The organism is Streptomyces sp. CNT360 (assembly GCF_000424785.1).
On record NZ_KE384245.1, the window covers coordinates 141,978 to 197,349 of the forward strand.

The following is a 55,372-nucleotide window of genomic DNA, read 5'->3' on the forward strand; positions in this document are numbered from 1 at the left end:
TGAGTCCCTGTCGGGCCGGGGGTCCGGGGGTTGTCTCCCGGAGGGTGCTGCAACGGGCGGTGAGTCCCTGTCCGGCCGGATTCCGGAGGTTGCCTCCGAAGGGCGCTGCAACGGGCGGTGAGTGGTCGCCGTCGGGGTGCTGCACCGTTGTCGAGGGGCGTCCGGTGGGGCGTGGCAGGATGTGGCCATGCCCTCCTCCCACGCCTCGCCGCCTTCGCTCGCCGAGCTGAGTGAGCACCCGATCGTCCAGGCTCCGATGGCGGGCGGGGCCTCCTGTCCCGAACTGGTCGCCGCCGTGAGCGAGGCGGGCGGCCTGGGATCCCTCGCGGGCGGGTACAAGACGCCGGAGGCGATGTACGAGGAGATCCGACAGGTGCGGCGGCTGACCGCGCGCCCCTTCGGCGTCAACCTGTTCATGCCGCAGCCCCGCACCGCGGACCCGGCGGCGGTCGAGGTGTACCGCGAGCAGCTGGCGGGCGAAGCCGCCTGGTACGAGACGGAGTTGGGCGACACCGACGGCACCACGGACGACGCGTACGAGGCGAAGCTGGCCGTCCTGTACGAGCACCCCGTGCCGCTCGTCTCGTTCACCTTCGGCTGCCCGGCACCGCGCCCACTGGAGCGGCTGGCGCGGGCGGGCACCGTCACCGTCGTCACCGCGACCTCGGTCCCGGAGGCCGTGGCCGCGCAGGAGGCGGGCGCGCACGCGGTGTGCCTCCAGGGCGTGGAGGCGGGCGGCCACCACAGCACGCACCGGGACGAGCCGCAGGACGAACTGGGCAGCATCGGCGTCGGGCTGCTCTCGCTCGTCGCCCAGGCCAGGGAGGCGGTGCAGGTACCGCTGATCGCGGCCGGGGGTCTGATGCGGGGCGGACAGATCGCCGGGGTGCTCGCGGCGGGTGCGGCGGCCGCTCAGCTCGGTACGGCGTTCCTGGTCACCCCCGAGTCCGGAGCCCACCCGCTGCACAAGCGCGCCATGACCGATCCGACGTTCACCCGCACCGAGTTGACCCGCGCCTTCTCGGGGCGCCCGGCGCGCGGCCTGGTCAACCGCTTCCTGCGCGAGCACGGCCCGTACGCGCCCGCCGCATACCCGCAGGTCCACTATCTGACGGCCGGGCTGCGCAAGGCCGCCGCGGCGGCGAACGACCCGCAGGCGATGGCGCTGTGGGCGGGACAGGGACACCGGCTGGCCCGCGAACTGCCGGCCGGGCAGCTCGTGGAGGTACTCGTGGCCGAGCTCGCCGCCGCGCGCAAGGCGGACCGGTGAGCGCCCCCGTCTTCCTGGCCGGGCCGGAACTGCTGCGCTCCGGCACGGTCGTCCTCGAAGGAGCCGAGGGGCGGCACGCCGTCTCGGTGCGGCGGCTGCGGCCCGGCGAGGAAGTCGTCCTCACGGACGGGGCGGGCACCGGCGCCCGGGGCACCGTCACCGCCGCGGAGGGCAAGGACCGCCTGGAGATCGCCGTCCACGAGGTGCGTACCGAGCCGGAACCCAGCCCCTGGATCACCGTCGTCCAGGCACTGCCCAAGGGGGACAGGGGCGAGGTGGCGGTCGAGACGATGACGGAGACGGGCGTGGACGCCCTCGTCCCGTGGGCCGCTTCCCGCGCTGTCACCCGGTGGAAGGGCGAACGCGGCGCCAAGTCCCTGGCCAAGTGGCGCAGTACGGCGCGGGAGGCGGGCAAACAGGCCCGTCGGCTGCGGTTCCCCGAGGTGGGAGACCTGGCCGGCTCGCGCGAGGTCGCCCGGCTGCTGGAGGACGCCGACTTCGCGGCGGTGCTGCACGAGGAGGGCAGCGCCCCGCTGGCGACGGCGCCGCTGCCCGCCTCGGGGCGGATCGTGCTGGTGGTCGGTCCCGAGGGCGGCGTCGCACCGGAGGAGCTGGAGCTGTTCGCCGCGGGCGGCGCCTCCCCGTTCCGGCTGGGGCCCAGCGTGCTGCGCACCTCCACCGCGGGGACCGCCGCAGCGGCCGTACTGCTGGCGCGGACCGGCCGCTGGGGGTGAGGGGCGGCCCCGTGGCCGGCGGGCCCGGGACCTGGGCGCGAACCCCGGGAGGGCCGACCTGGCTCGGGTACCATCCGGGCATGGCTTCCAACGGAGAACCGCAGCCGGACTGCCTGTTCTGCAAGATCGTCGCGGGTGAGGTGCCCGCGACGCTGGTGCGGGAGACCGACACCACCGTCGCCTTCCGGGACATCAACCCGCAGGCGCCCACGCACGTGCTGGTGATCCCGAAGGCCCACTACCCGGACGCGGCCTCCCTGGCGGCCGCCGCCCCCGACGTGGCCGCCGACATACTGCGGGAGGCGGGCGAGGTCGCGGCGCAGGAGAAGATCACTCCCGCCGGCGGGGACGGCCCGGGCATCGGCTACCGCGTCGTCTTCAACACCGGGGCGGGCGCCGGACAGACGGTCTTCCACGCGCACGCGCACGTCCTGGGCGGCCGCGGGCTCGAATGGCCGCCCGGGTGACCCGCCGTGTCGGTGCGTGAACTGGTCGTCCTGGGCACCGCCAGCCAGGTGCCCACCCGCCACCGCAACCACAACGGGTACGTCCTTCTCTGGGACGGCGAGGGCATCCTGTTCGACCCCGGCGAGGGCACGCAGCGGCAGATGCTGCACACCTCGGTGGCGGCGCACGACCTCACCCGGATCTGCCTGACCCACCTGCACGGCGACCACGCCCTCGGGCTGCCGGGCGTCATCCAGCACATGAGCCTCGACGGGGTGCCGCACGAGGTGACGGCGCACTTCCCGGCGAGCGGACGCCCCTGGTTCGAGCGGCTGCGCCATGCCACGCCGTTCCACGACACGGTGGCGCTGCGCGAGGTACCGGTCGCCGGGCCCGGCGTGCTCGCGGGCGGCGAGGGCGAGCCGGAGCTGCCGTTCACGCTGGAGGCCAGGGAACTCTCGCACCGCATCGACGCGTTCGGCTACCGGCTGACCGAACCCGACGCCCGCCGGATGCTGCCCGAACGGCTCGCTCGGCGCGGCATCCGCGGCCCGGACGTGGGCCGTCTGCAACGCGAGGGGGAGCTGCGCGGGGTGCGCCTGGAAGAGGTGAGCGAGCCGCGCCGGGGGCAGCGGTTCGCCTTCGTCATGGACACCCGGCTGTGCGAGGGGGTGTACGAGCTGGCCGAGGGCTGCGATCTGCTCGTCATCGAGTCGACGTTCCTGCACGCCGACGCCGAACTGGCCGACGTGTCAGGGCATCTGACCGCTTTCCAGGCGGGGCGGGTGGCCGCCGAGGCGGGCGTGCGGCACCTGGTGCTGACGCACTTCTCGCAGCGTTACCCGGACACCGCGCTGTTCGCGGCCGAGGCGCGGGCCGCCGGGTTCGAGGGCGAGCTGACGGCGGCCGAGGACCTGATGCGGATCCCCGTGCCCAAGCGGCGCTGACCGGCCCGACTGCGGGCCGCCGCACGCGTCACCCGCCCATGACCTGCATGAACCGTTCCATGCCGATGTTGCCGCCCGAGAGGATCACGCCCACCCTCCTGGGCAGGGGATCGACGCGGTCGGCGATCAGCGCGGCCAGCCCGCAGGCACCGGCGGGCTCCACCAGCATCTTGAGCCGTTCGAGGACGAACCGCATGGCCGTGCGCAGCTCCTCCTCGCTCACCACCAGCACCCCCTCCAGCAGCCGGCGGTTGACCGGAAACGTCAGCGCACCCGGCGTGGTGGCGGTCAGCGCGTCGGCGATGGTGTGCGGTACCTCCACGGACACCCGCTCGTCGGCCGCCAGGGAGCGGGCGGTGTCGTCGCCCGCCTCGGGTTCGGCACCCAGCACGCGCAGGCGCGGGTACAGCCCCTTGGCGGCGGTGGCGCACCCGGCCGCCAGCCCGCCCCCGCCCACCGGGACGAGCAGCGCGTCCAGCTCGCCCACCTCGTCGAGCAGCTCCAGCGCTGCGGTGCCCTGAGCTTCCATGGTGCGCGGATGGTCATAGGGCGGAATGAGGGTCAGCCCGCGGTCGGCGGCGATCGCCTCGCCGATGGCCTCCCTGCTTTCGGTGTAGCGGTCGTAGGTGACGATCTCCGCCCCGTACCCGGCTGTCGCGTCGCGCTTCGCGGTGGGGGCGTCGGCCGGCATGACGATGACGGCGCTGGTACCGAACTCACGGGCGGCCAGCGCGACGGCCTGCGCGTGGTTGCCCGACGAGTACGCGACCACACCGTGCTCCCGCTGCCGCGGCGTGAGCTGCACCATCCAGTTGTAGGCGCCGCGGAACTTGAAGGCGCCCGCCCGCTGCAGGTTCTCGCACTTGAGGAACACCTCGGCACCGACCAGCCGGTCGAGCGTGCGGGAGCGGACGACCGGAGTGCGGTGGACCGCGCCGTCGATGCGGGCGGCGGCCGCGCGCACGTCGTCGAGCGAGAGCGCGGGTGCGGTGGTCTCTTCGGTCACTCCGCGAACCTATCCCAGCTCTCCGGCAGACCCCGAGGCCGGTGGAGGTTCCGCGGACGCCGGTCGGTTCAAAAACCCAGTCGGCGTAGCTGCTTGGGGTCCCGCTGCCAGTCCTTGGCGACCTTGACGTGCAGATCGAGGTAGACGGGCGTGCCCAGCAGCGCCTCGATGTGGCGGCGGGAGGTGGAGCCGACCTCCTTGAGCCGCTTGCCCTTCGGGCCGATGACGATGCCCTTCTGGCTGGGCCGCTCCAGGAAGATGTTGGCGTGCACGTCCAGCAGCGGGCGGTCGGCGGGGCGGCCCTCGCGGGGCACCATCTCCTCGACCACCACGGCGATCGAGTGCGGCAGCTCGTCCCGTACGCCCTCCAGGGCGGCCTCGCGGATCAGCTCGCCGACCATGACCTGCTCCGGCTCGTCCGTCAGGTCGCCGTCCGGGTACAGCGGCGGGCCCTGGGGCAGCAGCGGCACCAGCAGGTCGGCCAGCAGCTCGACCTGGGTGCCCTCGGTGCCGGAGACCGGGACGACATGGGCCCACTCGATGCCCAGCTCCTTGCCGAGCTGGTCGACGGCCAGCAGCTGCTCGGCGAGGGCCTTGTTGCTGACCAGGTCGGTCTTGGTGACGACGGCGACCTTCGGGGTCCGCTTGCGCACCCCGGCCAGCTCGCCGGCGATGAAGCGGTCACCCGGGCCGATCCGCTGGTCCGCGGGGACGCAGAAGCCGATGACGTCGACCTCGGCCCAGGTGGTGCGCACCACGTCGTTGAGGCGCTCGCCCAGCAGGGTGCGCGGCTTGTGCAGGCCGGGGGTGTCCACCAGGACGAGCTGGGCGTCGGGCCGGTGCACGATGCCGCGCACCGTGTGCCGGGTGGTCTGCGGCCGGGTGGAGGTGATCGCGACCTTCGTGCCCACCAGCGCGTTGGTCAGCGTCGACTTGCCCGCGTTGGGGCGGCCGACGAAGCAGGCGAAGCCCGACCGGTACGGGCCCTCGTCCGGAGCGTGGCCTGTGGTGGCGCCGGCGGCACCGGGGCCGGCGGAGGAAGCGTTCATACGCTCCATTGTCCCCGATGCCGCGACCCGCTCCGCCCCCGCCGTCGCTCGCCGTGCCGGTCCGGGGCAGGCGGCGTGGACGGGGACGCGTCCGGGAGGCCCGGGGTGTCAGCCGGCCGTCACGGTGGCACGGAGCGTGCCGTCGGGGCCGGCGAGCAGGACCGGCGTGGCCGGTCCGCCCAGGTCCCCTACGGCCGCCAGGTCCTCGTCGGGAACCTGTTCCGCCGCGGAGACGACCGCCGCGGCTTCCAACGACGTCGCCCCCGAGGCCACCGCCATCGCCACGGCCGTACGCAGCGCGGACAGCGTCAGCGACGGCAGCGCCACCGAGCCCGCGACGTAGGTCCGCCCGGTCTCGTCCCGTACGGCCGCACCCTCCGGGACGGCGTTACGGGCGCGGGTACTGCGCGCCAGCGTGACGATCTTGCGGTCCTCCGGGTCCAGCCCGTCCGTGCTCCGGTCACTCATGACGGCGAGCATAAGCGGTGCCCACGCACACCCGCGGCGTCCCCCCGCCACCTGGTGCAGCTCCGCGCGGCGCACCTCCGGCCGTGTCGACCGGCGCGGCTCCGCCACCACGCCGGGAGCGTTGCGCTCCCAGCTCACGGAGCGGGCGCGGTACCGGTCGTCGCAGCAGAAGTCGATGACGCGATTGTCCTGAAGGCCGATGCCCCTCACCGGCCGGGCCACCTCGCTCGTCCCGACCCTGCTGGAGGAGGGGCCCATGATGTGCGCCGGATACGGCATCCTGCTGGCGATCAGCCGATGGCAGCCCTCGCACAGCGGTCGTACTCGGACTCGGTCAGCGGCGGGCCCGGCCCGGACAGCACGTACAGGTGGTGGCGCTCGGCATGGTCGAACCGCAGCACCCGTGCGACCGCGTCCAGCACCTGCGGGGAGACGATGCTGCCGCGCCCTCGCTCCAGGGAACAGGACCTGGCGGTCGGCAGCAGTGGCGAAAGCTGTTGCGGAGGGTCACGCGGCGCCGATACCGAGGATGCAGGGGTGAGTTGGTAACGGAGTCGGACGGTACGGCCGTGCAGTGTGGCCCGCCGGTGTTCGACGCCGCGACAGCGAAGCGAGTGCGAGCACGGCTCAAGAAGCTAGAGGCAGGCGAACGCGCCGAACGGGCCGCACATCGCGGGATGGCGTTGTTGGCAGGACTGCAAAAGGCACGGTGGCCTGTCATCGCTGGGCAAGCCGCTCTGCAAGCGCGAGAGCGGACGGCTCCGTCTCTGCCGATGTGCTCGAAGCGGCGGCGCATGCAACGTTCCGCGACGAACACGGAGCCGAGGAGCTGTTCAGAGTCACTTCCGGCGGCGGGGTCGACCACCCGGCTGCGGGGCATTTCTGTGCCCTGCATCGACTACCCGAGATAGGGCGCCTGCCTGTCCCCGGTGAAGTGGGAAAGCCTCAGCCGCTGTGTGTGGTGTATCGGTAGTGCGTCGATGTCGGCGGGAGCGACGAACCGTAGTTCCGATGATTCACCAGAGATGGTCAATGATCCACCAGCGATACGGGCCGTGAAGCACACGTTGAACTGCCGCCTGACCTCCCCGTCGCTGTACGCGATGATGTGATGCGGGTCTGTGTACGTACCGACAAGACCGGTGATCTCAACGTCTAGCCCGGTCTCTTCCTTCACCTCGCGCACCGCCGCGTCGGGAAGGGATTCGGCCATGTCCATTCCGCCGCCGGGAAGTGCCCAGAGGCCGTTGTCTGTCCGCCGCTGCAAGAGAATACGCCCCTCTGCGTCCGTGACGACGGCTGAAGCCGCGACGACGAGGCTGTTGGGCTCCGGTGCGTTCGGGTCGTTGTAATACTCTGTGCGGCTCACTGGACACCTTCCTGTACCGGCTGTGCTGTGTCCCAGACGGTTTCGAAGCTCTGTGCGTAGCTGTCGAACATCCCGCCTTCGCTGTGCCGCCGAAGGTGCCACACAGGCGCCCCGTAGGCGTTCACACCCCACACGTGCGCGTTTACCAGCATCTGATCGTCTGCGCGATAGATCGAGTTGTAGAGCGTGGTCGAGTGCGTGCGGAGTTCAACCCCCGGCACGCTGAGCAATGGTCGGTAGTGCATGACGGCGAGACGACAGCGCGATTCGATCCCGTGCCCGAACCTCTCTTCCCGCCCGCGCTGTTGCACGTTCTCACTGTCCGCTTCCCCTACGGCGATGCGCACGGAGCACCCCTCGGCCACTCGCTCACGGAGAAGTTCATGGAGACGCGGGTACGCCTCATGCAGAAACACAGCGGCATACACGAGTACGTCAATCCGCTTTCGCGCCTGCGTCCAGAGGTCAACAAATGCGGAAACGGGAAGGTCTGCCCGCTGGTCGTACAGTGCGACGAGTTCAGGGCTCACCGCCCTTGCTGCACGCGCCTGCCTGAGCGCTGGCCAGAGTGCATGCACGTCTTCCCCTAGTGCTTCGGCTGCCTTGAGGGCAGTGATCCGCCTGGGCGTGCGGCCTGAATTGACCCAGCGTTCAACGCTCTTGGGATCAACCCCTGTCGCGTTGGCCAGGTCGATGTGAGCCCATCCCCCTGCCGCCATGACGGCCCGTAGGCGTTCGTTCTGCATGTTCAGTGTCACCCCGCACTCTGGACGTTGCCAGGGACGTTCTACCCCAGGCGGGACGTCCCGAAGTGGGGGAAGTACGAAGTTCCTTCGTCCCGCTCGCGCGCCGAAGAGTTGGCCATCAAGGACCTCCGCGACCGCGTAAACGGCCCGGGGGCGTGACCAATGCTTCTGAGGAGCCATGACGTGACCGACAACAGCCACGAGCGCGACCCCCGGGTAAGTCGGAACTGTGCCGACTGTGACTGGTACGGAATGCAGCTCGCCAAGGGTGACAGCGATCAGGTCACGGCTGATATTGCCGCGCTGTTCGAGCGGCACCTCCGCAGCGGCAGCCACACGCCGAAGACGGCGCGGAGCGTGCGGCCATGTGGCAGGTGAACACAGCGGCACGAGATGTCCGTACCGGCGCCACTGGCGTGGTCCGCGACATCACCGGGCCCGCTCCGCTGATCTACCGGCTTGAGGTGCGCACACCAGCCGGCCCGCCCGTCTCGCTCTGGCGATTTGGGGACGAGCTGAGGCCGTTACCGCCGTTCGTGGCCCCTGACGCGCCCGTGGACCCCCGGCACAGGGTTGATGTGGTGGAGGGTCGCATCTTCCTGGTCGATCCGTGCGGCCACCTGGTGCACACTCCGGACGGGCGCGCCCACTGGCCCAGTGAAGCGGTCGCGCAGGCCGTTGCCGACAGGAGGAACGGCGAGGTGCCGGAAGGAAGGTGAGCGGTGAGCGGGAACGGTGAGCAGGTCAACGGGTACGACGTCGTCTTCGGCGACGAGACCGTCAGCGCACCCGAGTCGGACGGTGGCCAGCAGAACGAGGACGGTGGCGAGTGAGCCCAGTGCCCGGCAGCGATTCGGTCTGCTGAGCAAGCGCGATCTGCCTGACGGGGCCGGATGGTCCGAGTGGTGCGGCAGGCACCCCAGGGGGCGGACGGTGTGGGTTGCCCGCAGGGGTTGGGCGTGACTCGACTGTGTCCGGGAGGGCAGCCGGTGGGTCTCACAGCGGCCCCGTCCGTGCGTTGCCCCCGTGGCGTGTGGGTGGGGCTTCCTGTTGTTCGGCGCAGGGGGTGGATGGTACCCACACCCTTTTCGCCGTCCGGGGCGCTCATGGCGCGAGCGTCCTTCCCGCTGGCCCGTGCCCGGCGCCCTCTTCGGTGTCGTCCACGGCCTGTCCACCGCCGCCGAGGAGGGCTTCACCCGCCCCGACGTGCCGACGGCGCCGCTGGCCGGGCTCGTGCTGCTGCGGGTGTTCGTCCGCGTCGAGGCCCGCAGTGCCGCATCGCTGCTGCCGCTGTGGCTGCTGCGCCACCCACCGTCGCCTTCGGCAACCTGGGCGGGCTGGCCACCGTTTCGATCATGACCGCCGTCGTCTTCCCGGTGACCCTCAACCTGCAAGACCTACTGGGCGTCTTGGCACTCGTCTCCGGTCTCGTCTTCGGGGTGCAGTGCCTCGCCTCGGTGCGGGTGGCGCCCTCGCGGCGAAGGTGGCCTGCAGTATCTGCGCCCCCGCGCCCACCCCCCCCTGGCCCCGACGGGGCAGGGCGTCCCGACTGCTGCCCTTCTGGGACTCGGTCAGGGCGCGGGGCCGTGGCTGGTGGTGGTGGCCGTCTCACTGGCAGGCGCGCTGCACCTGGTCGCCGTCGGCAGCTACGGGTGACCGCCACCTCCGGGCTGAGCGTCGCCGCCGACGCCCTCGCGCCGTCGGCCGTCAGTCGTCCTGTTCCGGCGGCACCGTCGGAGTGGGCGTCCGCCCCTTGGTGACCTCCGTGAGCCGTTTGCCCGCCGTCCTGGCCACGTCCGTGGTCAACTTCGCCTCGCCCTTGCCGGTGGAGAGGAGGGCCAGCCCGGTGGTGGACTGCTGGGAGCGGATCAGGACGAGGTCCAGGGTGAGCTGCTTCCCGTCCGCGCGCCCGCCCCGGGCGGTGCCCCGCAGACGTACGGCGGCGCTGTCCGCGCCCGTCCTCGGCCTCAGCTCGGAGGCGGTCCACTTGACGGTGACCGCGTTGTTCCGCGTGGTCACCTTGCGGCAACTGTCCCGTACGCTCTCGAAGGTGCTCAGCGCGCGCTTCGCGGTCCGGCCGCCGTCGTAGGAGGCGATCTCGTCGGCCAGGTAGGGCCCTGCCGCGCCCTTGCTGTAGTCGCGGGAGGCGTCGGTGCGCGCCTCCCGGCCGTCCAGGTCGCCGCCGAGCGCGTCGAACAGCTTCTTGCAGTTGCGGTCCTTGGTGTCGAGGTCGTCGGGCGCGTCACCCGCCGCCGTGGTGTCGTCCAGATCGGCGCTCTGGAAGCCCCTGGGCAGGTTGCCCTCGACCACGAGCGCCGCCCGGGCCTGCTGTTCGCTGAGCGGGCCCTGGGCCTCGGACGGCGAACCGGTGGGCGTGGCACCCGATTTGGTGGGGCTGCTCGGCGAGGGCGAGTCGCCACCGGAGTCGGACCCGCTGTCGCTGCCGCACCCGGCGGAGGTGAACAGCACGGCGGCGGACAGCAGGCCGACGAGCGGGGCGGAGCGGCGAACACGTCGCATGACGGGCCCTTTCGACGGTGGGGTTCCCCCCTACCGCACCAGCCGGTGCGGCGCACCGCCAGACCGCTGCACCTGAACGGGTGACCCGGGTGCCGGAAGTTCAGCGGCTGCCCAGGCGCAGCCGCTCCCAGCGGGGCAGCCCGGCCACGACCAGGTCGTAGGAGTCCTCGACCAGCTCCCGTACGGTACGGTCCGGCAGGCTGCCGTCGAGGACGACCGTGTTCCAGTGCCGCTTGTTCAGGTGCCATCCGGGGCGCACCGCCGGGTGCGCCTCCCGCAGCCGCAAGGCGATCTCCGGCTCGCTCTTGAGGCTGACGGTGAGCGGGCTCCCGTCCAGCGCGGAGAGCGCGAAGATCTTCCCTGCGACCTTGAACGTGGACAGCCCCGGGTTCGCGGGGAAGGGGAAGTCCTCCCAGGCCCCGTTCTGTTCCAGACAGCAGGCCTTGAGCTCGTCCGGTGTCATGGCCTCAGCCTAGGCAGGGGGTAGGACACCGGCTTCCCGCGCCGCCGGGCCGTCGCGGGAGGGCTCAGCTCTCACCGACCGCCGTGCTCTGCTCCCCGTCGGTCATCACCGGTTCGCGCACCGCCTCGACCAGCACCGTGACGATCTTGTTGCGGCGCCCGGCGGGGGACTCGGCCGTGAGGCGCAGGCCCGTCAGCGTCGGGTCGGAGTGGTCCTCGGTGACGTCGACGACGGTGCTGGCGCCCGCGATCGGGACCCGGCCCAGCGACTTGGCCAGCAGCCCGCCGACCGTCTCCACGTCCTCGTCGTCCCAGCCGGTGAGGCCGTACAGCTCGCCCAGGTCGGCGATGTCGAGGCGCGCGGTGACGCGGTGGCGGCCCTCGCCCAGGTCCTCCACGGGCGGCAGCTCGCGGTCGTACTCGTCGGTGATCTCCCCGACGATCTCCTCCAGGATGTCCTCGATGGTGACGATCCCGGCCGTGCTGCCGTACTCGTCGATGACGACGGCCACGTGGATCCGGTCCTGCTGCATCTCGCGCAGCAGGTCACCCGCGTTCTTGGTGTCCGGCACGAAGGTGGCCGAGCGCATCGCGGTGGAGACCAGTTCGCTCTCCGCGTCGCGGCTGATGTGCACCTTCCGTGCCAGGTCCTTGAGGTAGACGATGCCGACGACATCGTCCTCGTTCTCCCCGACCACCGGGATCCGGGAGAAGCCGGAGCGCAGTGCCAGCGTCAGCGCCTGCCGGATGGTCTTGAACCGCTCGATGGTGATCAGGTCGGTGCGCGGCACCATCACCTCACGCACCAGGCGGTCGCCGAGCTGGAAGACGGAGTGCACCATCTTCCGCTCCTCCGCCTCGATCAGCGACTCCTGCTCCGCCAGGTCGACCATGGCGCGCAGCTCTGCCTCGCTGGCGAACGGGCCCTTGCGGAAGCCCTTGCCCGGCGTGAGCGCGTTGCCCAGCAGGATCAGCAACTGCGGTACGGGGCCCAGGATGCGGGCCAGCGGCAGCAGCACGTACGCGGATGCCGTGGCCGTGTTGAGGGGATGCTGGCGCCCGATGGTGCGCGGCGAGACACCGATGGCGACGTAGGAGACGAAGACCATCACTCCTATGGCCACGGCCAGCGCCTGCCAGGTGCCCTCCAGCGCCCGCAGGCAGGCGTACGTCACCAGCGCACCCGCCGCCACCTCGCAGGCCACCCGCAGCAGCAGGGCCAGGTTGAGGTAGCGCGTCGGGTCGGCCGCGACGGCCGCCAGCTTCTCGCTGCCGCGCCGCCCCTGGCGGACCGCCTCCTCGGCGCGGTAGCTGGTCGTACGCGCCAGCCCCGCCTCCGCGCACGCGGCCGACCACGCCACGATCACCAGCAGCACGACGGCTGCGATCAGCGGCGTGCTCACGAGGTGGTGGTCGGGGCCGGGGACGGGCCGGTCATGCCCTGCTCGGCACGCCAGCCGTCCACGATCGCGGACTGCAGCCCGAACATCTCGGTCCGCTCACCGGGCTCCTCGTGGTCGTAGCCGAGCAGGTGCAGCACCCCGTGGACGGTGAGCAGTTGCAGCTCCTCGTCCATGGAGTGCCCGGTCGGCGCCTCCGCGCCCTGCTTCGTGGCGACCTGGGGACACAGCACGATGTCCCCGAGGAGCCCCTGCGGGGGCTCCTCCTCGTCCCGGGAGGGCGGGCGCAGCTCGTCCATCGGGAAGGACATCACGTCGGTGGGTCCCGGCAGGTCCATCCACTGCAGGTGCAACTGCTCGATGGTCTCGGCGTCGACGCAGATCACCGACATCTCCGAGAGCGGATGGATACGCATCCGGGCCAGCGCGTAGCGGGCGATGTCGAGCAGCGCCTGCTCGTCGACCTGGTGCCCTGACTCGTTGTTGACGTCGATCGACATGGTGCGGGTCGACTACTTCCTCTTGCCGTTGTGCCGCCTGGGCGGCGGGGCGTCGCCCTCGGCCTCGCGGGCGCTGTCGTAACGCTCGTACGCGTCGACGATACGGCCCACCAGCTTGTGCCGGACCACGTCGGTGCTGGTCAGCTCCGAGAAGTGGACGTCCTCGACCCCCTGCAGGATCTCCTGCACCTGGCGCAGCCCGCTCTTCGTACCGCCGGGCAGGTCCACCTGCGTCACGTCACCGGTGATCACGATCTTGGATTCGAAGCCGAGCCGGGTGAGGAACATCTTCATCTGCTCGGGGCTGGTGTTCTGCGCCTCGTCGAGAATGATGAACGCGTCGTTGAGGGTACGGCCGCGCATGTAGGCCAGCGGCGCCACCTCGATGGTGCCCGCCGCCATCAGCCGGGGGATCGAGTCCGGGTCCAGCATGTCGTGCAGCGCATCGTACAGCGGCCGCAGGTACGGGTCGATCTTCTCGTAGAGCGTGCCCGGCAGGTAGCCGAGCCGCTCCCCGGCCTCCACGGCAGGACGGGTCAGGATGATCCGGGTGACCTGCTTGGCCTGGAGCGCCTGCACCGCCTTGGCCATCGCCAGGTACGTCTTGCCGGTGCCGGCCGGGCCGATACCGAAGACGACGGTGTGCTTGTCGATGGCGTCGACGTACCGCTTCTGGTTGAGCGTCTTGGGACGGATCGTGCGGCCGCGGTTGGAGAGGATGTTCTGGGTGAGCACCTCGGCGGGCGTCTCGTCGGCGCGGCCCGTCCCGTTCTCCTGCGCGCGGAGCATGGAGATGGAGCGCTCCACCGCGTCCTCCGTCATCGGCTGGCCGGTGCGCAGCACCAGCATCATCTCGTCGAAAAGGCGCTGGACGAGCGCCACCTCCGCCGCATCACCGGTAGCCCTGATCTCGTTCCCCCGCACGTGGATGTCCGTGTCGGGGAAGGCTTCCTCGATGACCCGCAGCAGAGAGTCTCCGGAACCCAGCACCGTGACCATGGGGTGCTTGGGAGGCACGGTGAAGCGGGCTGTCTCCTGCCCGGATCCGGCCTGGGATGGGGTTGTCTGCGTCATGGGCGGCCTCTGGGGCCTGCTCATCTCCCTCTGCGCCGTAGTTCTCTACCCGTCCCAGGGTACGACGGCCGTCCCCGCGGCCTCACCGCAATTGTGGGCGCCCCGCGCCGGCCCCCCGGCTCATCCCTCCGGCGGCCGGAAGCCCAGGGTCGGGACCGCCCGCCGCGGCGGGGCGGAGGCCGCGCAGCCCGCGAGGATGCGCTCCAGGAAGGCGTAGCGCGCACCGTGCGGCTCCCGGAAGCCCACCGTGCGCCACCAGGCGGCGATCTCCGGCCAGCCCGGCGCGGACAGCGAGCCACCGAACTCCTGCACGGACAGCGCGGCCGTCAGGCCCGCGAAGGCGAGCCGGTCGGCGAGCGGCCAGCCCGCCAGGCTGCCGGTGACGAAGCCCGCCACGAAGACGTCACCCGCGCCCGTGGTGTCCAGGGCCTCCACCGCGATGCCCGGCACGTGCACCGCCTCGCCGGTGGACCCGTCGACCGCGTACGCCCCCTCGGCACCCATCGTGACCACTGCCAGCGGTACGTGCTCGGCCAGCGCGTGCGCGGCGGCGCGCGGGCACTCGGTACCGGTGTAGCGCATCGCCTCGACCGCGTTCGGCAGGAACGCCTCGCACTGCGGCAGCTCGGCCAGCGCCGCCAGGTCCCAGCGGCCCGTCTCGTCCCAGCCGACGTCGGCGAAGACGCGGGCGCCGCGCCGTGCCGCCGCCGTGATCCACTCCTGCGGGTGCCCCGGCACCAGCGAGGAGACGCAGGCCGCGGCCGGCGGGGGGCACTCGGGGGCGTCCGGGTCGTAGGCACCGTCCGCCGCCTCGCCGGTGCCCCGGGGCGGGGCCGTGTCGCGCTGAGTGGCGCGCCCGTCACCCGCCGTCGTGGTCCGCGGCGGCGCCTCGTGCCCGTGCGAGATCATCGTGCGCTCGCCCTCGTACGCCATCGACACCGTGACCGGCGAGTGCCAGCCCGGCACCGTGTGCGACAGCGACAGGTCGATGCCCTCGCCGGTCTCCAGCTCCTCACGGCAGTAGTCCCCGTACATGTCGTCCCCGAACGCGGCGGCGAGCGAGGTGCGCAGCCCCAACCGGGCCAGCGCCGTCGCCATGTTGGCGATGCCGCCGGGGGAGGAGCCCATGCCCCGCGCCCAGGACTCGGTGCCGCGCACCGGCGCCGAGTCCAGCCCGGTGAAGACGATGTCCAAGAACACCGTCCCGGTCAGGTACACGTCCCAGCGCGGCCCGTCCGGCTCACGCACCCCCGCCAGTGGATCGAACAGCGGACGGGACAGGGCGGCCCGCGGTGCCTGCCACGGGTGCGGCGGCCCGGGCACCGGCGGCACCTGGGCCGGTGCCGACAGCGCCGGCGCGGCAGCCGGCTGGTCCCGCCCCGGGCGGCGGTGCACCTCCTCGGACGCCGGCCCCGCCCCGCGGCCGGGGGGCGTGGCCCCACCGCTCGCCTGACCCGGCATCGGTGCCCGCTGTGGGCCACCGGAAGCCGACGGGCCGGACTCGGGGCTCTCGCGCGTGCTCACCGTGCTCACCGTGCCTTCTCGGTCCGCTGTCTCCCCGTTCCGCCACGGCGCACACCACCCGCCACGGCGTCCTCCCGACGATAGTGCCCGCCCCACCCTCGGGGCCCGTGCCGGTGCCCGGGGCGCGCTCCCGGGCCGGGGCCGTGTCCCCGACGCCGCCGCCCCGCCTTCCGGGGCCGCCCCCGCCCGGTTCCCGGCGGGTTTTTACGTACTGTTGAATCTCCGCGCGTAGATGGGGCGTTGCGGGCGCTGTTACGTTCCCCGGGTTCCGTCCCCGCCCTCTCAGGAGCTGGTATGTCCCGTCGGTCCGTCCGTACCGTTCTGCCCCTCGTGGCTGTCGCAGCCCTCGCGGGGACGGCCTTCTTCGGGGTCGGTCAGGCCACCGCCGAGGCCGACAGGAGCACCGCGCCCCGCAGCGACAAGGAGGTCCCCAACCTCGACCAGGTGAAGACGAAGATCGAGGCGTACTACGGCGACATCGAGACCGAGGACGGCGAGCACTACGCCTCGCCGCAGGGCAACTACGCCCAGCAGACCCGCGGCATCGCGGCGAAGGCGCGCAAGAACCTGCGGGGGGACCTGGGGAAGTACGGGCACCGGGGCGGCGGCGGGCACCACGCCGGCAAGCCGGCCATCGTGCTGGACGTGGACGACACCACCTTGCTGACCTACAACTTCGAGCGCCGCATCGGCTACAACTTCAGCGAAAAGGCGCAGGACGACTACCTGCGTACCGAGAACATGGCTCCGGTCTTCGGCATGCGCAAGCTCGTCAACTGGGCGCACGAGAAGGGCGTCGCGGTCTTCTTGGTGACCGGGCGCGCCGAGTACCAGCGCGACTGGAGCGTGCGGAACCTCAAGAAGGCCGGGTACGACATCCCGGTCGACAAGAAGCACTTCTTCCTCAAGGACGAGAAGAACCCGCCGGACTACCTCGACTGCGGCAGCGACGACGACTGCACGACCGTCGAGTACAAGTCGGGCACCCGGGCGCACATCGAGGACCAGGGGTACGACATCCTCGCCAACTTCGGCGACCAGTACAGCGATCTGAAGGGCGGCCACGCCGCCCGCAGGGTCAAGCTGCCCAACCCGATGTACTACCTGCCCTGACGCGTTCGCCCGGGCAGGTGTCCGGGCCGGGGCGGGCGCAGCCGCCCGCCCCGGTCACGCTCCCTCTTTGAGGACCTTTCTCACCAGCGCGGACTGCGCCTCGGTGAGCTTGGGGTCGGCGAAGTGCGCGGTACCGGAGGTGCCGCCCTCGACGTCGAGCTCGTAGTGGAACCCGTCGGGCACCCCCATGGGGGCCTCGCTGAGGCCCTCGCGCAGTGCCCGGTCGGCCAGGGACGCGACCTCGTCGGCGTCGGGCCGTCCGGTGGTCTCCAGGGTGGCCCGGCGGGTGAGTCCGCCGAAGCCCCCCGTGCGAATGACGGTGATACGCATGCTTCCATCTTCCCGGCCGTCCGGCCGCGCGTTAAGGGCCGGTCGGGCGGCTTTACGAAGTCGTGGTCCTACGTGGTCATGCTCCCTCCACACCCACCTCGGACCAGCACTTGCGTACCGCCTCCAACTCGTCGCTGCCGTCGCCGTAGCGCGACTTGGCGGCCTCGGCGGTCGCCTTGGCGAAGGCGGCGAAGTCGGTGTCCGCCTGCAGGGTGCCGCCGGTGAGGGCGTCGTACCAGATCTGTCCGGCCCGCTCCCAGGCGTTGCCGCCCAGGTCCACGGCCAGCTTGTAGAAGGCGTGGTTGGGGATGCCGGAGTTGATGTGCACCCCGCCGTTGTCGGAGCTGGTGTTCACGTAGTCGTCCATGGTGGCCGGCTGCGGGTCCTTGCCCAGGACGTCGTCGTCGTACGCGGTGCCCGGGGCCTTCATCGAGCGCAGCGCCTCGCCCTCGACCTGGTCGGTGAACAGCCCCGAGCCGATCAGCCAGTCGGCCTCCTCGGAGCTCTGGCCGAGGCTGTGCTGCTTGATCAGGGAGCCGAAGACGTCGGAGATCGACTCGTTGAGCGCCCCGGACTGGCCGAGGTACTCCAGGTTGGCGGTGTACTGCGTCACACCGTGGGTCAGCTCGTGGCCGATGACGTCGACGGGCAGCGTGAAGTCGCGGAAGACCTCCCCGTCGCCGTCGCCGAAGACCATCTGGTCGCCGTCCCAGAAGGCGTTGTTGTACTCCTCGCCGTAGTGGACGCTGGCGGTCAGCGGCAGTCCGGCACCGTCGATGGACCAGCGGTCGTAGACGCCCAGATAGAGCTCGAAGGTGGCGCCCAGCGCGGCGTAGGCGCGGTTGACGGAGGCGTCCTGGGAGGGCGCGGCGCCCTCCTCGCGGACCTTGGTGCCGGGAAGCTGTTCGGTGTGCTGTGCGTCGTAGATGGTGCGCTGCGGCTTCCGCTCGGCGGGGTCGACGTCGGCCGCGGAGCGCGCCGCCGCGAGCAATCCGTGACGCACAGTGATGATCTGGCGTCGGGTGCGCTGGGTCGCGTCCACTTCGAGGGTGCGCCTGGCGGGCCGGGAGAAGAGATCGTCGCCGTGCCTCGATACCTGGTCGAGGAGGTGAGGCGGCACGATCGTGCAGAAGACGGGGTGGGTCTGCGGGGAGTGCGCGAGATGTACCTTCATGGAAAGCAATGTGGCACTGAGTCACCACCCTGTCACCACTCGCTGCCATGATTTCCCGCGAAACGGTGGTGAACGCGGCACTGAAACATCACTTTTGTGTCGTTCTCGTCGCTGCTCCGGGGTGTCCCGCATGGTGATACGCCTCTGTCGGCACAGCGGGCCTCCGTTATGATGCTGACATCATGCGTTTCGGGCTGCTTCTTCTTAGCTGCCGCGGCGAGGGTCTGTAGCCACCGCAAGGCCGACCCCCTCCCCGCGGAGTTCGGTGCTGTCGTCGGTCCTCGAAGAACCCTTCGCCTCGCTCGTACGGCGCGTCCACGGCTGAGCCTCATCACCTCGGCCCGTACCCGGCGAGCGGCGAAACCTCCACAGGAGCCCCACGCCATGACATCCCAGCCCCCTCAGCAGAACCGGACAGGCCGCTCCGGCCGCCCGGTCGGCCGCGCCACCCCGATCACCGCCGCCTCGGTACGCCAGCGCCCCTCCGGCATGCCGGTCCACAAGTACGGGCAGTACGAGGCGGTCGACATCCCCGACCGCACCTGGCCCGGCAACCGGATCACCAAGGCGCCCCGCTGGCTGTCGACCGACCTGCGGGACGGCAACCAGGCGCTGATCGACCCGATGTCCCCGGCCCGCAAGCGCGAGATGTTCGACCTGCTGGTGCGCATGGGATACAAGGAGATCGAGGTCGGCTTCCCCTCCTCGGGCCAGACGGACTTCGACTTCGTGCGCTCCATCATCGAGGAGGGTGCGATCCCGGACGACGTGACGATCTCCGTCCTCACGCAGGCCCGCGAGGAACTGATCGAGCGCACCGTCGAGTCGCTCAAGGGCGCCCACCACGCCACCGTGCACCTGTACAACGCGACGGCACCGGTCTTCCGCGAGGTCGTCTTCCGCGGCACCCGCGACCAGGTCAAGCAGATCGCCGTGGACGGCACCCGGCTGGTGCTGGAGTACGCCGAGAAGCTGCTGGACGACCGCACCGTCTTCGGCTACCAGTACAGCCCCGAGATCTTCACCGACACCGAGCTGGACTTCGCCCTGGAGGTCTGCGAGGGCGTCATGGACGTGTGGCAGCCCGAGGACGGCCGCGAGATCATCCTCAACCTGCCCGCCACCGTCGAGCGCTCCACGCCCAGCACCCACGCCGACCGGTTCGAGTGGATGGGGCGCCACCTGTCGCGGCGCGAGCACGTGTGCCTGTCGGTCCACCCGCACAACGACCGGGGCACCGCCGTGGCCGCCGCCGAGCTGGCCGTGATGGCGGGCGCCGACCGCGTCGAGGGCTGCCTGTTCGGGCAGGGCGAGCGCACCGGCAACGTCGACCTGGTCACCCTGGGGATGAACCTGTTCAGCCAGGGCGTCGACCCGATGATCGACTTCTCGCAGATCGACGAGATCCGTCGCACCTACGAGTACTGCAACCAGATGGAGGTCCACCCGCGCCACCCGTACGTGGGCGACCTGGTCTACACCGCCTTCTCCGGCTCCCACCAGGACGCCATCAAGAAGGGCTTCGAGGCCATGGAGGCCCGCGCGGCGCAGTCGGGCGGGACGGTGGACGACGTCGAGTGGTCCGTCCCCTACCTGCCCATCGACCCCAAGGACGTGGGCCGCTCCTACGAGGCGGTCATCCGCGTCAACTCGCAATCCGGCAAGGGCGGCATCGCCTACGTCCTCAAGGGCGAGCACAGCCTGGACCTGCCGCGCCGGATGCAGGTGGAGTTCTCCCGGATCATCCAGGAGAAGACCGACGCGGACGGCGGCGAGGTGACCCCCGCCGACATCTGGGCGACCTTCCAGGACGAGTACCTGCCCACCCCCGAGAAGAGCTGGGGCCGCATCGCGCTGCGCGGGGCGCAGACGTCCGCGACGAGCGAGGGTGCCGACGCGCTCACCGTCGAAGCCGTCGTGGACGGCGAGCCGGTGACCCTCAGCGGAACCGGCAACGGTCCGCTGGCCGCCTTCTTCGACGCCCTGCACGCGCTGGACGTGGACGTACGGCTGCTGGACTACGTGGAGCACACGATGAGCGAGGGCGTCGGCGCCCAGGCAGCCGCCTACATCGAGTGCGCCATCGACGGGCAGGTGCTGTGGGGCGTCGGCATCGACGCCAACATCGTGCGCGCCTCCATCAAGGCGGCGGTCTCCGCGGTCAACCGCGCCTACCGCGGCTGAACGAGGGCGACACCTGCCTGCCTGTCGGCCGGGCGCCGCGCCCCGGCCGACAGGCAGGACGGCCGCGCGGCCCGCGGGTTCTGCCCGGCGCTCCGGCCGGGGAACTGTGCCGAGCCGGCAGGAATTCGCGGCTCGCCGCACCGAATCGGGTCCCGCGGGGCTGACTCCGCGGCCTGCCTGTGGTTAACATCACGTTCATCCGGCGACGTTGCCGAATCGTGATGGAGGTGCGAGGCCATGCGCCAACGACCCTTTCGTGTTCGTCTCGTTGGGGTCCGCACGAGCTGGCGCACCCTCGACGACGGCGACTTCTTCTGCCCCGACTGCGGCGGTGACCGCCGCTACCGCAGGCGCGCCGGGCGGCGCCGCTTCGTGCTGCTGGGGCTCCCGCTGATCCCGCGCGGACCGGCCGGTCCCGTCGTCGAATGCGTCGCATGCCGCGGCCACTTCGCCGTCGACTCGCTCGACCGCCCCACCACGGGACGCCTCGCCACCATGCTCCGCGAGGCAGTCCACAGCGTGGCGCTCGTGGTGCTGACCGCCGGCGGCGCCGACGCACGCGCGGTACGCGAGAGCGCGGTGCAGACCCTGCGCGCCGCCGGCTTCGGTACCTGCGACGAGGAGGAGCTGACCGCGCTGGTCGCCGTCCCGCACGGCGACGGGAGCGGGCGTGCCGGACCCTCCCGTTCGGTGCGGCACACCGACCCGTACGAGGCGCTGATCGCGCTCACCCCGCACCTGGCCGTCCCCGGACGCGAGAGCCTGCTGCTCCAGGGGGCGCGCATCGCACTGGCCGACGCGCCCTACTGCGCCGCCGAACGCGAGGCGCTGGGCGCGATCGGGCAGGCACTCCAACTCGGCACGGAGGACGTGGACCGCCTGCTCATCCGCGCCGGCACCCCCTCCTGACACCTGGCCCGCCGACGCACGGGAGGCCCCGTCCCGCGACACCGCGGAGCGGGCCGGGTCCCGACCCCTGCGTCACGCACGGGTATTGACGGGTTGCGCGGGCCGTTGATGGGCTCCGTCCATGACGACCCATCAGCCGCTGCCCGGCTTTCCCGACGGTTTCCTGTGGGGAGTCTCCACCTCCGCCTTCCAGATCGAGGGGGCCCAGGACGAGGACGGCCGGGGCGCCTCGTCCTGGGACGCCTTCACCCGGCAGCCAGGGCGCGTCAAGGACGGCAGCGACGCCTCCGTGGCCACCGGCCACTACCACCGCTGGCCCGAGGACGTGGCGCTGCTGCGCGATCTCGGCGTCGGGGCCTACCGGTTCTCGGTGTCCTGGCCGCGCGTGCTGCCCACCGGCTCCGGGAAGGTCAACACGGCGGGGCTCGACTTCTACGACCGGCTCGTCGACGCGCTGTGTTCCGCGGGCATCGAGCCGGTGACCACCCTCTTCCACTGGGACACCCCGCTCCCGCTGGAGGAGGGCGGCGGCTGGCTGGCACGGGACACGGCACACCGGTTCGCGGACTACGCCGACCTCGTCGCCGCCCGCCTCACCGACCGCGTCACCCACTGGATCACGCTCAACGAGCCCGCCGAACTGACCCTCCTCGGCTACGGCCTGGGGGAGCACGCCCCGGGCAGGCAACTGCTGTTCGAGGCGCTGCCCGCCGCGCACCACCAACTGCTCGGCCACGGCCTGGCCGTCCGCGCCCTGCGGGCCCGCGGGGCACGCTCGGTGGGCATCGCCAACTCGCACGGCCCGGTCTGGCCGCTGTCCGGACGCGAGGAGGACACCGGGGCAGCGCAGCTCTACGACCTCGTCACCAACCGCCTCTTCGCCGATCCGCTGCTGCTGGGCCGCTACCCCGACGACGGGCTCGCGGCCATGCTGCCCGGCCCCGTCGCCGACGACCTCACCGTGATCGGTGAGCCACTCGACTGGTACGGCGTCAACTACTACCAGCCCACCCTCGTGGGCGCCCCCGACCCGGTGGGCGGGGCCGCCGAGTTCGCCGGGATCGGCATGCCCGAGGGGCTGCCCTTCGGCATCCGCGAGATCCCCGGCAGGGAGCGGACCGGGTTCGGCTGGGCCGTCGTCCCCGAGGGGCTGGCCCAGACCCTGCGCATCCTGCGCGACCGGTACGGCGCGCAGTTGCCGCCCGTCATGATCACCGAGAACGGCTGCGCCTACCCGGAGCCGGCCGCCGACACCGAGCGGATCGCCTTCCACGACGCCCACCTGCGGGAGCTGCACGCCGCGATCGACGACGGGGCCGACGTGCGCGGCTACTTCGTGTGGTCGCTGCTGGACAACTTCGAGTGGGCGGAGGGCTACGCCCAGCGCTTCGGACTCGTCCACGTCGACTGGACGACGCTGGAGCGCACCCCCAAGGACTCCTACCGCTGGTTGCGTGACGTCCTGCGCGACCAGCGCGGCCGGCAGCCCCGCGGCCAACGGGACGGCAGGTGACGGTCTCCCCGCCGGACCCCCGCCACGAGCCCACCGGCCCCGCCGCCGATCCCCTGGCGGAGCCCACCGCCCCGGTCACCCCGCGCTGGACGGCGGCGCCGGCGCTGGCCAACGGCTCGGTGCGGGTGGGCTGGTACGGGCCCCTCCAGGTGCTGCTCGCCCTCCAGGCCGCCGAGCCGGCCCCCGCCGGCCGGAGCAAGGGGTCGGTGCCGGCCTGGGTGACCGGCATCGGTGCCGCCGTCTCCCTGATCGCCGCCGCCGTCGGCCTCCTGGGTACCGTCCTGGTCCTCCGCCTCCGCAGGGTGCGCTGAGGCCCCACGGGCCGGGCGCCCCGCGCGGGCTGGGACGGTCCCTGCGGTCGAGGCGGCACCCGCCTGTCCCAACCGGCGGGCCGTGGCGCAGGATTGGGCCTGTGCGACGGCCACGGGACCCGGTGAACACCCTCGTCGACCGCATCCTGCGGCCGCGCCGGCAGGCGGTGCCCGTGGCCCGGCGCGACCTGCTGCTCGCGCTGGCGATGTGCGCGGCGCAGACCGCACTGGCACTCACCGCCCCCGCCTCCGACGGGCGGCCTCCGACGGTGTGGGCCTGGGCGCTGCTGACCACGTCCGGCGCCGTTCTGGTGCTCCGACGCCGCGCGCCCTGGCTGACCGTCGCCGTCATCGTGGCCTGCGTCGGGCCGTACCACGCGCTGGGCCACCCCCACTCGGCGGCCGTCCCCGCCGCCCTCGTCGCCCTCTACGCCATGGCCGTCGCCGGGCCGCCCTGGCGTACCTTCACCACTCTCGCGGTGCTCCTCGGCATCATGTCGACGGTGATGGGCAGCATCGGCGCCGACCACCAACTGGGCGAGATGCTGCGCTCCTCCGGCTGGCTGGTGGTGGTCGTGCTGGTCGGTGAGGCGGTGCGCATCCACCGCAACTACGTGGCCGCTGTCCTGGAGCGCGCCGAGCGGGCCGAACGCACCCGCGAGGAGGAGGCCGCCCGCCGCGTCGCCCAGGAACGGCTCCGCATCGCACGCGACCTGCACGACCTGCTCGCCCACAGCATCACCCTGATCGGCGTGCAGACCTCGGTGGCCGCTCACGTGCTGGTGGCCGACCCCGACCGGCTCGACCGTGCGGCCGTCGCCAAGGCGCTCGACGGCATCTCCGACACCTGCCGGGGCGCCCGCTCCGAGCTGCGGACGACCCTGGAGGTGCTGCGCGCCGGCGACGCCGACGGCATGGAACCGCTGCCCGGACTCTCCGGCCTTCCCGACCTGGCACGGGCCGCCTGCCACGCGGGCGCCCGTGTCGACCTGTCCGTCCGGGAGACCGCCCGCGCCCTGGCGCCCGAGCCCGCCGTCGGCGCCGCTGCCTACCGCATCGTCCAGGAGGCGTTGACCAACGCCGTCCACCACGCGGGGGCCTCGGTCACTGTGCGGGCCGTGGTCGAGGGCGTGGGCGGGGCCCTGCGGGTGAGTGTCGTCGACGACGGCGGGGGACGGGAACCCGGTGCCGCGGGCGGCGTCGGAGGCGGCTTCGGACTCGTCGGCATGCGGGAGCGGGCCCGCAGTGTCGGCGGCTCACTGGACGCCGGCCCCCGCGAGGGCCGCCCCGGCTTCGCCGTGACCGCCCTGCTCCCCGCCCACCTGCCCGCCTCCGCCCGGGAGAAGCCCCCAGCCCCGCAGAAGGACCGCCCCGCTGGAGCCCACCATGACTGACCCCGACCCGAGCGTGCCCGGCACGGAGCCCGGCCCGGACGCGTCCGCTGCGGATGTGTCAGGCGCGGGGGAGCAGCCCGGCGGGGAGGGTCCCGGTACGGGTGCGCCCGGCGTGAGGGGGTCCGGTGCGGGCGGTGCCGGTGCCGGGGTGCCCGGCGCGGGGGAGCAGCCCGGCGGGGGCGCTCCCGGGGTCGGGATGCCCGGCGCAAGGGAACCCGGAGCGGCCGATCCCGGTGGCGGCGCGCCCGGTCGGGGCGGTTCCGGCGGGGACGTTCCCCGCGCGGGCGCGCCCGATGGCGCGAGCGCCCCGTTGCGGATCGTGCTTGCGGACGACCAGACCCTGGTGCGGGCCGCCTTCGCCATGCTCATCGCCTCCGCACCGGGCATGGCCGTCGTGGGGGAGGCCGGCACCGGGCGGGAGGCCGTCGCGCTGGCCCGTTCGCAGCGGGCGGACCTCGTGGTGATGGACATCCGCATGCCGGACCTCGACGGCATCGAGGCCACCCGGCTGATCGCCGCGGACGAGGACCTCGGCCACGTGCGGGTCCTCGTCCTGACCACGTACGACACCGACGACCACGTCGTCGAGGCGCTGCGCGCCGGGGCCTCCGGTTTCCTGGTCAAGGACACCCGGCCCGCCGAACTCCTGGAGGCGATCCGGACGGTCGCCGCGGGGGAGTCCCTGCTGTCGCCCGGCCCGACGGCCCGGCTGATCGCCCGCGTGCTGCGGGCCCCCGCGCCGGACGCCGACGGCGAGTCGGCCCCCGGCTCCCCCGGCTCCCTCAGTGCCCTCAGCGTTCTCGGCGTCCTCTCCGCGCGCGAACGCGAGGTCCTCACCCTGGTGGCCCGCGGCCTGAACAACGCGGAGATCGCCCGCTCCCTCGCCCTCTCCCCGCTGACCGCCAAGACCCATGTGAGCCGCATCATGGGCAAGCTCTCCGTACGTGACCGGGCACAACTGGTGATCACCGCGTACGAGTCCGGCCTGGTCACCCCCGGAGCCGTCCCACCGGGCCCGGCCTGACACACCGGTAGGCGACAATGCCCGTATGTCCCTGTTCCGCGACGACGGCATCGTCCTGCGCACCCAGAAACTCGGCGAGGCCGACCGCATCATCTCGTTGCTCACCCGGGGGCACGGGCGGGTGCGGGCGGTGGCCCGGGGGGTGCGGCGGACCAAGTCGAAGTTCGGGGCCCGGCTGGAGCCGTTCAGCCACGTGGACGTGCAGTTCTTCGCGCGGGGCAGCGAACTGGTGGGCCGCGGCCTCCCGCTGTGCACGCAGACGGAGACGATCGCCCCGTACGGCCGCGGCATCGTGACCGACTACGACCGCTACACGGCGGGCACGGCCATGCTGGAGACCGCGGAGCGGTTCACCGACCACGAGGGCGAGCCGAACGTGCAGCAGTATCTGCTGCTGGTCGGCGGCCTGCGCACCCTCGCCGCGGGCGACCACCGCGCGGGCCTGGTGCTGGACGCCTTCCTGCTGCGCTCGCTGGCGATGGGCGGCTACGCCCCCAGCTTCGCGGACTGCGCCAAGTGCGGGCTGCCGGGCCCGAACCGGTTCTTCTCGGTGGCCTCGGGCGGTGTGGTGTGCGGCGACTGCCGCGTCCCGGGCAGCGTCGTCCCCTCGCCGGAGGCGCTGCGGCTGCTGGGCGCCCTGCTGACGGGGGACTGGGAGACCGCGGACGCCGCCGAGTCGCGGCACTGCCGGGAGGGCTCGGGGCTGGTCTCGGCGTATCTCCACTGGCACCTGGAGCGGGGGCTGCGCTCCTTGCGGTACGTGCGGCAGGCGTCGAACGGTTAGGCTCGGGCGGGTCACCTGCCCCCTGTCCCGTCCGCTGGAGATGAGTACCGAATGGCCCGCCGCGGAATGCTGTCCTGGTCGCAGCAGCGCCAGTACGTGACCCCGGAACCGCACCCGTCGGGGGCGCGGCCGCCCAGGATCCCGGGCGAGCTGGTCCCGAACCATGTGGCGGTCGTCATGGACGGCAACGGCCGTTGGGCCAAGCAGCGCGGGCTGCCGCGTACGGAGGGCCACAAGGTCGGTGAGGGCGTCGTCATGGACGTCCTCAAGGGCTGCCTGGAGATGGGCGTCAAGAACCTGTCGCTGTACGCCTTCTCCACCGAGAACTGGAAGCGCTCGCCGGAAGAGGTGCGCTTCTTGATGAACTTCAACCGGGACGTGATCCGCCGCCGCCGCGACGAGATGGACGAGCTGGGCATCCGCATCCGGTGGGTGGGCCGGATGCCCAAGCTGTGGAAGTCGGTGGTCCAGGAGCTCCAGGTCGCCCAGGAGCAGACCCGGGGCAACGACGCGATGACGCTGTACTTCTGCGTCAACTACGGTGGCCGCGCCGAGATCGCGGACGCGGCGCGTGCCGTGGCCGAGGAGGTCGCAGCCGGCAGGCTGGATCCCTCGAAGGTGAACGAGAAGACGTTCGCGAAGTACCTGTACTACCGCGACATGCCGGACGTGGACCTCTTCCTGCGCCCCTCGGGCGAGCAGCGGACGTCCAACTACCTGATCTGGCAGAGCGCCTACGCGGAGATGGTCTACCAGGACGTGCTGTGGCCGGACTTCGACCGGCGGGACCTGTGGGCGGCCTGCCTGGAGTACGCCCAGCGCGACCGCCGCTTCGGTGGTGCCCTGCCCAACGAGGGCGGCCAGGGCCAGGCGCAGGCCGCCGAGGCCCGGTAGGCGGCCCGCGGGGCGGTGTCAGCCTGCGAAGTTCCACGTGACGGCGCCACCCGCGGTCACCGTGACGGCCAGCACGATCAGGTCGGCGGCGCCGAGGCCGAGGCCCAGCAGGGCGCGGCCGCGCCGGGTGGTGTCCCGGGTGAGGGCGAGGGTGCCGAGGACGAGTGCGCAGGGTCCCAGGACGATGTTGAAGACCAGCAGCCCGGCCAGGCCCATGACGAACGAGGCCACGGCCATATCGTCGGCGGTGTCGGCGTCACCCCGGCGGGTGCGGCCCTTGCGGAGGGTGTGCGGGGTGCTCGCGGTGGTCATGTCAGCTTCCCTTCCGGTGGCGGCGGTGGCGTTCGCGGACGGTGAAGACGAGCAGCCAGGCGGCGATGGCCGCGGCTGCGGTGAGGCTCACGGCGGGCGGCAGGTGGGCGGGTGGGCCCACCAGGACGCCCAGCAGGAGGAACGCTGCGACGAGGAAGAGCACGGTTCCTCTCCTCTCTCTGCGGAGGCGGTCCGGCCTCCGGACGTGATGCGGTCGCATTTCGGTGAACAAGTGTCGTGACAACTGTTCACTGAGTCTGAGGGTACCCCATTGCGGCGCTCGGCACACAACTGTTTACTGAGCCCATGAGTACCACCCCCTCGCAGCGGGACCTCCAAAAGGCCCGGACCCGCCGCGCCCTGCTCGACGCGGGCCTGGCGCTGCTGAAGGAGCAGAGCCTCAGCAGCCTGGGCCTGCGTGAGATCACCCGCGCCGTGGGTATCTCTCCCGCGGCCTTCTACCGGCACTTCCGGGACGTCAGCGACCTCGGCGTGGCGCTCGTCGAGGAGTCGCTGGGCAGCCTGCACGAGGTGATACGGAGCGGCCTGACCGAGCACAGCGGGGACGGCGAGCGCATCGACCACCTCGTCGACGCCCTCGCGGCGCACGTACGCGACCACCCCGAGCACATCCGCTTCGTGGCCGGCGAGCGGCACGGCGGGGTGGCTGCGGTCCGCGTCGCCATCGGGGCCGAACTCGACCGCTTCGCCGAGGAGGTCGCCCACCTGCTGGCCGGGGACGAGGTCTCCCGGAACTGGAGCGCCGAGGACCTGCGCATGCTGGGGGAGACGTACGTCGACCTGATGGTGATGACGGCCTCCGCGTTCCTGGAGGCCGCCCAGGGCGAGGGCCCGCCCCAGGACGCCGTCGCCCACGCGGCGCGCCGCCGGCTGCGCCTCATCAGCTTGGGCCGCCGCCACTGGACGAGCGAGCAGGCCCCGGACAGTGACGGGTCCGCCTCGCCACCCTTCGCAAGCGGGTGACGTACGCTCCGTGACCCCGCCGCGCCGGCCCGGAAAGAGCAGGTCAGGCGGGGTGGGGTGGGGTGACCCGTCGCCCGAACGGAGTCACTCGCCTGGGCGGGGGGTGGGGTCTGCCGCACGGTTGGCCTATGCGACCGACCAAAGCCGCGTTCGCGGTGTGCGTCCCGCTGACGCTGCTGGTGCTGCTGGTGATATGCGCCGCTCCGCTGCGGGACGCGATACAGCAGGGTGACGCTGCCGAGGCCGAGCGGGCCACGGCCGGACCGCGCCCCCGAGTGGTGACCCGCGCCGCATGGGGCGCCGACGAGAGGACCGCGCGCGAGCGCTCGTCCTACGTGCACGGCGTGCAGGCCGTCTTCATCCACCACACCAACCACCCGAACGACTACGACTGCGACGACGCCCCCGCCATGCTGCGGGCCCTGCAGGCCGACCACATCCGGCGCGGCTGGGACGACATCGGCTACAACTTCGTCGTCGACCGCTGCGGCACCATCTACGAGGGCCGTGCCCGCGCCGCACGCCACGCGGTGGAGGGCGCCCACACCAAGGGCTTCAACATCCACAGCATCGGTATAGCCGCTCTCGGCACCTTCACCGAGGGGGCGAAGGTGCCGCCGAAGATGCTGGAGTCCATCGCCAGGATCGCCGCGTGGAAACTGCAACCGGGGACCGATCCGCACGGCCGCACCCGGATGACCTCCACGAGTGACGAGAGCCGCTACCCGAAGGGCGGCAAGGCGGAGTTCCACGTCATCTCCGGCCACCTGGACGCCTACGACACCAGTTGTCCGGGCAAGGCGCTCTACGACGCGCTCCCGAAGATCCGCGACGAGGCGGCCCGCCTCCTGCACCGCGGCACGCACACGGACGCGGGCCCGCCGAGGAGACCCCGCGGCGGACCGACGGCCCCCGCGCGCTCCGCCCTACCCGGCCCCGGCTGAGACGGCGTGCCCGCCTCGGGCCGGGTGGGCGGCCCGCCGCGGGCTTCCGTGCGGCAGGCTGCCCCACGTCAGACGGTGCGCCGCCGCAAGAGCGCCGCGCACACCGGCAGCGTCACGGCCGGCAGGCCGCCGCACCACGCGGGTGCCGGCCAGGGGCTGTTGGCCCTCGGCCGGTCGAGCAGCAGATCGCGCAGCGACTCGTCCTGGACGGTCCCGACTCCCCGACCGGGGAACGGCACTGATCGCCGCTGGTCGAACGGCCGCTGCCTGAGCCGCGCCGCCGGACAGTGGGCAGCCGGGGCTAACGGGCCTTGGCGCACTCCCCGCAGGTGCCGAAGATCTCGACCGTGTGGCCGACGTCGACGAAACCGTGCTCGGCGGCGACGGAGGCCGCCCACTTCTCCACGGCCGGGCCCTCGACCTCCACGGCCTTGCCGCAGGCGCGGCAGACCAGATGGTGGTGGTGGTCGTCGCTGTGGCACCGGCGGTAGACGGCCTCGCCCTCGTCCGTGCGCAGCACGTCGACCTCGCCGGCGTCGGCGAGGGACTGCAGGGTGCGGTAGACCGTGGTGAGCCCCACCGAATCGCCCCGGTGCTTGAGCATGTCGTGCAGCTCCTGGGCGCTGCGGAACTCCTCGACCTCGGCGAGCGCGGCAGCGACGGCGGCGCGCTGCCGGGTCGACCGGCCGCGTACAGGGGGACCTGCGGTGGTCACGCTCTGGCTCCTTACGTTCGTCGGCTCCGGGAGCGCCTGAGCGGCTCCGTGTCGGCGCGGCGTTCGCGACGACCCATTGTGCCAGGCGAACCCGGTGCTTGTGCCGGGCGAACCCGGAGCGCGGGTATTACACCCTGGTAGGGCGGTCCGCCGCCCCCGCACCGCCGGTCGCGGCGGCGCTCCCCTCCGTGGCCGGAGCCGCCTCGTCCTGTCCTGGTGAGGCTCCCCGGGGGACGCCCGGGGGATGCGCCCGCGTGAACCGCCGCCGGGCCAACGGGGCGGCCAGCGCGGTGACGAGGCCGAACAGGACGATGGCCAGGACGACGATGCTGGCGCCGGGCGGGACGTCGACGAAGTACGAGGTCACAGTCCCGGAGAGGGTGACGACCACGCCGAAGCCGACCGACAGCCCCAGCGTGGCCGCGAATCCGCGGGTGGCCTGCTGTGCGGCGGCAACCGGGATCACCATCAGCGCGCTCACCAGCAGCAGTCCGACGACCCGCATGGCGACGGTGACCGTGACCGCCGCCGTCACCGCCAGCAGCAGGTTCAGCAACCGCACCGGAAGCCCGGTGACCCGTGCGAACTCCTCGTCCTGGCAGACGGCGAACAACTGCCGCCGCAGGCCCAGGGAGACCAGCAGGACGAAGACCGACAGCCCCACGATGGCGACGATGTCCTCCGCCGAGACGGTGGTGACGGAGCCGAACAGATAGGTGGTGAGGTTGGCGTTGGAGCCGTTGGGCGACAGATTGATGATCATGACGCCGCCCGCCATGCCGCCGTAGAACAGCATGGCCAGCGCGATGTCGCCGCGCGCCTTGCCGTACCAGCGGATCAGCTCCATCGCGACGGCACCCAGCGACGAGACGAGCACGGCCATCCACACCGGGTTGCTGTTCAGCAGGAAGCCGAGCGCGACACCGGTCAGCGCGACGTGCCCGATGCCGTCCCCCATGATCGCCTGTCGGCGCTGCACGAGGTAGATGCCCACGGCGGGCGCGGCGAGGCCGACGAGCAACGCGGCGAGCAGCGCCCGCTGCATGAAGGCGAAGTCCAGCATCTCGGTCATGTGAGCAGCCCCGTCTCGATGGTGGGTGCGGCCTCGGCCGGTTCGGCGCCGTGCGGATGGCAGGCCAGATCGTGCAGCCGGTCCGGGTTCTCCACCCGTTCGACCCGGCCGTCGCGCAGTACCACGGCGCGGTCGATGAGCGGGGCCAGCGGGCCCAGTTCGTGCAGCACCAGCAGCACGGAGGTGCCCTGTTCCACCTGTCGGCGCAGGGTTGCGGCCAGCGCCTCCTGGTTGCCGACGTCCACCCCCGCCAGCGGCTCGTCCATGATCAGCAGTTCGGGCTCGGCGGCCAGCGCCCGCGCGATCAGCACCCGCTGGTGCTGGCCTCCGGAGAGCGCCTCGACCGGGTCCTTCATCCGCTCGGCCATCCCCACCTGCTCCAGGGCACGCCGCACGGCCGCCTTGTCGCCGCGGCCCAGCGGGGCGAAGCGGCGCCGGGCGAGCCGGCCGGCCGCCACCACCTCGCGGACGGTCGCCGGGACCCCCGCGGCGGCGGTCGAGCGCTGCGGTACGTATCCGAGCCGCCGCCACTGCCGGAAGCGTGCGAGAGGGGTGCCGAACAGCTCCAGCGTGCCGCCGGTGAGCGGCACCTGGCCCAGGACGGCGCGGATGGTGGTGGACTTGCCGGAGCCGTTCGCCCCCAGCAGCGCGACCGTCTCCCCGTGCGCCACCGTCAGATCCACCCCGCGCAGCACGGGCCGGCCGCCCAGCGAGGCCGTCGCCCCGCGCAGCGCCACGGCGGGCGGGGCGACGGCCACGTCGGTGCCGTCCCGCTCCTGGCGTCCCTCCCGGTCACGGTCCGTCGACGGCTTGCTCGTCATGCCTCACGTCCTCACTGCGCGCCGAGCGCGGTCTTGAGCGCGGTCAGGTTCTGGTGCATCACGGAGAAGTAGTCCTCGGTCTTGGGGTTCTTGACGCTCTCCAGCGGGCTGAGGACGGCGGTCCGCAGCCGCAGGTCCTTGGCCAGGGTCCCGGCCGTCTTGTCGCTGGCGTTGTCCTCGAAGAAGACGGTGTCCACGTCGTCCTTCTTCGCGACCTCGTGCAGCGCCTTCATCCGGGCCGCGCTGGGCTCGGACTCGGGGTCGATCCCGGCGACGGCCTCCTCGTGCAGGCCGTAGCGCTCGGCGAGGTAGCCGAAGGCGGCGTGCGTGGTGATGAAGGTGTCGGACTTCTTGCCCTTGAGCCCGTCCTTGAACTCCTTGTTCAGGCCGTGCAGCCGGTGCACGAGCGCCTCGGTGTTCTCGCGGTACTCGTCCTTGTGGTCCGGGTCGGTCTTCTGGAGCTGCTTGCCGACGCCCTCGGCGATCTGCGCGTAGCGGACGGGGTCCAGCCAGACGTGCGGGTCGCTGCCGTTCTCCTCGCCGTGGTCGTGCCCCTCGTGGCTGTGGCCGCCGTGCCCGCTGCCTTTCTCCTCCCCGTGCACGTCGGTGCCGTGCTTCTCCAGCGTGGTGTAGGAGGTGGCCTCCGCGAGGTTCTTGACGCCCGACTGTCCGACGGCCTCGTCCACGGCGGGCTGGAGCCCCTTGAGGTAGACGATCAGGTCGGCCTCGCTGAGCTGACCGGTCTGCTTGGGGCTCAGCTCCAGGTCGTGCGGCTCGGTACCGGGCTTGGTGAGGTTCTGGACCTCGACGTGGTCCTTGCCGATCTGCTGGGCGAGGTACGCCATCGGGTAGAAGGACGCCGCCACGTGCACCTTGCCGTCGTCGCCTGCACCGCTGCCGCAGCCGGCGAGGGTGAGCGAGCCGACGCCGAGAGCGGTGACAGCGGCGCTGGTACGTATGAGGCCACGGAGGCGGGGTCCGGTGTTCATGACACTCATTTTCACGAAAATTGGAAACGATTGTCAACTAGAGCATTGCGCTACGTGATCGACACGGACGGTGACCGGGGCTTCCCGGTGACGCGTGTACGCGCCCTCGAAACGGCGCCCGACCGATTTGCTGAGCACCCTCCACACACCAGTAATCTGAGGTATTCCGTCTCGCCGTCAATGAAGAGAGCACCGTGGCCGCCGACAAGATCGACACAATTGTCAGCCTCAGCAAGCGCCGTGGCTTCGTCTACCCGTGCAGTGAGATCTACGGCGGTCAGCGTGCCGCCTGGGACTACGGGCCGCTGGGCGTGGAGCTCAAGGAGAACATCAAGCGCCAGTGGTGGCGCTCCATGGTCACCTCGCGCGACGACGTGGTGGGCATCGACTCGTCGGTGATCCTGGCCCCCGAGGTCTGGGAGGCGTCGGGCCATGTCTCCACCTTCACCGATCCGCTCACGGAGTGCACCTCGTGCCACAAGCGGTTCCGCGCCGACCACCTCATCGAGGCGTACGAGGCGAAGCACGGCCGTGAGCCCGAGAACGGCCTGGCGGACCTCAACTGCCCGCACTGCGGCAACAAGGGCGGCTTCACCGAGCCCAAGCAGTTCTCCGGCCTGCTCTCCACCCACCTCGGTCCCACCCAGGACTCCGGGTCGGTGACCTACCTGCGCCCCGAGACGGCCCAGGGCATCTTCACCAACTTCGCCGCCGTGCAGCAGACCTCGCGCAAGAAGCCGCCGTTCGGCATCGCGCAGACGGGCAAGTCGTTCCGGAACGAGATCACGCCGGGCAACTTCATCTTCCGCACCCGTGAGTTCGAGCAGATGGAGATGGAGTTCTTCGTCAGGCCGGGCGAGGACGAGGAGTGGCAGCAGTACTGGATGGACCAGCGCTGGGCCTGGTACCGGGACCTCGGTATCCGCGAGGAGAACATCCGCTGGTACGAGCACCCGAAGGAGAAGCTCTCCCACTACTCCAAGCGGACGGCCGACATCGAGTACCGCTTCCAGTTCGGCGGCAGCGAGTTCGGTGAGCTGGAGGGCATCGCCAACCGCACCGACTACGACCTGACGGCGCACTCCAAGGCGTCCGGGCACGACCTGTCCTACTTCGACCAGGAGGCGGGCGAGCGCTGGACGCCGTACGTCATCGAGCCGGCGGCGGGTGTCAACCGCGCCATGCTCGCCTTCATGATCGACGCCTACATCGAGGACGAGGCGCCCAACGCGAAGGGCAAGATGGAGAAGCGCACCGTCATGCGTCTCGACCCGCGGCTGGCCCCGGTCAAGGTCGCGGTGCTGCCGCTGTCCCGCAACGAGAAGCTCTCGCCGAAGGCCCGCGGCCTCTCCGAGACGCTCCGCAAGCACTGGAACATCGAGTTCGACGACGCGGGCGCCATCGGCCGCCGCTACCGCCGCCAGGACGAGATCGGCACGCCGTTCTGCGTCACCGTCGACTTCGACACCCTCGACGACAACGCCGTCACGGTGCGTGAGCGCGACACGATGAAGCAGGAGCGGGTCTCCCTCGACCAGATCGAGGGCTACCTCGGCGGCCGCCTCATCGGCTGCTGAGCGCCCGCCACGAGCACGCAGGGCCCGGTCCCCCTCCCGAGCGAGGGGGCCGGGCCCTTTCGTCGTCGTGCGCCGCCGTGCCTTCGTCAAACGCCGTCGTCCGCCGTCGTACGGTCACGGTCGCCGTCCCGTGGTCACTCCGCCGTGCGGCGCAGCACCAGGCAGAGGAAGCCGAAGCTGTCCCGGTAGCCGCGCAACCACTCGTCGCGGTGCTCGGCCGCCGCCCGCAGGGCGTCCGCGCTGTCGGGGTGGTGCGGGTGGTCCAGCGCCCAGCGGGAGAGCGAACCGGTCCAGTTCCACTCGTAGTCGTCCCGTTCGTGGCGGGTGGAGCGGTGGGCGTACACGGGGGTCCAGCCGTCGGCGGTCACCGTCTCGACCGTGCCCGCCAGGTCCGGGTAGTCGCCCAGCAGTTCGCGTGCCTGTGCGGTCGGTTCGCGCTCCCAGTACGCGTCACCCATCAGGACGGTGCCGCCGGGTGCCAGGTGGCGGCGTACGGCGTCCAAGGTGGGCAGCAGGCCGCCGAACGCGTGTGCCGCCCCCACGCTCAGCACGACGTCGAAGGGGCGGACCGCGGTGGACTCGGTGAAGGAGGCGGCCTCGGTCCGGTGCAGCGTCAGGCGCTCCTCGACCCCCGCCTCCTTGGCGCGTTGCCGGGCCCGCTCCAGCGCCTCCTCGCTGGTGTCCACGCCGACCGCCGTGACCTGGGGGCGCCGGTCCATGGCGCGCAGCAGCCACGCACCCTGGCCGCATCCCAGGTCGAGAACGCGCGCGTCGCCGCGGGGCAGGGCGTGCCGGAGCAGCCGGTCGACGGAGGCGTCGTCGAGCGGGGCCGCGATCGGATGGTCGGCGTGGGCGAGGAGGGAGCGTGTGTTTCGGTCCAACCGGGCACTGTGCCAGACGGTGCGCGCCGCGTCCCCCGGCTCACCCCTGTGCGGGGTCACCCGCGCAGGTTCACCTGTGCGAGGCCGCCGCCCGCAGGACCGCGTCCAGGAGGCCGGGGAAGAGGGCGTCGAGGTCGGCGCGGCGCAGGCAGTTGATCTTCGAGGTGCCGCGGTAGCACTGGTTGATGACGCCCGCCTCGCGCAGGACGCGGAAGTGGTGGGTGGAGGTGGAGGTGGCGACCGGGAGTTCGACCTGCGAGCAGGTGGCGCCCTGCCCCTCGCCCTCGCCGTGGCCGTCCAGCACGGTGACGATGCGCAGCCGCATCGGGTCGGCGAGTGCGTGCAGCACGGTTTCCAGGCGGATCTCCTCCCGGGCGGGGTGCGGGAGTCGGCGTACGGCTGTGGTGGTCGGCACGGCTTCATGGTACGGCAGGCTTCGAAATTTGACAGTCTTCGTACTACGGTGGCTATCGTATTAGCGCCGAGTGGCCCCCCGACGGATTGGAGAGCGCCGTGAGCGCACTGTTCGAGCCCCTCACCCTGCGGTCGGTGACCGTGCCCAACCGGGTGTGGATGGCCCCGATGTGCCAGTACTCCGCCGCGCCGGAGGGCCCCGACCAGGGAGCGCCCACCGACTGGCACCTGGCCCACCTGGGTGCCCGGGCAGCGGGCGGACTCGGCCTGGCGCTCGCCGAGGCCACGGCGGTCACCCCCGAGGGCCGGATCAGCCCCTACGACCTGGGGCTGTGGAACGACCGCCAGGTGGCTGCCTTCGCCCGCGTCACCCGCTTCCTGAGCGAGCAGGGCACCGTCCCCGGCATCCAGTTGGCGCACGCCGGGCGCAAGGCCTCCACCGAGCGCACCTGGGTGGAGCGCGGGGCGCCGCTGGCGCCGGGCCACCACCACGGCTGGCAGCCGCTCGCACCCAGCCCGGTGCCGTTCGACGAGCGGCACACCACGCCCACCGAGCTGACCCGCGAGCAGATCGCCGCGCTGGTACGGCAGTTCGCCGAGGCCGCGCGCCGCGCGCACGCAGCCGGTTTCGAGGTCGTCGAGATCCACGGCGCGCACGGCTACCTGATCAACGAGTTCCTCTCCCCGTTCACCAACCGCCGCACCGACGAGTACGGCGGCTCCTTCGAGGGCCGCACCCGCTTCGCTCTGGAGGTCGTCGACGCGGTGCGCGCGGTGTGGCCCGACGACCTGCCGCTGTTCTTCCGCATCTCCGCCACCGACTGGCTGAGCGAGAACACCGAGGACGAGCGCGAGGGCTGGACCGGCGACGACACCGTCCGGTTCGCCAAGGAGCTGCTGGCCCGCGGCGTGGACCTGCTCGACACCTCCACCGGCGGCAACGCGCCCGACGCCCGCATCCAGGCCGCCCCCGGCTACCAGGTGCCGTTCGCCGAGCGTGTCAGGAAGGAGGCGGACCTCCCGGTGGGCGCCGTCGGCCTGATCACCGAGCCCCGCCAGGCCGAGGAGATCGTCTCCTCGGGCCAGGCGGACGCGGTACTGCTCGGCCGTGAGCTGCTGCGCCGCCCCTACTGGGCGAACGAGGCCGCGGCGGAGCTGGGCGCCGCGTCCCGGTACCCCGTCCAGTACCACCGGGCGGTCTGAGGATCTCCTTGACCGTCAGGTGACTGTCAGGCGGCGGACAGGTGCCGGTCCGCCGCCTCCACGGTCTGCGCCAGCAGCGTGGCGATCGTCATGGGCCCGACGCCGCCGGGCACCGGAGTGATCAGGCCCGCCCGCTCCTTGGCGGTCTCGAAGTCCACGTCGCCGACGTTGCCCGGGTTGGATCCGGCGTCGACCACGACCGCGCCCGGCTTGAGGTCGGCGCCGCCGATGAACCGCGGGCGCCCGACGGCGGCGATCACCACGTCGGCCTCACGCAGATGCCGGGACAGGTCCCGGGTGCGCGAGTGGCAGTACGTCACCGTCGCGTCCCGCGCCAGCAGCAGCATGCCCGCGGGCTTTCCCAGGATCGCGCTGCGCCCCACCACCACGGCGTGCCTGCCGGACAGTTCGACGCCGTACTCGTCCAGCAGCCGCATGATTCCGCCCGGTGTGCAGGAGACGAACCCCGGCAGCCCGAAGCTCATCGCGGCGAACGAGCTGAGCGTCACCCCGTCGACGTCCTTGCCCGGCGCGATCGCCTCGAACGCGGCCCGCTCGTCGAGGTGCGGGCCCACCGGATGCTGCAGGAGGATGCCGTGCACGCCGGGGTCTCGCGAGAGCGCCGTGATCTCGGCGACCAGCTCCCGCGTCCCGATCGTGGCGGGCAGCGGCACATGGCGGGAGGCGATGCCCGCCTTCGCGCACCGGTTGCGCTTCATCCTCACGTACTTCTCGGACGCCGGGTCGTCTCCGACCAGCACGGTGGCCAGGCAGGGTTGCGTGCCGGTCCGCTCGCGCAGCGCGGCGGCCCGTGCGGAGGTCTCCTCGACGAGGCGGGCAGCCAGGGCCTTGCCGTCCAACAGGCGGGCGGTCCCGGCGTCCTCGCCGGTGCGGGGTGTCCCGGCGTTGCCGGTCGTCGTCTCGGTCCGGGGCATACGGTGCTCCTGGGCGTCACGTAGGGAGTGCCCAGGCGCACGGCATGCACGACAGCGGCTGTGGGGCCGCTCCCCGGTGGTGCTCCACCTCGACGCGCCAGTCACGGCCCGCGACCAGCGTATCGGACCGTCCGCGCCCCGGGGCTGTGTGGTGCGGGCCCCCGGGGCGGCGGTGCGGAAGGTGGACCGCTCCCGGGGCAGCGGGGACGGTCCGGGGGCGGTCTCAGGGCAGTTGCCGGAGGAAGGCCACCAGGAAGAGCGCGGAGGCCAGGCACCCGAGCCCCACCGTGGGCAGCACCCAACCCGCCCGGCGCTCCCCGCGCAGCGGCGCCGTCACCCGGCGGTGCAGCGCCGCCAGCCCGTACAGCAGGACGACCGCCACGACGGCGGCGGGCAGGCTCACCGCGAAGTGCACGAGCCAGGCACCGGCCTTGCTGGGGCCGCCCCAGGAGGTGTCGTAGGGACCGTCGTCCACGAACCCGTACAGCACGCCGCGCGCCACGAACAGCAGCAGCAGTCCGACCAGCATCGTGGCCGGCACGCCCAGCAGCACGGTGAGGACGGCGTGCCCCGCCGACCGCGCCCTTCCCGGTGCCTGGTGACCTCGCCGCGGCGCGGCCCGCAGCGCCCGCGCCGCCCTGCCCCCTTGCCCGCCGAGAGCGGCGAGGAGCGCGTACAGCCCGACGGGCAGCAGGGCGGCACCCCCTGCCGCCCGGCGCCCGAACTGCCGTACCGAGGAGGGCCGATGAGTATGACGAACGGATTCCATGGACGGGGACGCTAGGGCGACGCAAGGGGCCGCGACGACAGACCACGGAGCCATCCGCCCCCCTACTCCGGTAGGGGGCCGGTCCGGAGGGGCCCGGATACCGCCTGGAAGCCTGTGCGCCGAAGGGAAGGAATATCCGCTCGACGTGGGGGCGCCCGTGACGGTGGACGAGTGCCGCAAAACGTACGCGAACAGCGAGGAGGGTCGCCATGGCGCAGCCGGTCGTGGTGGAGGTTCCGCAGTGGCAGGGCTCGTCGTCCCCGGCAGCGTGGCGGCTCCGCGACGGGTGCCGGTCCCTGGCCGGCCTGCTGCCGGTGACGCGCCGAATCCGCACGGAAGTGACCGACGCGGGCGCCCCGGACGGCACGTGGAGCGTCGGGGACGCGGGTGGTGGCGCCGGGACGGGCGGGGCGGACGGCCGGACGACGGACCGCGTGCGCGCCCTCGACGCCCTGACCGCCAACCTGGCAGCGGTGCGCGCCGCACTGGCCGACGCCGCTGCCCATGCCGACCCGCCCGGGGGAGCGGTCGGCGCGTGCGCGGGACGGACGGACACGTCCGCGCCCCCGGCCGAGGCGTGCGTCGGCCCGGCGGGCGGGTGCGTGAGCCTGGCGGACGCGTCCACGGACCCGGTCGGCCCCTCCACGGACCGGACAGGCGAAGCCGCGGGCCCGGCGGGCGCGTTCACGACTCCGGGCGAGGAGACGACGGACTCGCCGGACGTAGCCACGGGCCCAGGGAACGTGTGCGCGGGCCCGGCGGACACGCTGTCAGGACGAACGGACGCGGTGCTCCTCGTCACGGTGGGTGGGGACTGCGGGGTGGAACTCGCGCCTGTCGAGCGTGCGCACCAGCAGTACGGCGACCGGCTCGCGGTCGTGTGGTGCGACGCGCACGCCGACCTCAACACCCCTGGCTCCTCCCCTTCCGGGGCCTTTCACGGCATGGTGCTGCGCACCCTGCTGGGGGAGGGCCCCGAGCCACTGCGGTGCGCCGCACCGCTGGCGCCCGGGCAGGTCGTCCTGGCCGGGGTACGGTCCCTCGACGGCGCCGAGGAGCGGTACGTCGCCGAGCAGCGCGTCCGGCATCTCGGTGTCACGGAACCGGCCGACCCCGGTGCCCTCGTCGAGGCTGTCGCGGCGACGGGCGCGGAGGCGGTGTACGTCCACATCGACCTCGATGTGCTCGACCCGGGCGTCTTCTCCTCCGTGGGCGTTCCCGAGCCGCACGGACTGACCCCGCACCGCCTGGCCGACGCCGTACGGGCGCTCACGGAGCGCTTCACCGTCGCCGGCCTCGGCCTGACCGAACACCAGCCGGCCGAGGGCGCCGCCGAGCGCGCGGCCGGCACCCAGGTGCTCGGCGGCCTCGTCCGCACGCTGACCGACCTGGTGGCCGGCCCGCACCCCGAGGACGTCCGCCGCATCGAACGCCACGCCCTCGACGCCTGGCCCGCGCCACGGTGCTGCTCCGAGAACGGGTGGCTGCTGAGGCACATCCCCGGCATGCGGAGGCTGCGCTCCGGGAACACCGCACTGCCGCTGCCGCTCTCCCCGGGTGGTGACGAGAAGGACGGTGGCGGAGCCGAGGGCGCCACGGTGCGCACGGATGCCCTCGCCGAGGTCGAGGCCTTCTACGCGGGGCGCGGCCTGCCCGCCGCCGTCCAGGTCAGCCCCACCGCCCGGCACATCGCGCTGGACGAGCAACTGGCCGCGCGGGGCTATGTGCACGGCGAGGCGATCCAGGTGCTGACGGCCCCCACCGACGCGGTCGCCCGACCGCCTGGCCCGGCCGCCCGTCCCGCCGACGGATGGCGGATCGAGGTCGAGCGGTCGGTGACGCGGCACTGGCTGGAGGCGTTCGTCGCGCTCGACGGGAAGGAGGACGCGTGCGTCCTCCTTCCCGTCGAGGTCGTCTCCCGGATCAAGCTCCCCGTGGCCACCGTCACCGTGTGCGCCCCGGACCGGCGTACCGCCGGAGTCGGGCTGTTCGTCGGCGGTGACGAGCGGTGGGCGGGCGTCTACTGCATGGTCACCCACCCCGGCCTCCGGCGGCGGGGAACGGGTGCCGCCGTGCTGCGGGCCGGTGCCGGGTGGGCCGCCGGGCAGCACGTTCCCGGGCTCTGCCTCCAGGTCGGCGGAGCCGATGCGGGCGCCCGCGCCCTGTACGCCCGCGCGGGGTTCGGCCACGCCTACGGCTACCACTACCGCCTGCGGAAGATTCCACATGGTGGATCGGTGGCCGGCGCGTCAGCCACGCGCGTTACCGTCCGCTGATGCGCATCCTCAGCGTCAACGTCGGCTCCGGGCGACAGGCGGACTACACCGACGCTCCTTCCGGCGCCACCGGCATCGCCAAGGCCCCCGTGGAGCACCCCGTGCGTGTCTCGGCGCCGGGTGCCCCGGGTGTCGGGGCGAGCGGCGTGGCGGGCGACGCGGTGTGCGACCTGCGGTACCACGGGGGCGACGACAGGGCCGTCTACGCCTTCGCCCGCGAGGACCTCGACTCCTGGGAGCGGGAGCTGGGTTGCGCTCTTCCGCCCGGGGCGTTCGGTGAGAACCTCACCACCGTCGGCATCGACCTGCGCGAGACCCTGGTCGGGGAACGCTGGCGCATCGGCCCCGAACTGGTCCTGGAGGCGACCGGCGGCCGCATCCCCTGCCGCACCTTCGGCGGCTGGGTCGACGAGCAGGGCTGGACGAGCGGCAAGGGCTGGCTGCGCCGGTTCACCCTGGCGGGGTCGCCCGGCGCCATGTTCCGGGTCCTCCGCCCCGGCACCCTGCGGGCGGGTGACCCGGTCGACGTCCTCCACCGCCCCGACCACCCGGTGACGGTCGCCTCCCTCTTCCGGGCCGTCACCACCGAACGCAAGCGCCTCCCGGACGTGCTCGTCGCCGCCGCGTGGATGGAGCGGGAACAGCGCGAGATCGCGGAGAAGTACGCAGCCAAGTACGGCACCGGCGTGTGAGGAGGGGCCGGGCCGCTCGGATCCGCCGCCCCCGCACGGCCCCGGCCGGATGGGGGACAATGGACAGCCGCCCCTCTCGCCGACGCCCTCGAAGGACCCTCGGAGCATGACCCAGCCTGCACAGCCGCTCACCCTCGGACGGCACGTCGTCCAGCCACCCGTCGTGCTGGCGCCGATGGCCGGGATCACCAATGCGCCGTTCCGGACCCTGTGCCGGGAGTTCTCCGGCGGTCACGGGCTGTTCGTCAGCGAGATGATCACCACCCGGGCGCTGGTGGAGCGCAACGAGAAGACGATGCAGCTCGTCCACTTCGACGAGACGGAGAAGCCGCGCTCCATCCAGCTGTACGGCGTCGACCCGGTGACCGTCGGCAAGGCGGTACGGATGATCGCCGAAGAGGACATGGCCGACCACATCGACCTCAACTTCGGCTGCCCCGTCCCCAAGGTCACCCGCAAGGGCGGAGGTTCGGCGCTGCCGTACAAGCGGCCGCTGCTGCGCGCGATCCTGCGCGAGGCCGTCACCGGCGCGGGCGGGCTGCCGGTCACGATGAAGATGCGCAAGGGCATCGACGACGACCACCTGACCTACCTCGACGCGGGCCGCATCGCCGTCGAGGAGGGCATCACCGCCGTCGCCCTGCACGGCCGTACGGCCGCCCAGCACTACGGCGGCACCGCCGACTGGGAGGCGATCGCACGCCTGAAGGAGGCCGTGCCCGAGATCCCCGTGCTCGGCAACGGCGACATCTGGTCGGCCGACGACGCCGTCCGCATGATGCGGCGCACAGGCTGCGACGGTGTCGTGGTGGGCCGCGGCTGCCTGGGCCGCCCGTGGCTGTTCGCCGACCTGGTCGCCGCGCTCACCGGGGAGGGCCCGGCGCACTACGCCCGGCCCACCCTGCGCGAGGTCGCCGACGTGATGGTGCGCCACGCGCGCCTGCTGGGGGAGTGGCTCGGTGACGAGGAGCGCGGCGTCATCGACTTCCGTAAGCACGTCGCCTGGTACACCAAGGGCTTCTCGGTCGGCTCCGAGATGCGGCGCAAGCTGGCCGTCACCAGCACCCCGGAGGAGCTGCGCGCCCTGCTCGATACGCTGGACCTGAGCCAGGAGTGGCCGCAGGGCGCCGACGGGCCGCGCGGGCGCACCCACTCCCGCAACAAGGTCGTGCTCCCCGAGGGCTGGCTGGACGACCCCCAGGAGTGCGGCCCGGGCCTCGGCGCCGACGCGGAGCTGGACACCTCCGGCGGCTGACCGGCCCTCTTCCCCGGTACCGCGCTCACCCCCGCTCGGCCCGCATCCCTGCAGCCGCCGCCTCCAACCGCGCCGCGTACTGGTCGAGTCGGTCCCCCGCGAACGTGTCCGCTTCCCAGTCCCCGGGCCCGACCTCCCCGGGGCTCGCCCATGTGTACGCCCACACCCGGCCCGCGCCGGTATCCGGGGTGTCGTCCACCTCCAGGATGCGCAGCGCGTACGCGTCGTCCTCGAAGTCGTCCAGTACGCGCCACTCGCGACGGTCCAGCCCGGCCAGCAGCAGGCCGTGGGCCTGGGCGCCGGGAGCGGGAACGAGACCGGGGTAGGGCCTGGCCCGCAGGGCGGCGGTGCGCCAGCCGGTGGCGGTCGTCGGTGTGCCCGGTGGGACCCGGCCGAGGAGGGCAGTCAGGATCCGGCGGAAGCGGAGGGTGCCGTAGACGAAGAGGGCGTCGGAGCCGGGATCGACGGGTGCGAGGCGGGGCGGGAGTGGGGGCGGCGGGGTCTGGAGAGGGGGCATCGGGGCAATCTACGACCCCCGCGGCGGTGTCCGCATGGTGAGACGTTCACTCGAATGGCCGCGTGATTCGCGCCACGATGATAAAGGTGTCGCTCAGATGAGCGCTCACATGAGGGATGTAGATCTCCAAGGAGCAGGCCGGGGTTTTACCGGCCCTTGGTTCCGAGGTCGTACGCACTCCTCGCGCACCGTGCGCAAGAGGGTGCTCGGTGTGTCTCTCCGCCGTCATCCGTTCAGCTTCTGAATGGCACGGCCAATCAGCCTTACCGCACCCGCGCTTTCGATCTTTCGGCAGACGGGTGGTTACAGCCGTCTGACATGCCGCTGGACGTACTCGTGGGCCTTTGATCTGGGTACGCTCCCCGCCGTCAGGGCAACCGACCACGAGGAGCCGAGTCCGGTGCCGGTTCACGCGAAGAACACAAAGTCCGCGGTAGACGCGCAGCAGACCAAGTACGTCTACGACTTCAGTGAGGGCAACAAGGATCTCAAGGGCCTCCTCGGTGGCAAGGGAGCCAACCTGGCCGAGATGACCAACCTCGGCCTGCCCGTCCCTCCCGGCTTCACCATCACCACCGAGGCGTGCAAGGCCTACCTCGCCTCCGGCGAGGCCCCCACCGAGCTCAAGGACGAGGTCAGTGCCCATCTGAGCGCGCTCGAGGAGCGCATGGGCAAGAAGCTCGGCCAGGCCGACGACCCGCTGCTCGTCTCGGTGCGCTCCGGCGCCAAGTTCTCCATGCCCGGCATGATGGACACCGTCCTCAACATCGGCCTGTCCGACGCGTCGGTGCACGGGCTGAGCGCCCAGTCCGGCGACGAGCGCTTCGCCTGGGACTCCTACCGCCGCCTCATCCAGATGTTTGGCGACACCGTCCTCGGCATCCACGGCGAGCGCTTCGCCGAGACGCTGGAGGAGGCCAAGACCGCCCGCGGCGCCACCACCGACGTGGACCTGACGGCCGAGGACCTGAAGGAACTGGTCGCGAAGTTCAAGAACATCGTCTCCGAGGAGACAGGACGCGACTTCCCGCAGGACCCGCGCGAGCAGATGGACCTGGCCGTCCGCGCGGTCTTCGACTCGTGGAACGGTACCCGCGCCCGCCTCTACCGCCGCCAGGAGCGCATCCCGCACGACCTGGGCACCGCCGTCAACATCTGCTCGATGGTCTTCGGCAACCTCGGCCCCGACTCCGGCACCGGCGTCGCCTTCACCCGCGACCCCGCCAGCGGCCAGCAGGGCGTCTACGGCGACTACCTGCAGAACGCGCAGGGCGAGGACGTCGTCGCCGGCATCCGCAACACCGTGCCGCTCGCCGACCTCGAAGCGCTCGACAAGGCGTCGTACGACCAGCTCATGCAGATCATGGAGACCCTGGAGAACCACTACCGGGATCTGTGCGACATCGAGTTCACCATCGAACGCGGCAAGCTGTGGATGCTCCAGACCCGGGTGGGCAAGCGCACCGCGGCGGCCGCCTTCCGGATCGCCACCCAACTCGTCGACCAGGGCCTCATCGACGAGGCCGAGGCACTGCGCCGCGTCAACGGCAGCCAGCTCGCCCAGTTGATGTTCCCCCGCTTCGACTCGAACGGCGGGGTCAGGAACGCCGAGCAGCTCGGCTGGGGCATCGCCGCCTCGCCCGGCGCGGCCGTCGGCAAGGCCGTCTTCGACTCCTACACCGCCATCAAGTGGTCCCGGTCCGGCGAGAAGGTCATCCTCATCCGCCGCGAGACCAACCCCGACGACCTGGACGGCATGCTCGCCGCCGAGGGCATCCTCACCTCACGCGGCGGCAAGACCTCGCACGCCGCCGTCGTCGCCCGCGGCATGGGCAAGACCTGCGTGTGCGGCGCGGAGGAACTGGAGGTCGACACCAAGCGGCGCTGCCTCAAGGCCCCCGGCGGCAAGGTCGTCGAGGAGGGCGACGTCGTCTCCATCGACGGCTCCACCGGAAAGGTCTACGCGGGCGAGGTACCCGTCGTGCCCTCCCCGGTCGTCGAGTACTTCGAGGGCCGCATGCACGCCGGTGCCGACGACGCGGACGAGCTGGTCAAGGCCGTCCACCGGATCATGGCCTACGCCGACCGGGTACGCCGACTGCGGGTGCGGGCCAACGCCGACAACGCCGAGGACGCGGCCCGCGCCCGGCGGTTCGGCGCCCAGGGCATCGGCCTGTGCCGCACCGAGCACATGTTCCTCGGCGAGCGGCGTGAGCTGGTCGAGCGGCTCATCCTCGCCGACACCGAGGAGGAGCGGCAGCGGGCGCTGCACGCGCTGCTGCCGCTCCAACAGGGCGACTTCGTCGAGCTGTTCGAGTCGATGGACGGCCTCCCCGTGACGGTGCGGCTGCTCGACCCGCCGCTGCACGAGTTCCTGCCCGACATCACCGAGCTGTCGGTACGGGTCGCGCTGGCCGAGTCCCGCAAGGACGCCAACGAGAACGACCTGCGGCTCCTCCAGGCCGTCCACCGGCTGCACGAGCAGAACCCCATGCTGGGCCTGCGCGGCGTCCGACTCGGCCTGGTCATCCCCGGCCTGTTCACCATGCAGATCCGGGCCATCGCCGAGGCCGCGGCCGAGCGCAAGGCGGGCGGCGGCGACCCCCGTGCCGAGATCATGATCCCGCTCGTGGGCACCGTCCAGGAGCTCGAACTGGTCCGCGAGGAGGCGGAGGAGGTCATCGACGAGGTCGAAAGGGAACGCGGCGTCGACCTGGCGCTCACCCTCGGCACCATGATCGAGCTGCCCCGCGCCGCGCTGACGGCCGGCCAGATCGCCGAGTGCGCCGACTTCTTCTCCTTCGGCACCAACGACCTCACCCAGACCGTGTGGGCCTTCAGCCGGGACGACGTGGAGGCCAGCTTCTTCACCGCCTACCTGGAGAAGGGCATCTTCGGCGTCTCCCCGTTCGAGACCATCGACAAGGACGGCGTCGGCTCGCTGGTACGCAGCGCCGCGGAGGCGGGCCGGGCGACCCGGCCCGACCTCAAGCTCGGTGTCTGCGGCGAACACGGTGGCGATCCCGAGTCGGTGCACTTCTTCCACGAGGTCGGCCTCGACTACGTCTCCTGCTCGCCCTTCCGTATCCCGGTCGCCCGCCTCGAAGCCGGCCGCGCGGCAGCCCAGCAGGACTCCGCGGAGTAACCCGCTGCCTCCACACCTCCGGGGCCCGTCCGTTTCACACCCTCGCCACGGACAGGACCCGGATCCCGAGGAGGCGGCACCCGTGCGGGGGTGCCGCCTCCTTCATGTCCGCTGCACGACGGCGGCCCGCTGTCCAGCGGGACCCCTGTCCGACGGGCCCGCCGTTCAGCGCAGTTCGTCCAGGCCCAGGGCCTCGACCAGGTGGCGTTCGGGGCGGGCGCCGACGACCGAGCGGGCGGGCTCCCCGTCCCGGAAGAGGATCAGGGTGGGCATCGACAGGACGCCGTAGGCGGCCTGGGTGGCGGGGTTGCGGTCCACGTCCAGGGAGACGACCTTCACCAGGCCCTCGCGCTCGGCGGCGATCCGGGCCAGCACCGGGGCGACCATGCGGCAGGGCGGGCACCAGTCGGCGGTGAAGTCGACCAGCACCGGCACGTCGGAGTGCAGCACCTCCTCGCCGAACGTGTCGTCGGTGACCTCGGGCAGGTGGGTTGCTGTGGTGCTCATCGTGGTCCCTCCGGGGTGCGTGCGGTCGGCGGCGCGGCGGTCGGCGGGGTCAGCGCGCAGCGGGGCTCGGGGCCGTGCGGGGAGTCCGCTGCGGCCTCCACCTCCGCGCGGGCCAGCCGGGCGCCGACCTGATCCCGTACGGAGCGCAGTTCGGCGATGCAGGCGTCCAGTTCGGCCAGCTTGCGCCGGTAGACGTCCAGCGAGTCGGGGCAGGTGTCGCCCGCCGGGTGGCCCGCGCGCAGGCACTCCACGAAGGGCCGGGTCTCCTCCAGACCGAACCCGTGGTCCCGCAGCGTCCTGATCTGCCGCAGCACCGCGAGGTCGTCCTCACCGAACGTGCGGTGCCCGTGGGCGTCCCGCCGTACGGTCAGCAGCCCGCGCGCCTCGTAGTAGCGCAGCGTCCGTGTGGTCGTTCCCGCCCGCTCGGCCAGCTCTCCGATCCGCATCGGCCCGCCCTCCCCGTCCCTCGCACCTGTCGCTTCGTGCTGCCCGTGCGCGAACGCACACGCGCGCGGGCGTGTGCGCCGTTCCACCGCGCCGTGCCTGTGCGGTGCTCCGCACGCTAGGCGTTGACGCCGACGTCAACGCAACGGCGCCCACCGGACCGTCGCAGCGGTCACCGGGCCGGGGGCGCGCGGTTCTCGTGCCCTCCGTAGCGCCCTCACGCCGGGTGGTAGCGGCGTTCGGGGCGGCCCGTGGTGCCGTACCGGAGGGTGACCCGGGCGGTGCCGGTGGCGACGAAGTGCTCCAGGTAGCGCCGGGCGCTCACCCGGGAGAGCCCGCTGTGCTCGGCGCACTCGGACGCCGACAGTCCCGCTCCGGCGGGGCTCGCGTCGAGGGTGGCCCGCACCAGGGCCGAGGTCTGCTCGGTCAGCCCCTTGGGGAGCGGGTGCCGGCGGAGAGCCACGGCGGTGCGGGCAGCGCTGCCCGCTGTCGGGCCGCCGGGCGCGACAGGTGCGCCGGGCTCCGGCGGTTGACGCGGTACGCCGGTGCCGCCACCCGTGAAGACCCGGTCCAGTTCCTCCTGCCCCGGCGAGGTCAGCGCTTCGAACTCCCGTCGCTCGCGCGCGTACTGCGCCAGCCGGTCGGTCAGCAGCTTGCCCTCGAACGGTTTGACGACGTACTGGACGGCACCGCCGTGCCGCGCCGCCCGCACGCTGGCCGCGTCCCGTGCGGCGGTGATCACCAGGACGTCGGGGCCGCCACCGGGCGCACCGTCGCCCCGCAGCTGCCGCAGCACCTCCAGCCCGCTCACGTCCGGCAGGTACAGGTCCAGCAGCACCAGGTCCGGGTCCAGCCGGCGCACCAGGGACAGTGCTTCCGTCCCGCTGTGCGCCACCCCCGCCACCTCGTACCCGGGCACCCGGGCGACCAGCGTGCTGTGCAGCTTGGCCACCATGAAGTCGTCGTCGACGACCAGGACGCGGATCACGACAGCGCCCCGTAGGCGACCCCGGTCAGCCGCTCGGACGCCTCCCACAGCCGGGCGGCGGCCTCGTCGTTACGGGTCCAGGGAGCCCGCCAGGACGACGCGGGCGCACCGCGCCAGGACAGCAGCCGCGGTCCCGTGAACGAGTCGGCGCCGACGCCGGGTTCCGTCGCCGCGTACAGCGTCGGCAGGGCACCCGCGTCGGCCGACTGCGCGACCACCCTGTTGCCCAGCTCCATGACGCGCTCGGCCGCCTTGCTGCCCTCCATACGGGGACCGGCGGCCTGCAAATTGGTGGCCGCGTAACCGGGGTGCGCCGCCGCGGCCACCAGCGGGGTGTCGGCGAGCCGCCGGGCCAGCTCGTGGGTGAAGAGCAGATTGGCCGTCTTCGACCGGCCGTAGGCGACCCAGCGCTGGTACGAACGCTCGCTGTTGAGGTCGTCGATGTCGATGTTGGCCAGGAAGTGCAGGGCGCTGGAGACGGTGACGACCCGCGGGGCGGCGGATGCCAGCAGCCGGTCCAGCAGCAGCCCGGTGAGGGCGAAGTGCCCCAGGTGGTTGACGCCGAACTGCGTCTCGAAGCCGTCCGCCGTCCGACGGTACGGCAGCGCCATCACACCCGCGTTGTTGATCAGCAGGTCCACCCGCTCGTCGGGCAGCTCCTTGGCGAACGCGCTCACCGAAGCCAGGTCGCCCAGGTCGAGCAGGCGCAACTCGGTGCGCAGCCCCGCCTCGGGCAGCTCCCGCACCAGCCGGTCGTGCGCCTGCCGGCCGCGCTCCTCGTTCCGGCACGCGAGGACGACGCGGGCTCCGCGCCGCGCCAGTTCCCTGGCCGTCACGAGGCCGATACCGCTGTTGGCGCCGGTCACGACCGCGACGCGGCCGCTCTGGTCGGGGATGTTCCGCGCTGTCCAGCCCATCGCTCGCCCTGCTCCTCGCCTCGCTCGGCCCGCCGGGGACGGCCTCTCCCTGCGGAGGCTAGCGGCAGCTCCACCCGCGGTCGAGGTCGGCGGGACCGGCAACAGGCTGACAGCGCGAGAACGGGAGCACGGGCACGCATGCGGTGCGGGTACGACGCGGGGCAGGCGCCACGGGTGCGGGGCGCACCGTACGCGGCAGGCGGCAGGCGGCAGGCGGCAGGCGGCAGGCGGACGGTGGCGCGGGGCGCGGGAACCCGCGGGCTCTAGGCTGCCCTCATGAACGCGACTTCCGCTCCGGCCACCCCCGAGACGTCCGCCTTCGCGGCGCCCCGTGTGCTGCTGCTGCACGGCCCCAACCTCAACCTGCTGGGTGAACGGGACCGCGACACCTACGGCAGTACCACGCTGACGGACGTGCAGGAGCGCACCCGCGCTCTGGGCAAGGAGCTGGGTGCCGAGGTGCGCTGCGCGCAGAGCAACAGCGAGGGCGCGCTCATCGACCTGATCCACGGCACCCGGGGCGCGGACGACGGCATCGTCTTCAACCCCGGCGCCTACGCGCACTACAGCTACGCGCTGCGCGACGCACTGGAGACCGTCGCCGGGCTGGGCGTCCCCTGCGTGGAGGTGCACATCTCCAACGTGCACGCCCGTGAGACCTTCCGGCACACCTCCGTCACGGCACCGGTGTGCCAGGGCATGGTCTCGGGGCACGGCGTCTTCGGGTACGAACTGGCACTGCGTTCCGTACTGCACCGCATCGCGGAGTGGAGCAGCGGGAAACCGGCCTGAGACGCCTCACTCGGTGCCCGTCACCGCCGTCAGGATGAACACCGAGTCCTCCAGCGCGAGGACACCGTGGCGCAGGTGCGGCACCCGTTGGACCTGTCCCGCGGCGATGTCCTGGTCCGCGGTTCCCTCGGTGAGCCGGACGCTGCCCTGAAGCACGTGCACGCTCGCCGCGGGGGGCGTGTTGTGCTCCTCCAGAAACGCGCCCTGTGTCAGCGCGATGACGGACTGCCGCAGCGGCCCGTCGTGCAGGAAGAGATACGCGCTGCGGCCGTGCGGGTCCTTCCTCGCCAGCGCCAGGTGCTCGGCTGCCAGTGCGGTCACATCATCCATGCGTCCATCGTGCCTCGCACGGCACACGATGCAACCGGGCGCGACCCGTGCGGGAGTGCACGCCTTCTCCGGGGATGCACGCCTTCCCGCGCACGATCTGTCCCGCCCTCCCCGGCGGCCCACCGCCGACGCCACCTGGGGCTCCCTTCTCCGTCCCCCCGGACAGCCGGGAGCCCGCGATGTCGGGGAGGGACCGCCAGGGCACGCCCCGGGGGAGGGCTTGCCCATCGGGCGGTGCTATCGCCTCCCCGGGGCGTACGGGTGCAGGACGGGGCGTCACTCACGTCGCCGCCCCTGCTGTGCGGTGCGGGTCGCCTGCTCTCCTCGGCCGGGCCGGACCGCGGCGCGGCCGCACCTGGGCCGGTACGGCTCCACCCGGCGATGTGGCGGCACCCTGCGGCCCCGCTCCGTACGTGTGCACCGACGACCCGGCGACCGCCCGGACCTGGTGGTCCAGCCGGGCCACCGCTGTACGACCGTGGACGGCGTCGAGATGTGCCAGGAGACCGCTTCGGACGTCCGCACCCGGGGCAGCGATGCGGACTGGACGGTGGCCGCGCCGGTTGCCGGCTCCGGGGGCCTCCCGCGCGGGTCTCACCCGACGGTTCACCGCGCTGGTGGGGAGCCGCCCATGGCCTGCCTCGCTCGCCGGCGGACCGATCCGGCCGCACGCCTGCCGCCCGAGCCCGGCGCCACACCGGGTGCCGCCGCCCGCCGGGTGGGTCACGCCGACGGCGCGCGCCGAGCACCGCCTTCGGACACCTCCGCGGGACGTGCCCGGCGCAGCACGGACGCCCCACGGGCGGAGCCGGACGGCGCACCGGCCGGGCCGTCGGACACCGCCGATGGGCGGCCCGGCACGGATGTCCGTGCGGGGCGGCATGCTGTCCGCACGTACCAGGAACGGCCTGCGCGGACCGACCAGCTTCCGGGCGCCGTGGCGTGGACCCGCGCGGCGCTACCGCCGGGCACGACGGGCATCGAGGTGCCATACCGGCACGCTGGGAACCGGGCCCGCCCCGCGTCTTGAACGCATCGGACGCCATCCAGGGAGCAGGGGCGCGGGGCTTACCGTGGAGCCCATGGGTGAGGAAAGCGGAGTGCGGGACGCGGACGACAGCGGCGGTGCCGGTACGGAGCACGGCGCTCTCAGCGTGTTGACGACGGTCGGGTCGCAGGAGGAGGCGCGGGAGCTCGCCGCCGGTGCCGTGGAGCGCCGGGTCGCGGCCTGCGCGCAGATCAGCGGCGCCGTCACCTCGGTGTACCGGTGGGAGGGCGCCGTGCAGACGGACCCCGAGTGGCAGGTGCTGTTCAAGACGAGCGCGGCCGCCTACGACGCCCTGGAGGCCTACCTGAGCGAGGCCCACCCCTACGACGTGCCGGAGATCATCGCGACCCGTGTGGTGCGGGGCAGCGCGGAGTACCTGGACTGGGTGGCACAGGAGACGCGGCCCGCCCGGTCGTCCTGAGTCTCCCTGCTGCGGCTACGGTCGGCGTATGCACGCCACCCACGGCACGCCCGCACCGGAGGGACCCGCAGCAGCAGGGGAGCCCGGCTCCCGGCAGGGGCTCCGGTACGCGCCGTCCGACATCGAGCGCTGGGTGCCGGAGCCGGACAAGCGCCCCGGGCGCACGGCCTTCCAGCGTGACCGGGCCCGCGTCCTGCATGCGGCGGCGCTGCGCAGGCTCGCCGGCAAGACGCAGGTCGTCGCCCCCGACACCGCGCCCCCCGGCTGGGACGCGACGCCCCGCACCCGGCTGACGCACTCCCTGGAGTGCGCCCAGATCGGCCGCGAACTGGGCGCCGCGCTGGGCTGCGACCCGGATCTGGTGGAGACCGCGTGCCTGGCTCACGACCTGGGCCATCCGCCGTTCGGACACAACGGTGAGGCCGTGCTCGACGAGATCGCCGCACCGGCCGGCGGCTTCGAGGGCAACGCCCAGTCGCTGCGGCTGCTGACCCGGCTGGAGCCCAAGCGGTTCGCCGCGGACGGGGAGGGGCAGGTCCAGGTCGGTCTCAACCTGACGCGGGCGGCGCTGGACGCCGCCACCAAGTACCCGTGGCGGCGCGGCCGGCATCCCACCGACCCGGCGTCGGGCAAGTTCGGGGTGTACGAGGCGGATCTGCCCGTCTTCCGGTGGCTGCGTGAGGGGGCGCCGGAGGGCCGCCGGTGCTTCGAGGCGCAGGTCATGGACTGGTCGGACGATGTGGCCTACTCGGTGCACGACCTGGAGGACGGCATCCGGGCCGGCCACCTGGACCCGCGGCTGCTGCGTTCCACCGCCGAACGCCGGGACGTCTTCGCCTGCGCGGCCGCCCGCTACGCGCCGGACGCGGACGAGGCGGAGCTGGCCGCCGCGCTGGACCGGCTGCTGGTGCGGGAGTGGTGGCCGCACGAGCACGACGGCACCGCCCTGGCGCAGGCCCGGCTCAAGGACGCGACCAGCCAGCTCATCGGCCGGTTCTGCCTGTCGGCCGAGGCGGCGACCCGGGCCGCCCACGGTTCGGGGCCGCTGTCCCGCTACGCGGCCGAGCTGATCGTGCCCGGCCCGGTCGCCCTGGAGTGCGCGGTGCTCAAGGCCGTCGTCGACCGCTACGTGATGCAGCGTGCCGAACTGGAGCAGTTGCGCGGGGAGCAGCGCGTCATCGTCCGGGAGCTGGCCGAGGCGCTGCTCGCCCGCGCCCCCGAGGGCCTGGACGCACAGCACGCCGACCTGTACGCCCAGGCGGCGGGGGACACGGCCCGGCTGCGGGTCGTCGTCGACCAGATCTCGATGCTCACCGATGCCTCGGCCCGCTCGCTCCACCGGGTGCTGACGGCCGCCGCGCCATGAGGGCGCCTCGCACCGGGCGGCCCGCCGGTCCTGCCCGGAACCCGTCGTGACACCTCCACGTCGCACCCACGTCTCTTCCCCACCCCCGGCTCTTCCCGCGCACGGTGCGATGGGGGAGGCTCACGGATGAACGCTTACGGATGACCACATACCGATGACCACAAACAGATGAACGCTCACGGTGGACGACGGGGGCCGACGGGGAAGTGCGCGGCCCGCCCGGGCCGGCTCTTCAGTATTCGAACAGGAGGCTTCAAGTGGTGGACGCACACCGAACGTTCGTCATCGTCGGCGGGGGGCTGGCGGGGGCGAAAGCCGCCGAGACCCTGCGCGCGGAGGGGTTCACCGGGCGGGTGATCCTGATCGGTGACGAGCGTGACCATCCCTACGAGCGTCCCCCGCTCTCCAAGGGCTACCTCACCGGTTCGAACGAACGCGACAGCGTCTTCGTGCACGAGCCCGCCTGGTACGCGGGCGCCGACATCGAGCTGCACCTGGGACAGCCGGCCGTCCGCCTCGACCCGGCCGGCCGGACGGTCGGGCTGGGCGACGGCACCCGCGTCCACTACGACAAGCTGCTGCTGGCCACCGGCGCCGAACCGCGCCGGCTGGAGATCCCCGGCACCGGGCTGGCGGGCGTGCACCACCTGCGCCGCCTGGCGCACGCCGAGCGGCTGCGCGGGGTGCTGACCGCGCTGGGCCAGGAGAACGGTCACCTGGTCGTCGCGGGCGCCGGCTGGATCGGCCTGGAGGTGGCCGCGGCGGCGCGCACCTACGGCGCTGAGGTCACCGTCATCGAACCGGAGCCCACCCCGCTGCACGGGGTGCTCGGCCCCGAGCTGGGCGCGCTCTTCGCGGACCTGCACCGCGAGAAGGGCGTCCGCTTCCACTTCGGCGCCAAGCTGACCGGCATCACCGGAACGGACGGCATGGTGCAGTCGGTGCGTACCGACGACGGGGACGAGCACCCCGCACACGACGTCGTCGCCGCCATCGGGGCGGCGCCGCGCACGGCGCTGGCCGAGTCGGCGGGTCTGGAGCTGGCCGGTGCGCCGGTCGGCGGCATCGCCGTGGACGCCTCGCTGCGCACCAGCGACCCGGACATCCACGTGGCCGGTGACGCCGCCGCCGTGCTCCACCCGCTGCTGGGCACCCGGGTGCGGGTCGAGCACTGGGCCAACGCGCTCGACGGAGGGCCGGCGGCGGCCCGCGCCATGCTGGGCAAGGACGTGTCCTACGACCGGGTGCCGTACTTCTTCTCCGACCAGTACGACCTGGGCATGGAGTACTCCGGTTACGCGCCGCCCGGTTCGTACGACCAGGTGGTGTGCCGGGGGGACGTGGGCAAGCGGGAGTTCGTCGCCTTCTGGCTGCGCGAGGGCCGGGTGCTGGCCGGTATGAACGTCAACGTGTGGGACGTCACCGGGCCGGTCCAGGATCTGATCCGCTCGGGCGTCGCGGTGGATCCGGACGCGCTGGCCGACCCGGGGGTGCCGCTGGAGTCGCTGGGCGCTGCCTAGTCCGGCGGGCGGGTGCCGCGTGCTCGGGTGGGTGCCGTGTGATGCCGAGTTGGCCTGCGGGGCATACGTTGCGAGGAAGACGGCGTACGAGGGGTACGCGGGCACCGGAGACAGCGGTGCCACGGAGCACCGGAACCGGCGGTGCCACCCCGCGCGCTCCCGGCCTGCCGCGCGGCGGCCCGCGGGCGTCCGCAGGGCGCCCCGAGACACAAGGACAGGTGGACGATGGCGAAGCAGACGGTGGCCGAGCAGTTCGTCGACACCCTGGTGCGCAGCGGTGTCGAACGGCTGTACGGGGTGGTGGGGGACAGTCTCAACCCGGTCGTGGACGCCATCCGGCGTACCCCGGGCATCGACTGGATCCAGGTACGGCACGAGGAGGCCGCCGCCTT

General features: G+C 72.5%; 59 protein-coding genes and 1 riboswitch (1 of these 60 running past the window's edge). Of the genes, 29 read left to right on the forward strand and 30 right to left on the reverse strand.

From position 1 onward, the window contains the following. The first annotated feature begins 187 nt into the window (after window positions 1-187). The 4 genes from H297_RS0129880 (at window position 188) to H297_RS0129895 (ending at window position 3,398) form a co-directional block, all read left to right on the forward strand. The gene (locus tag H297_RS0129880) at window positions 188-1,270 is read left to right on the forward strand and encodes a nitronate monooxygenase (protein ID WP_027740047.1); all 1,083 of its coding nucleotides are present in this window, start codon (window positions 188-190) and stop codon (window positions 1,268-1,270) included. Further along, window positions 1,267-2,004: a 16S rRNA (uracil(1498)-N(3))-methyltransferase gene (locus tag H297_RS0129885; protein WP_027740048.1), complete on the forward strand. Its 738-nt coding sequence runs from the start codon at window positions 1,267-1,269 to the stop codon at window positions 2,002-2,004. Before H297_RS0129880 ends, H297_RS0129885 begins: the two co-directional genes overlap by 4 nt. 80 nt (window positions 2,005-2,084) lie before the next feature. After that, window positions 2,085-2,471 (forward strand): histidine triad nucleotide-binding protein, encoded by a 387-nt coding sequence (locus tag H297_RS0129890; protein WP_027740049.1) that lies wholly within the window; start codon window positions 2,085-2,087, stop codon window positions 2,469-2,471. 6 nt (window positions 2,472-2,477) lie between these two features. Then, entirely contained in the window at window positions 2,478-3,398 is a 921-nt protein-coding gene (locus H297_RS0129895; RefSeq protein ID WP_027740050.1) for a ribonuclease Z, read from the forward strand. 28 nt (window positions 3,399-3,426) lie between these two features. Here the strand turns inward: H297_RS0129895 and H297_RS0129900 are convergent, their stop codons facing one another. From H297_RS0129900 to H297_RS0129925, 6 genes are all read right to left on the reverse strand, one after another. Next, entirely contained in the window at window positions 3,427-4,404 is a 978-nt protein-coding gene (locus tag H297_RS0129900; RefSeq protein ID WP_027740051.1) for a pyridoxal-phosphate dependent enzyme, read from the reverse strand. 68 nt (window positions 4,405-4,472) lie between these two features. Then, window positions 4,473-5,462, reverse strand: a complete 990-nt coding sequence (gene era / locus H297_RS0129905; protein WP_027740052.1) for a GTPase Era — start codon at window positions 5,460-5,462, stop codon at window positions 4,473-4,475. A gap of 99 nt (window positions 5,463-5,561) precedes the next feature. Further along, window positions 5,562-5,933, reverse strand: coding sequence for a cytidine deaminase (locus H297_RS0129910; RefSeq protein ID WP_199787286.1), 372 nt, complete (start codon window positions 5,931-5,933; stop codon window positions 5,562-5,564). Window positions 5,934-6,211: 278 nt separating this feature from the next. Continuing rightward, a complete protein-coding gene (locus tag H297_RS44675) occupies window positions 6,212-6,343 on the reverse strand; it encodes a hypothetical protein (RefSeq protein WP_486589724.1) in 132 nt (43 codons plus the stop codon). 476 nt (window positions 6,344-6,819) lie between these two features. Further along, entirely contained in the window at window positions 6,820-7,290 is a 471-nt protein-coding gene (locus tag H297_RS0129920; protein WP_027740054.1) for an NUDIX hydrolase, read from the reverse strand. Further along, entirely contained in the window at window positions 7,287-8,036 is a 750-nt protein-coding gene (locus H297_RS0129925; protein WP_027740055.1) for a helix-turn-helix domain-containing protein, read from the reverse strand. Before H297_RS0129925 ends, H297_RS0129920 begins: the two co-directional genes overlap by 4 nt. A gap of 183 nt (window positions 8,037-8,219) precedes the next feature. Between H297_RS0129925 and H297_RS43460 the strand changes: the two genes are divergently transcribed. The 3 genes from H297_RS43460 (at window position 8,220) to H297_RS40590 (ending at window position 9,395) form a co-directional block, all read left to right on the forward strand. Continuing rightward, window positions 8,220-8,414, forward strand: coding sequence for a hypothetical protein (locus H297_RS43460; protein WP_027740056.1), 195 nt, complete (start codon window positions 8,220-8,222; stop codon window positions 8,412-8,414). Further along, complete coding sequence (locus tag H297_RS0129935; protein ID WP_078514822.1) at window positions 8,402-8,755, forward strand: hypothetical protein; 354 nt, start codon at window positions 8,402-8,404, stop codon at window positions 8,753-8,755. The genes H297_RS43460 and H297_RS0129935 overlap by 13 nt, the downstream gene beginning before the upstream one ends. A gap of 415 nt (window positions 8,756-9,170) precedes the next feature. Then, window positions 9,171-9,395 (forward strand): hypothetical protein, encoded by a 225-nt coding sequence (locus tag H297_RS40590; protein ID WP_027740058.1) that lies wholly within the window; start codon window positions 9,171-9,173, stop codon window positions 9,393-9,395. A gap of 348 nt (window positions 9,396-9,743) precedes the next feature. Here the strand turns inward: H297_RS40590 and H297_RS0129950 are convergent, their stop codons facing one another. From H297_RS0129950 to H297_RS0129975, 6 genes are all read right to left on the reverse strand, one after another. After that, the gene (locus H297_RS0129950) at window positions 9,744-10,556 is read right to left on the reverse strand and encodes a hypothetical protein (RefSeq protein WP_027740059.1); all 813 of its coding nucleotides are present in this window, start codon (window positions 10,554-10,556) and stop codon (window positions 9,744-9,746) included. A gap of 100 nt (window positions 10,557-10,656) precedes the next feature. Further along, complete coding sequence (locus H297_RS0129955) at window positions 10,657-11,019, reverse strand: MmcQ/YjbR family DNA-binding protein (protein WP_027740060.1); 363 nt, start codon at window positions 11,017-11,019, stop codon at window positions 10,657-10,659. Window positions 11,020-11,083: 64 nt separating this feature from the next. Beyond that, on the reverse strand, window positions 11,084-12,421 hold the full coding sequence (locus H297_RS0129960; protein WP_027740061.1) for a hemolysin family protein: 1,338 nt from the start codon (window positions 12,419-12,421) through the stop codon (window positions 11,084-11,086). Next, on the reverse strand, window positions 12,418-12,918 hold the full coding sequence (gene ybeY / locus H297_RS0129965; protein WP_027740062.1) for an rRNA maturation RNase YbeY: 501 nt from the start codon (window positions 12,916-12,918) through the stop codon (window positions 12,418-12,420). Before ybeY ends, H297_RS0129960 begins: the two co-directional genes overlap by 4 nt. A gap of 12 nt (window positions 12,919-12,930) precedes the next feature. Next, the gene (locus H297_RS0129970; protein WP_027740063.1) at window positions 12,931-13,992 is read right to left on the reverse strand and encodes a PhoH family protein; all 1,062 of its coding nucleotides are present in this window, start codon (window positions 13,990-13,992) and stop codon (window positions 12,931-12,933) included. A gap of 120 nt (window positions 13,993-14,112) precedes the next feature. Beyond that, the gene (locus H297_RS0129975) at window positions 14,113-15,525 is read right to left on the reverse strand and encodes a carbohydrate kinase family protein (RefSeq protein WP_486589725.1); all 1,413 of its coding nucleotides are present in this window, start codon (window positions 15,523-15,525) and stop codon (window positions 14,113-14,115) included. Window positions 15,526-15,810: 285 nt separating this feature from the next. Between H297_RS0129975 and H297_RS0129980 the strand changes: the two genes are divergently transcribed. Then, window positions 15,811-16,629, forward strand: a complete 819-nt coding sequence (locus H297_RS0129980; protein ID WP_027740065.1) for an HAD family acid phosphatase — start codon at window positions 15,811-15,813, stop codon at window positions 16,627-16,629. 54 nt (window positions 16,630-16,683) lie between these two features. On the opposite strand, the gene H297_RS0129985 is transcribed toward H297_RS0129980, so the two are convergent. Further along, on the reverse strand, window positions 16,684-16,959 hold the full coding sequence (locus H297_RS0129985; RefSeq protein WP_027740066.1) for a protealysin inhibitor emfourin: 276 nt from the start codon (window positions 16,957-16,959) through the stop codon (window positions 16,684-16,686). Window positions 16,960-17,035: 76 nt separating this feature from the next. Next, window positions 17,036-18,133, reverse strand: coding sequence for a M4 family metallopeptidase (locus H297_RS0129990; protein ID WP_027740067.1), 1,098 nt, complete (start codon window positions 18,131-18,133; stop codon window positions 17,036-17,038). Window positions 18,134-18,517: 384 nt separating this feature from the next. Here H297_RS0129990 and leuA point away from each other — a divergent pair, with 384 nt between their 5' ends. The 8 genes from leuA to H297_RS0130025 all read left to right on the forward strand — a co-directional run bounded on the left by leuA (window position 18,518) and on the right by H297_RS0130025 (window position 27,146). Then, on the forward strand, window positions 18,518-20,317 hold the full coding sequence (leuA, locus tag H297_RS0129995; protein WP_027740068.1) for a 2-isopropylmalate synthase: 1,800 nt from the start codon (window positions 18,518-18,520) through the stop codon (window positions 20,315-20,317). A gap of 237 nt (window positions 20,318-20,554) precedes the next feature. Then, window positions 20,555-21,226, forward strand: coding sequence for a hypothetical protein (locus H297_RS0130000; RefSeq protein WP_027740069.1), 672 nt, complete (start codon window positions 20,555-20,557; stop codon window positions 21,224-21,226). Window positions 21,227-21,347: 121 nt separating this feature from the next. Next, entirely contained in the window at window positions 21,348-22,739 is a 1,392-nt protein-coding gene (locus H297_RS39180) for a GH1 family beta-glucosidase (protein ID WP_037795728.1), read from the forward strand. After that, window positions 22,736-23,050 (forward strand): hypothetical protein, encoded by a 315-nt coding sequence (locus H297_RS44680; RefSeq protein WP_037795729.1) that lies wholly within the window; start codon window positions 22,736-22,738, stop codon window positions 23,048-23,050. The genes H297_RS39180 and H297_RS44680 overlap by 4 nt, the downstream gene beginning before the upstream one ends. Before the next feature lie 101 nt (window positions 23,051-23,151). Beyond that, window positions 23,152-24,444 carry a sensor histidine kinase gene (locus H297_RS39190; protein ID WP_486589726.1) on the forward strand — a complete coding sequence of 431 codons (1,293 nt, stop codon included), beginning with the start codon at window positions 23,152-23,154 and terminating at the stop codon, window positions 24,442-24,444. A 361-nt stretch (window positions 24,445-24,805) separates the two neighbouring features. Beyond that, the gene (locus H297_RS0130015; RefSeq protein ID WP_051352316.1) at window positions 24,806-25,468 is read left to right on the forward strand and encodes a response regulator transcription factor; all 663 of its coding nucleotides are present in this window, start codon (window positions 24,806-24,808) and stop codon (window positions 25,466-25,468) included. A 25-nt stretch (window positions 25,469-25,493) separates the two neighbouring features. Continuing rightward, complete coding sequence (gene recO, locus H297_RS0130020; RefSeq protein WP_027740071.1) at window positions 25,494-26,252, forward strand: DNA repair protein RecO; 759 nt, start codon at window positions 25,494-25,496, stop codon at window positions 26,250-26,252. A 51-nt stretch (window positions 26,253-26,303) separates the two neighbouring features. Beyond that, a complete protein-coding gene (locus H297_RS0130025) occupies window positions 26,304-27,146 on the forward strand; it encodes an isoprenyl transferase (RefSeq protein ID WP_027740072.1) in 843 nt (280 codons plus the stop codon). A gap of 18 nt (window positions 27,147-27,164) precedes the next feature. On the opposite strand, the gene H297_RS0130030 is transcribed toward H297_RS0130025, so the two are convergent. After that, window positions 27,165-27,458, reverse strand: a complete 294-nt coding sequence (locus H297_RS0130030; RefSeq protein WP_027740073.1) for a hypothetical protein — start codon at window positions 27,456-27,458, stop codon at window positions 27,165-27,167. 1 nt (window position 27,459) lies between these two features. After that, the gene (locus tag H297_RS43850) at window positions 27,460-27,621 is read right to left on the reverse strand and encodes a hypothetical protein (RefSeq protein WP_027740074.1); all 162 of its coding nucleotides are present in this window, start codon (window positions 27,619-27,621) and stop codon (window positions 27,460-27,462) included. A 143-nt stretch (window positions 27,622-27,764) separates the two neighbouring features. Between H297_RS43850 and H297_RS0130040 the strand changes: the two genes are divergently transcribed. Both H297_RS0130040 and H297_RS39195 read left to right on the forward strand, forming a co-directional pair. After that, entirely contained in the window at window positions 27,765-28,442 is a 678-nt protein-coding gene (locus H297_RS0130040) for a TetR family transcriptional regulator (RefSeq protein ID WP_027740075.1), read from the forward strand. Window positions 28,443-28,570: 128 nt separating this feature from the next. Further along, window positions 28,571-29,386: a peptidoglycan recognition protein family protein gene (locus H297_RS39195; RefSeq protein WP_064744900.1), complete on the forward strand. Its 816-nt coding sequence runs from the start codon at window positions 28,571-28,573 to the stop codon at window positions 29,384-29,386. 301 nt (window positions 29,387-29,687) lie between these two features. On the opposite strand, the gene H297_RS0130055 is transcribed toward H297_RS39195, so the two are convergent. The 4 genes from H297_RS0130055 to H297_RS0130070 all read right to left on the reverse strand — a co-directional run bounded on the left by H297_RS0130055 (window position 29,688) and on the right by H297_RS0130070 (window position 32,983). Next, window positions 29,688-30,101, reverse strand: coding sequence for a Fur family transcriptional regulator (locus H297_RS0130055; RefSeq protein ID WP_027740076.1), 414 nt, complete (start codon window positions 30,099-30,101; stop codon window positions 29,688-29,690). 127 nt (window positions 30,102-30,228) lie between these two features. After that, entirely contained in the window at window positions 30,229-31,173 is a 945-nt protein-coding gene (locus tag H297_RS0130060; RefSeq protein ID WP_027740077.1) for a metal ABC transporter permease, read from the reverse strand. After that, window positions 31,170-31,994: a metal ABC transporter ATP-binding protein gene (locus H297_RS0130065; RefSeq protein ID WP_486589727.1), complete on the reverse strand. Its 825-nt coding sequence runs from the start codon at window positions 31,992-31,994 to the stop codon at window positions 31,170-31,172. The genes H297_RS0130060 and H297_RS0130065 overlap by 4 nt, the downstream gene beginning before the upstream one ends. A gap of 11 nt (window positions 31,995-32,005) precedes the next feature. Next, complete coding sequence (locus H297_RS0130070) at window positions 32,006-32,983, reverse strand: metal ABC transporter substrate-binding protein (protein WP_027740079.1); 978 nt, start codon at window positions 32,981-32,983, stop codon at window positions 32,006-32,008. A gap of 194 nt (window positions 32,984-33,177) precedes the next feature. Between H297_RS0130070 and H297_RS0130075 the strand changes: the two genes are divergently transcribed. Continuing rightward, the gene (locus H297_RS0130075; RefSeq protein WP_027740080.1) at window positions 33,178-34,560 is read left to right on the forward strand and encodes a glycine--tRNA ligase; all 1,383 of its coding nucleotides are present in this window, start codon (window positions 33,178-33,180) and stop codon (window positions 34,558-34,560) included. 134 nt (window positions 34,561-34,694) lie between these two features. Here the strand turns inward: H297_RS0130075 and H297_RS0130080 are convergent, their stop codons facing one another. Further along, entirely contained in the window at window positions 34,695-35,441 is a 747-nt protein-coding gene (locus H297_RS0130080) for a class I SAM-dependent methyltransferase (RefSeq protein ID WP_027740081.1), read from the reverse strand. Between the two features lie 70 nt (window positions 35,442-35,511). Next, window positions 35,512-35,856 carry an ArsR/SmtB family transcription factor gene (locus H297_RS0130085; RefSeq protein ID WP_027740082.1) on the reverse strand — a complete coding sequence of 115 codons (345 nt, stop codon included), beginning with the start codon at window positions 35,854-35,856 and terminating at the stop codon, window positions 35,512-35,514. 98 nt (window positions 35,857-35,954) lie between these two features. Here H297_RS0130085 and H297_RS0130090 point away from each other — a divergent pair, with 98 nt between their 5' ends. Then, the gene (locus H297_RS0130090) at window positions 35,955-37,058 is read left to right on the forward strand and encodes an NADH:flavin oxidoreductase/NADH oxidase (protein ID WP_027740083.1); all 1,104 of its coding nucleotides are present in this window, start codon (window positions 35,955-35,957) and stop codon (window positions 37,056-37,058) included. A gap of 26 nt (window positions 37,059-37,084) precedes the next feature. Here the strand turns inward: H297_RS0130090 and H297_RS0130095 are convergent, their stop codons facing one another. Both H297_RS0130095 and H297_RS40595 read right to left on the reverse strand, forming a co-directional pair. Beyond that, window positions 37,085-37,993 carry a bifunctional 5,10-methylenetetrahydrofolate dehydrogenase/5,10-methenyltetrahydrofolate cyclohydrolase gene (locus H297_RS0130095; protein WP_078514824.1) on the reverse strand — a complete coding sequence of 303 codons (909 nt, stop codon included), beginning with the start codon at window positions 37,991-37,993 and terminating at the stop codon, window positions 37,085-37,087. Between the two features lie 22 nt (window positions 37,994-38,015). Continuing rightward, a riboswitch (ZMP/ZTP riboswitch) is annotated at window positions 38,016-38,108 on the reverse strand. A 108-nt stretch (window positions 38,109-38,216) separates the two neighbouring features. Further along, complete coding sequence (locus H297_RS40595) at window positions 38,217-38,546, reverse strand: hypothetical protein (RefSeq protein ID WP_051352290.1); 330 nt, start codon at window positions 38,544-38,546, stop codon at window positions 38,217-38,219. 425 nt (window positions 38,547-38,971) lie between these two features. On the opposite strand from H297_RS40595, the gene H297_RS44685 reads away from it, so the two are divergent. From H297_RS44685 to dusB, 3 genes are all read left to right on the forward strand, one after another. Continuing rightward, entirely contained in the window at window positions 38,972-41,038 is a 2,067-nt protein-coding gene (locus H297_RS44685) for a GNAT family N-acetyltransferase (RefSeq protein ID WP_051352291.1), read from the forward strand. Further along, complete coding sequence (locus H297_RS0130110; protein ID WP_027740085.1) at window positions 41,038-41,730, forward strand: MOSC domain-containing protein; 693 nt, start codon at window positions 41,038-41,040, stop codon at window positions 41,728-41,730. Before H297_RS44685 ends, H297_RS0130110 begins: the two co-directional genes overlap by 1 nt. A gap of 106 nt (window positions 41,731-41,836) precedes the next feature. After that, a complete protein-coding gene (gene dusB / locus H297_RS0130115) occupies window positions 41,837-42,985 on the forward strand; it encodes a tRNA dihydrouridine synthase DusB (RefSeq protein ID WP_027740086.1) in 1,149 nt (382 codons plus the stop codon). A 25-nt stretch (window positions 42,986-43,010) separates the two neighbouring features. On the opposite strand, the gene H297_RS39210 is transcribed toward dusB, so the two are convergent. Continuing rightward, complete coding sequence (locus H297_RS39210; protein ID WP_051352292.1) at window positions 43,011-43,502, reverse strand: gamma-glutamylcyclotransferase family protein; 492 nt, start codon at window positions 43,500-43,502, stop codon at window positions 43,011-43,013. Between the two features lie 400 nt (window positions 43,503-43,902). On the opposite strand from H297_RS39210, the gene ppdK reads away from it, so the two are divergent. Beyond that, entirely contained in the window at window positions 43,903-46,647 is a 2,745-nt protein-coding gene (gene ppdK / locus H297_RS0130125; RefSeq protein WP_027740087.1) for a pyruvate, phosphate dikinase, read from the forward strand. A 165-nt stretch (window positions 46,648-46,812) separates the two neighbouring features. Here the strand turns inward: ppdK and trxA are convergent, their stop codons facing one another. The 4 genes from trxA to H297_RS0130145 all read right to left on the reverse strand — a co-directional run bounded on the left by trxA (window position 46,813) and on the right by H297_RS0130145 (window position 49,503). Then, a complete protein-coding gene (trxA, locus tag H297_RS0130130) occupies window positions 46,813-47,154 on the reverse strand; it encodes a thioredoxin (protein ID WP_027740088.1) in 342 nt (113 codons plus the stop codon). Further along, complete coding sequence (locus H297_RS0130135) at window positions 47,151-47,600, reverse strand: MerR family transcriptional regulator (protein WP_027740089.1); 450 nt, start codon at window positions 47,598-47,600, stop codon at window positions 47,151-47,153. The genes trxA and H297_RS0130135 overlap by 4 nt, the downstream gene beginning before the upstream one ends. Before the next feature lie 215 nt (window positions 47,601-47,815). Beyond that, a complete protein-coding gene (locus tag H297_RS0130140) occupies window positions 47,816-48,586 on the reverse strand; it encodes a response regulator (protein ID WP_027740090.1) in 771 nt (256 codons plus the stop codon). Beyond that, window positions 48,583-49,503 (reverse strand): oxidoreductase, encoded by a 921-nt coding sequence (locus H297_RS0130145; protein WP_027740091.1) that lies wholly within the window; start codon window positions 49,501-49,503, stop codon window positions 48,583-48,585. The genes H297_RS0130140 and H297_RS0130145 overlap by 4 nt, the downstream gene beginning before the upstream one ends. A 276-nt stretch (window positions 49,504-49,779) precedes the next feature. On the opposite strand from H297_RS0130145, the gene aroQ reads away from it, so the two are divergent. Then, complete coding sequence (gene aroQ / locus H297_RS0130150) at window positions 49,780-50,295, forward strand: type II 3-dehydroquinate dehydratase (RefSeq protein WP_027740092.1); 516 nt, start codon at window positions 49,780-49,782, stop codon at window positions 50,293-50,295. 6 nt (window positions 50,296-50,301) lie between these two features. Here the strand turns inward: aroQ and H297_RS0130155 are convergent, their stop codons facing one another. Further along, entirely contained in the window at window positions 50,302-50,625 is a 324-nt protein-coding gene (locus H297_RS0130155; protein WP_027740093.1) for a cupin, read from the reverse strand. Window positions 50,626-51,707: 1,082 nt separating this feature from the next. Here H297_RS0130155 and cutA point away from each other — a divergent pair. The 4 genes from cutA to H297_RS0130175 all read left to right on the forward strand — a co-directional run. Continuing rightward, complete coding sequence (gene cutA, locus H297_RS0130160; RefSeq protein WP_051352293.1) at window positions 51,708-52,094, forward strand: divalent-cation tolerance protein CutA; 387 nt, start codon at window positions 51,708-51,710, stop codon at window positions 52,092-52,094. Window positions 52,095-52,122: 28 nt separating this feature from the next. Further along, complete coding sequence (locus tag H297_RS0130165) at window positions 52,123-53,460, forward strand: deoxyguanosinetriphosphate triphosphohydrolase (protein WP_027740095.1); 1,338 nt, start codon at window positions 52,123-52,125, stop codon at window positions 53,458-53,460. 257 nt (window positions 53,461-53,717) lie between these two features. After that, window positions 53,718-54,980, forward strand: a complete 1,263-nt coding sequence (locus tag H297_RS0130170; RefSeq protein ID WP_027740096.1) for an FAD-dependent oxidoreductase — start codon at window positions 53,718-53,720, stop codon at window positions 54,978-54,980. A gap of 225 nt (window positions 54,981-55,205) precedes the next feature. Continuing rightward, window positions 55,206-55,372, forward strand: the 5' portion of a protein-coding gene (locus H297_RS0130175; protein WP_027740097.1) for a pyruvate dehydrogenase. It continues 1,576 nt past the right edge of the window; 167 of the gene's 1,743 nt are visible here — the first part of the coding sequence; it begins with the start codon at window positions 55,206-55,208; its stop codon lies beyond the right edge, outside the window.

Coding starts and splice junctions, on each gene's coding strand:
- ybeY (WP_027740062.1), bottom strand. CDS start 12,918: ATGTCGATCGACGTCAACAACGAGTCAGGGCACCAGGTCGACGAGCAG.
- H297_RS0130015 (WP_051352316.1), top strand. CDS start 24,806: ATGCTCATCGCCTCCGCACCGGGCATGGCCGTCGTGGGGGAGGCCGGC.
- H297_RS0129955 (WP_027740060.1), bottom strand. CDS start 11,019: ATGACACCGGACGAGCTCAAGGCCTGCTGTCTGGAACAGAACGGGGCC.
- H297_RS0129980 (WP_027740065.1), top strand. CDS start 15,811: ATGTCCCGTCGGTCCGTCCGTACCGTTCTGCCCCTCGTGGCTGTCGCA.
- H297_RS0130060 (WP_027740077.1), bottom strand. CDS start 31,173: ATGACCGAGATGCTGGACTTCGCCTTCATGCAGCGGGCGCTGCTCGCC.
- H297_RS0129890 (WP_027740049.1), top strand. CDS start 2,085: ATGGCTTCCAACGGAGAACCGCAGCCGGACTGCCTGTTCTGCAAGATC.
- H297_RS39195 (WP_064744900.1), top strand. CDS start 28,571: ATGCGACCGACCAAAGCCGCGTTCGCGGTGTGCGTCCCGCTGACGCTG.
- H297_RS0130070 (WP_027740079.1), bottom strand. CDS start 32,983: ATGAACACCGGACCCCGCCTCCGTGGCCTCATACGTACCAGCGCCGCT.
- H297_RS39180 (WP_037795728.1), top strand. CDS start 21,348: ATGACGACCCATCAGCCGCTGCCCGGCTTTCCCGACGGTTTCCTGTGG.
- H297_RS0130145 (WP_027740091.1), bottom strand. CDS start 49,503: ATGGGCTGGACAGCGCGGAACATCCCCGACCAGAGCGGCCGCGTCGCG.
- H297_RS0130155 (WP_027740093.1), bottom strand. CDS start 50,625: ATGGATGATGTGACCGCACTGGCAGCCGAGCACCTGGCGCTGGCGAGG.
- H297_RS0130030 (WP_027740073.1), bottom strand. CDS start 27,458: ATGACCACCGCGAGCACCCCGCACACCCTCCGCAAGGGCCGCACCCGC.
- H297_RS0129910 (WP_199787286.1), bottom strand. CDS start 5,933: ATGCTCGCCGTCATGAGTGACCGGAGCACGGACGGGCTGGACCCGGAG.
- H297_RS0129970 (WP_027740063.1), bottom strand. CDS start 13,992: ATGACGCAGACAACCCCATCCCAGGCCGGATCCGGGCAGGAGACAGCC.
- H297_RS0130165 (WP_027740095.1), top strand. CDS start 52,123: ATGCACGCCACCCACGGCACGCCCGCACCGGAGGGACCCGCAGCAGCA.
- H297_RS0130025 (WP_027740072.1), top strand. CDS start 26,304: ATGGCCCGCCGCGGAATGCTGTCCTGGTCGCAGCAGCGCCAGTACGTG.
- H297_RS0130040 (WP_027740075.1), top strand. CDS start 27,765: ATGAGTACCACCCCCTCGCAGCGGGACCTCCAAAAGGCCCGGACCCGC.
- H297_RS0129990 (WP_027740067.1), bottom strand. CDS start 18,133: ATGAAGGTACATCTCGCGCACTCCCCGCAGACCCACCCCGTCTTCTGC.
- H297_RS0130110 (WP_027740085.1), top strand. CDS start 41,038: ATGCGCATCCTCAGCGTCAACGTCGGCTCCGGGCGACAGGCGGACTAC.
- recO (WP_027740071.1), top strand. CDS start 25,494: ATGTCCCTGTTCCGCGACGACGGCATCGTCCTGCGCACCCAGAAACTC.
- trxA (WP_027740088.1), bottom strand. CDS start 47,154: ATGAGCACCACAGCAACCCACCTGCCCGAGGTCACCGACGACACGTTC.
- H297_RS0130000 (WP_027740069.1), top strand. CDS start 20,555: ATGCGCCAACGACCCTTTCGTGTTCGTCTCGTTGGGGTCCGCACGAGC.
- H297_RS0129950 (WP_027740059.1), bottom strand. CDS start 10,556: ATGCGACGTGTTCGCCGCTCCGCCCCGCTCGTCGGCCTGCTGTCCGCC.
- H297_RS0129935 (WP_078514822.1), top strand. CDS start 8,402: ATGTGGCAGGTGAACACAGCGGCACGAGATGTCCGTACCGGCGCCACT.
- H297_RS0130135 (WP_027740089.1), bottom strand. CDS start 47,600: ATGCGGATCGGAGAGCTGGCCGAGCGGGCGGGAACGACCACACGGACG.
- leuA (WP_027740068.1), top strand. CDS start 18,518: ATGACATCCCAGCCCCCTCAGCAGAACCGGACAGGCCGCTCCGGCCGC.
- H297_RS0129925 (WP_027740055.1), bottom strand. CDS start 8,036: ATGCAGAACGAACGCCTACGGGCCGTCATGGCGGCAGGGGGATGGGCT.
- H297_RS0130065 (WP_486589727.1), bottom strand. CDS start 31,994: ATGACGAGCAAGCCGTCGACGGACCGTGACCGGGAGGGACGCCAGGAG.
- H297_RS39210 (WP_051352292.1), bottom strand. CDS start 43,502: ATGCCCCCTCTCCAGACCCCGCCGCCCCCACTCCCGCCCCGCCTCGCA.
- era (WP_027740052.1), bottom strand. CDS start 5,462: ATGGAGCGTATGAACGCTTCCTCCGCCGGCCCCGGTGCCGCCGGCGCC.
- H297_RS0130095 (WP_078514824.1), bottom strand. CDS start 37,993: ATGCCCCGGACCGAGACGACGACCGGCAACGCCGGGACACCCCGCACC.
- H297_RS44685 (WP_051352291.1), top strand. CDS start 38,972: ATGGCGCAGCCGGTCGTGGTGGAGGTTCCGCAGTGGCAGGGCTCGTCG.
- aroQ (WP_027740092.1), top strand. CDS start 49,780: ATGAACGCGACTTCCGCTCCGGCCACCCCCGAGACGTCCGCCTTCGCG.
- H297_RS0129985 (WP_027740066.1), bottom strand. CDS start 16,959: ATGCGTATCACCGTCATTCGCACGGGGGGCTTCGGCGGACTCACCCGC.
- dusB (WP_027740086.1), top strand. CDS start 41,837: ATGACCCAGCCTGCACAGCCGCTCACCCTCGGACGGCACGTCGTCCAG.
- cutA (WP_051352293.1), top strand. CDS start 51,708: ATGGGTGAGGAAAGCGGAGTGCGGGACGCGGACGACAGCGGCGGTGCC.
- H297_RS0129880 (WP_027740047.1), top strand. CDS start 188: ATGCCCTCCTCCCACGCCTCGCCGCCTTCGCTCGCCGAGCTGAGTGAG.